This window comes from Georgenia yuyongxinii (assembly GCF_006352065.1).
Taxonomy (GTDB): domain Bacteria; phylum Actinomycetota; class Actinomycetes; order Actinomycetales; family Actinomycetaceae; genus Georgenia; species Georgenia yuyongxinii.
The window spans coordinates 1-56,187 of sequence record NZ_CP040915.1; the positions used below are offsets into that span (position 1 = coordinate 1).

At 71.1% G+C, this 56,187-nt stretch carries 52 protein-coding genes, 3 tRNA genes and 1 pseudogene (1 of these 56 only partly in view); 35 read left to right on the forward strand and 21 right to left on the reverse strand.

Annotated features, from left to right (window positions below; all coding sequences use genetic code 11):
* Nucleotides 1-92: 92 nt before the first annotated feature.
* The 12 genes from dnaA to FE374_RS00055 all read left to right on the forward strand — a co-directional run bounded on the left by dnaA (nucleotide 93) and on the right by FE374_RS00055 (nucleotide 13,667).
* Nucleotides 93-1,583 carry a chromosomal replication initiator protein DnaA gene (gene dnaA / locus FE374_RS00005; RefSeq protein ID WP_139926676.1) on the forward strand — a complete coding sequence of 497 codons (1,491 nt, stop codon included), beginning with the start codon at nucleotides 93-95 and terminating at the stop codon, nucleotides 1,581-1,583.
* A 626-nt stretch (nucleotides 1,584-2,209) separates the two neighbouring features.
* Entirely contained in the window at nucleotides 2,210-3,340 is a 1,131-nt protein-coding gene (gene dnaN / locus FE374_RS00010; RefSeq protein WP_139926677.1) for a DNA polymerase III subunit beta, read from the forward strand.
* Nucleotides 3,341-3,466: 126 nt separating this feature from the next.
* Nucleotides 3,467-4,366, forward strand: coding sequence for a phosphogluconate dehydrogenase (NAD(+)-dependent, decarboxylating) (gene gnd / locus FE374_RS00015; protein WP_139926678.1), 900 nt, complete (start codon nucleotides 3,467-3,469; stop codon nucleotides 4,364-4,366).
* Nucleotides 4,367-4,503: 137 nt separating this feature from the next.
* Nucleotides 4,504-5,733: a DNA replication/repair protein RecF gene (recF, locus tag FE374_RS00020; protein WP_139926679.1), complete on the forward strand. Its 1,230-nt coding sequence runs from the start codon at nucleotides 4,504-4,506 to the stop codon at nucleotides 5,731-5,733.
* Complete coding sequence (locus FE374_RS19415; RefSeq protein ID WP_223173593.1) at nucleotides 5,726-6,367, forward strand: DUF721 domain-containing protein; 642 nt, start codon at nucleotides 5,726-5,728, stop codon at nucleotides 6,365-6,367. The genes recF and FE374_RS19415 overlap by 8 nt, the downstream gene beginning before the upstream one ends.
* Before the next feature lie 335 nt (nucleotides 6,368-6,702).
* Nucleotides 6,703-8,778: a DNA topoisomerase (ATP-hydrolyzing) subunit B gene (gene gyrB, locus FE374_RS00030; RefSeq protein WP_269142051.1), complete on the forward strand. Its 2,076-nt coding sequence runs from the start codon at nucleotides 6,703-6,705 to the stop codon at nucleotides 8,776-8,778.
* A 132-nt stretch (nucleotides 8,779-8,910) separates the two neighbouring features.
* Nucleotides 8,911-11,538, forward strand: a complete 2,628-nt coding sequence (gene gyrA, locus FE374_RS00035) for a DNA gyrase subunit A (RefSeq protein ID WP_230978615.1) — start codon at nucleotides 8,911-8,913, stop codon at nucleotides 11,536-11,538.
* A 144-nt stretch (nucleotides 11,539-11,682) separates the two neighbouring features.
* The gene (locus FE374_RS00040) at nucleotides 11,683-12,210 is read left to right on the forward strand and encodes a DUF3566 domain-containing protein (protein WP_456319106.1); all 528 of its coding nucleotides are present in this window, start codon (nucleotides 11,683-11,685) and stop codon (nucleotides 12,208-12,210) included.
* 131 nt (nucleotides 12,211-12,341) lie between these two features.
* Nucleotides 12,342-12,415 (forward strand) — tRNA-Ile (locus FE374_RS00045).
* A 52-nt stretch (nucleotides 12,416-12,467) separates the two neighbouring features.
* Nucleotides 12,468-12,605 (forward strand): DLW-39 family protein, encoded by a 138-nt coding sequence (locus FE374_RS19000; protein ID WP_168205514.1) that lies wholly within the window; start codon nucleotides 12,468-12,470, stop codon nucleotides 12,603-12,605.
* A 24-nt stretch (nucleotides 12,606-12,629) separates the two neighbouring features.
* Nucleotides 12,630-12,705, forward strand: a tRNA-Ala gene (locus FE374_RS00050).
* A gap of 488 nt (nucleotides 12,706-13,193) precedes the next feature.
* Nucleotides 13,194-13,667 carry a DUF6098 family protein gene (locus tag FE374_RS00055; protein WP_139926681.1) on the forward strand — a complete coding sequence of 158 codons (474 nt, stop codon included), beginning with the start codon at nucleotides 13,194-13,196 and terminating at the stop codon, nucleotides 13,665-13,667.
* 82 nt (nucleotides 13,668-13,749) lie between these two features.
* Here the strand turns inward: FE374_RS00055 and FE374_RS00060 are convergent, their stop codons facing one another.
* Nucleotides 13,750-14,733 carry a hypothetical protein gene (locus FE374_RS00060; RefSeq protein WP_139926682.1) on the reverse strand — a complete coding sequence of 328 codons (984 nt, stop codon included), beginning with the start codon at nucleotides 14,731-14,733 and terminating at the stop codon, nucleotides 13,750-13,752.
* A 162-nt stretch (nucleotides 14,734-14,895) separates the two neighbouring features.
* Between FE374_RS00060 and FE374_RS00065 the strand changes: the two genes are divergently transcribed.
* Together FE374_RS00065 and FE374_RS00070 are read left to right on the forward strand one after the other, a co-directional pair.
* Entirely contained in the window at nucleotides 14,896-15,417 is a 522-nt protein-coding gene (locus tag FE374_RS00065) for a peptidylprolyl isomerase (protein WP_139926683.1), read from the forward strand.
* A gap of 26 nt (nucleotides 15,418-15,443) precedes the next feature.
* A complete protein-coding gene (locus tag FE374_RS00070; protein WP_139926684.1) occupies nucleotides 15,444-16,295 on the forward strand; it encodes a rhomboid family intramembrane serine protease in 852 nt (283 codons plus the stop codon).
* Nucleotides 16,296-16,634: 339 nt separating this feature from the next.
* On the opposite strand, the gene FE374_RS00075 is transcribed toward FE374_RS00070, so the two are convergent.
* A complete protein-coding gene (locus tag FE374_RS00075; RefSeq protein WP_139926685.1) occupies nucleotides 16,635-16,886 on the reverse strand; it encodes a cell division protein CrgA in 252 nt (83 codons plus the stop codon).
* Nucleotides 16,887-17,034: 148 nt separating this feature from the next.
* Between FE374_RS00075 and FE374_RS00080 the strand changes: the two genes are divergently transcribed.
* On the forward strand, nucleotides 17,035-17,835 hold the full coding sequence (locus FE374_RS00080) for a DUF881 domain-containing protein (RefSeq protein WP_139926686.1): 801 nt from the start codon (nucleotides 17,035-17,037) through the stop codon (nucleotides 17,833-17,835).
* Complete coding sequence (locus FE374_RS00085; protein ID WP_139926687.1) at nucleotides 17,832-18,509, forward strand: aminodeoxychorismate/anthranilate synthase component II; 678 nt, start codon at nucleotides 17,832-17,834, stop codon at nucleotides 18,507-18,509. The genes FE374_RS00080 and FE374_RS00085 overlap by 4 nt, the downstream gene beginning before the upstream one ends.
* A gap of 7 nt (nucleotides 18,510-18,516) precedes the next feature.
* Here the strand turns inward: FE374_RS00085 and FE374_RS00090 are convergent, their stop codons facing one another.
* From FE374_RS00090 to FE374_RS00125, 8 genes are read right to left on the reverse strand one after another with little or no spacing between them, the layout of a single operon-like run.
* Nucleotides 18,517-19,113 carry a hypothetical protein gene (locus FE374_RS00090; RefSeq protein ID WP_139926688.1) on the reverse strand — a complete coding sequence of 199 codons (597 nt, stop codon included), beginning with the start codon at nucleotides 19,111-19,113 and terminating at the stop codon, nucleotides 18,517-18,519.
* 60 nt (nucleotides 19,114-19,173) lie between these two features.
* Entirely contained in the window at nucleotides 19,174-21,069 is a 1,896-nt protein-coding gene (pknB, locus tag FE374_RS00095; protein ID WP_139926689.1) for a Stk1 family PASTA domain-containing Ser/Thr kinase, read from the reverse strand.
* Complete coding sequence (locus tag FE374_RS00100) at nucleotides 21,069-22,547, reverse strand: serine/threonine-protein kinase (RefSeq protein ID WP_139926690.1); 1,479 nt, start codon at nucleotides 22,545-22,547, stop codon at nucleotides 21,069-21,071. Before FE374_RS00100 ends, pknB begins: the two co-directional genes overlap by 1 nt.
* A 13-nt stretch (nucleotides 22,548-22,560) precedes the next feature.
* On the reverse strand, nucleotides 22,561-24,024 hold the full coding sequence (locus FE374_RS00105) for a peptidoglycan D,D-transpeptidase FtsI family protein (protein ID WP_139926691.1): 1,464 nt from the start codon (nucleotides 24,022-24,024) through the stop codon (nucleotides 22,561-22,563).
* Nucleotides 24,021-25,487, reverse strand: a complete 1,467-nt coding sequence (locus FE374_RS00110; RefSeq protein ID WP_139926692.1) for an FtsW/RodA/SpoVE family cell cycle protein — start codon at nucleotides 25,485-25,487, stop codon at nucleotides 24,021-24,023. The genes FE374_RS00105 and FE374_RS00110 overlap by 4 nt, the downstream gene beginning before the upstream one ends.
* Nucleotides 25,487-26,821 (reverse strand): PP2C family protein-serine/threonine phosphatase, encoded by a 1,335-nt coding sequence (locus FE374_RS00115; protein ID WP_139926693.1) that lies wholly within the window; start codon nucleotides 26,819-26,821, stop codon nucleotides 25,487-25,489. The genes FE374_RS00110 and FE374_RS00115 overlap by 1 nt, the downstream gene beginning before the upstream one ends.
* 4 nt (nucleotides 26,822-26,825) lie before the next feature.
* Nucleotides 26,826-27,299: an FHA domain-containing protein FhaB/FipA gene (locus FE374_RS00120; protein ID WP_139926694.1), complete on the reverse strand. Its 474-nt coding sequence runs from the start codon at nucleotides 27,297-27,299 to the stop codon at nucleotides 26,826-26,828.
* A gap of 10 nt (nucleotides 27,300-27,309) precedes the next feature.
* Nucleotides 27,310-28,029, reverse strand: a complete 720-nt coding sequence (locus FE374_RS00125; RefSeq protein WP_139926695.1) for an FhaA domain-containing protein — start codon at nucleotides 28,027-28,029, stop codon at nucleotides 27,310-27,312.
* 356 nt (nucleotides 28,030-28,385) lie between these two features.
* Between FE374_RS00125 and FE374_RS00130 the strand changes: the two genes are divergently transcribed.
* Nucleotides 28,386-28,469 (forward strand) — tRNA-Leu (locus tag FE374_RS00130).
* Between the two features lie 211 nt (nucleotides 28,470-28,680).
* Here FE374_RS00130 and FE374_RS00135 read toward each other — a convergent pair.
* Both FE374_RS00135 and FE374_RS00140 read right to left on the reverse strand, forming a co-directional pair.
* On the reverse strand, nucleotides 28,681-29,052 hold the full coding sequence (locus FE374_RS00135) for a cupin domain-containing protein (protein WP_139926696.1): 372 nt from the start codon (nucleotides 29,050-29,052) through the stop codon (nucleotides 28,681-28,683).
* A gap of 444 nt (nucleotides 29,053-29,496) precedes the next feature.
* Nucleotides 29,497-30,483, reverse strand: a complete 987-nt coding sequence (locus tag FE374_RS00140) for a diaminopimelate dehydrogenase (RefSeq protein ID WP_139926697.1) — start codon at nucleotides 30,481-30,483, stop codon at nucleotides 29,497-29,499.
* A 115-nt stretch (nucleotides 30,484-30,598) separates the two neighbouring features.
* On the opposite strand from FE374_RS00140, the pseudogene FE374_RS00145 reads away from it, so the two are divergent.
* Both FE374_RS00145 and FE374_RS00150 read left to right on the forward strand, forming a co-directional pair.
* Nucleotides 30,599-31,695 (forward strand): annotated as a pseudogene (locus FE374_RS00145) (tellurite resistance/C4-dicarboxylate transporter family protein).
* Nucleotides 31,696-31,813: 118 nt separating this feature from the next.
* Nucleotides 31,814-33,226: an MFS transporter gene (locus FE374_RS00150; protein WP_139926698.1), complete on the forward strand. Its 1,413-nt coding sequence runs from the start codon at nucleotides 31,814-31,816 to the stop codon at nucleotides 33,224-33,226.
* 48 nt (nucleotides 33,227-33,274) lie between these two features.
* Here the strand turns inward: FE374_RS00150 and FE374_RS00155 are convergent, their stop codons facing one another.
* Complete coding sequence (locus FE374_RS00155; protein ID WP_139926699.1) at nucleotides 33,275-33,805, reverse strand: metallophosphoesterase family protein; 531 nt, start codon at nucleotides 33,803-33,805, stop codon at nucleotides 33,275-33,277.
* 140 nt (nucleotides 33,806-33,945) lie between these two features.
* Here FE374_RS00155 and FE374_RS00160 point away from each other — a divergent pair, with 140 nt between their 5' ends.
* Nucleotides 33,946-34,125: a hypothetical protein gene (locus FE374_RS00160; protein WP_230978401.1), complete on the forward strand. Its 180-nt coding sequence runs from the start codon at nucleotides 33,946-33,948 to the stop codon at nucleotides 34,123-34,125.
* Nucleotides 34,126-34,192: 67 nt separating this feature from the next.
* Here FE374_RS00160 and FE374_RS00165 read toward each other — a convergent pair whose 3' ends face one another.
* The 3 genes from FE374_RS00165 to FE374_RS00175 all read right to left on the reverse strand — a co-directional run bounded on the left by FE374_RS00165 (nucleotide 34,193) and on the right by FE374_RS00175 (nucleotide 35,984).
* Complete coding sequence (locus FE374_RS00165; RefSeq protein WP_139926701.1) at nucleotides 34,193-34,639, reverse strand: hypothetical protein; 447 nt, start codon at nucleotides 34,637-34,639, stop codon at nucleotides 34,193-34,195.
* 143 nt (nucleotides 34,640-34,782) lie between these two features.
* On the reverse strand, nucleotides 34,783-35,529 hold the full coding sequence (mtnN, locus tag FE374_RS00170; protein ID WP_230978402.1) for a 5'-methylthioadenosine/S-adenosylhomocysteine nucleosidase: 747 nt from the start codon (nucleotides 35,527-35,529) through the stop codon (nucleotides 34,783-34,785).
* Nucleotides 35,526-35,984, reverse strand: coding sequence for an S-ribosylhomocysteine lyase (locus FE374_RS00175; RefSeq protein WP_230978403.1), 459 nt, complete (start codon nucleotides 35,982-35,984; stop codon nucleotides 35,526-35,528). Before FE374_RS00175 ends, mtnN begins: the two co-directional genes overlap by 4 nt.
* A 257-nt stretch (nucleotides 35,985-36,241) precedes the next feature.
* Between FE374_RS00175 and FE374_RS00180 the strand changes: the two genes are divergently transcribed.
* From FE374_RS00180 to nrdF, 5 genes are all read left to right on the forward strand, one after another.
* Nucleotides 36,242-36,922: a hypothetical protein gene (locus FE374_RS00180; protein ID WP_139926702.1), complete on the forward strand. Its 681-nt coding sequence runs from the start codon at nucleotides 36,242-36,244 to the stop codon at nucleotides 36,920-36,922.
* A 468-nt stretch (nucleotides 36,923-37,390) separates the two neighbouring features.
* Entirely contained in the window at nucleotides 37,391-37,633 is a 243-nt protein-coding gene (gene nrdH / locus FE374_RS00185) for a glutaredoxin-like protein NrdH (RefSeq protein WP_139926703.1), read from the forward strand.
* A 109-nt stretch (nucleotides 37,634-37,742) separates the two neighbouring features.
* Complete coding sequence (gene nrdI, locus FE374_RS00190; protein WP_139926704.1) at nucleotides 37,743-38,159, forward strand: class Ib ribonucleoside-diphosphate reductase assembly flavoprotein NrdI; 417 nt, start codon at nucleotides 37,743-37,745, stop codon at nucleotides 38,157-38,159.
* Nucleotides 38,129-40,285, forward strand: coding sequence for a class 1b ribonucleoside-diphosphate reductase subunit alpha (gene nrdE, locus FE374_RS00195; RefSeq protein ID WP_139926705.1), 2,157 nt, complete (start codon nucleotides 38,129-38,131; stop codon nucleotides 40,283-40,285). Before nrdI ends, nrdE begins: the two co-directional genes overlap by 31 nt.
* Nucleotides 40,286-40,488: 203 nt before the next feature.
* Complete coding sequence (nrdF, locus tag FE374_RS00200) at nucleotides 40,489-41,463, forward strand: class 1b ribonucleoside-diphosphate reductase subunit beta (protein ID WP_139931148.1); 975 nt, start codon at nucleotides 40,489-40,491, stop codon at nucleotides 41,461-41,463.
* Between the two features lie 67 nt (nucleotides 41,464-41,530).
* On the opposite strand, the gene FE374_RS00205 is transcribed toward nrdF, so the two are convergent.
* On the reverse strand, nucleotides 41,531-42,343 hold the full coding sequence (locus FE374_RS00205) for a hypothetical protein (protein ID WP_139926706.1): 813 nt from the start codon (nucleotides 42,341-42,343) through the stop codon (nucleotides 41,531-41,533).
* A 332-nt stretch (nucleotides 42,344-42,675) separates the two neighbouring features.
* Here FE374_RS00205 and FE374_RS00210 point away from each other — a divergent pair, with 332 nt between their 5' ends.
* Complete coding sequence (locus tag FE374_RS00210; RefSeq protein WP_168205515.1) at nucleotides 42,676-43,578, forward strand: alpha/beta fold hydrolase; 903 nt, start codon at nucleotides 42,676-42,678, stop codon at nucleotides 43,576-43,578.
* A gap of 132 nt (nucleotides 43,579-43,710) precedes the next feature.
* On the opposite strand, the gene FE374_RS00215 is transcribed toward FE374_RS00210, so the two are convergent.
* Nucleotides 43,711-45,540, reverse strand: a complete 1,830-nt coding sequence (locus FE374_RS00215) for an oxidoreductase (protein WP_230978405.1) — start codon at nucleotides 45,538-45,540, stop codon at nucleotides 43,711-43,713.
* Between the two features lie 256 nt (nucleotides 45,541-45,796).
* Between FE374_RS00215 and FE374_RS00220 the strand changes: the two genes are divergently transcribed.
* From FE374_RS00220 to FE374_RS00240, 5 genes are all read left to right on the forward strand, one after another.
* Complete coding sequence (locus FE374_RS00220; RefSeq protein ID WP_139926708.1) at nucleotides 45,797-47,515, forward strand: amidase; 1,719 nt, start codon at nucleotides 45,797-45,799, stop codon at nucleotides 47,513-47,515.
* Nucleotides 47,516-47,532: 17 nt separating this feature from the next.
* Nucleotides 47,533-47,736 (forward strand): hypothetical protein, encoded by a 204-nt coding sequence (locus FE374_RS00225; protein WP_179957336.1) that lies wholly within the window; start codon nucleotides 47,533-47,535, stop codon nucleotides 47,734-47,736.
* A gap of 180 nt (nucleotides 47,737-47,916) precedes the next feature.
* A complete protein-coding gene (locus tag FE374_RS00230; protein WP_330998429.1) occupies nucleotides 47,917-48,894 on the forward strand; it encodes a macrolide 2'-phosphotransferase in 978 nt (325 codons plus the stop codon).
* A 117-nt stretch (nucleotides 48,895-49,011) separates the two neighbouring features.
* Nucleotides 49,012-49,374 carry a VOC family protein gene (locus FE374_RS00235; protein ID WP_139926710.1) on the forward strand — a complete coding sequence of 121 codons (363 nt, stop codon included), beginning with the start codon at nucleotides 49,012-49,014 and terminating at the stop codon, nucleotides 49,372-49,374.
* A 138-nt stretch (nucleotides 49,375-49,512) separates the two neighbouring features.
* Nucleotides 49,513-49,935, forward strand: a complete 423-nt coding sequence (locus FE374_RS00240; protein ID WP_139926711.1) for a ChaB family protein — start codon at nucleotides 49,513-49,515, stop codon at nucleotides 49,933-49,935.
* 66 nt (nucleotides 49,936-50,001) lie between these two features.
* Here the strand turns inward: FE374_RS00240 and FE374_RS00245 are convergent, their stop codons facing one another.
* A complete protein-coding gene (locus FE374_RS00245) occupies nucleotides 50,002-50,478 on the reverse strand; it encodes a GyrI-like domain-containing protein (protein WP_168205516.1) in 477 nt (158 codons plus the stop codon).
* 144 nt (nucleotides 50,479-50,622) lie between these two features.
* A complete protein-coding gene (locus FE374_RS00250; RefSeq protein WP_139926713.1) occupies nucleotides 50,623-51,543 on the reverse strand; it encodes an LLM class F420-dependent oxidoreductase in 921 nt (306 codons plus the stop codon).
* 85 nt (nucleotides 51,544-51,628) lie between these two features.
* Between FE374_RS00250 and FE374_RS00255 the strand changes: the two genes are divergently transcribed.
* The 3 genes from FE374_RS00255 to FE374_RS00265 all read left to right on the forward strand — a co-directional run bounded on the left by FE374_RS00255 (nucleotide 51,629) and on the right by FE374_RS00265 (nucleotide 54,912).
* A complete protein-coding gene (locus FE374_RS00255; protein WP_139926714.1) occupies nucleotides 51,629-52,765 on the forward strand; it encodes a winged helix DNA-binding domain-containing protein in 1,137 nt (378 codons plus the stop codon).
* 194 nt (nucleotides 52,766-52,959) lie between these two features.
* Complete coding sequence (locus tag FE374_RS00260) at nucleotides 52,960-53,991, forward strand: glycoside hydrolase family 3 protein (protein ID WP_223173595.1); 1,032 nt, start codon at nucleotides 52,960-52,962, stop codon at nucleotides 53,989-53,991.
* Nucleotides 53,992-54,375: 384 nt separating this feature from the next.
* Nucleotides 54,376-54,912, forward strand: a complete 537-nt coding sequence (locus tag FE374_RS00265; protein ID WP_139926715.1) for a low molecular weight protein-tyrosine-phosphatase — start codon at nucleotides 54,376-54,378, stop codon at nucleotides 54,910-54,912.
* Here FE374_RS00265 and FE374_RS00270 read toward each other — a convergent pair.
* Nucleotides 54,909-55,595 (reverse strand): hypothetical protein, encoded by a 687-nt coding sequence (locus tag FE374_RS00270; RefSeq protein ID WP_139926716.1) that lies wholly within the window; start codon nucleotides 55,593-55,595, stop codon nucleotides 54,909-54,911. The genes FE374_RS00265 and FE374_RS00270 overlap by 4 nt on opposite strands.
* Nucleotides 55,596-55,703: 108 nt before the next feature.
* Here FE374_RS00270 and FE374_RS00275 point away from each other — a divergent pair, with 108 nt between their 5' ends.
* On the forward strand, nucleotides 55,704-56,187 hold the start of the coding sequence (locus FE374_RS00275) for a YeiH family protein (RefSeq protein ID WP_223173596.1). The gene runs 644 nt beyond the window's last position; 484 of the gene's 1,128 nt are visible here — the first part of the coding sequence; its start codon is at nucleotides 55,704-55,706; the stop codon falls past the right edge of the window.

Below are 56,187 nucleotides of genomic sequence, written 5' to 3' on the forward strand. Positions count from 1 at the left end.
ACTTACCCCCAACCTGTGGACAGACGTGTGGATCGGGCCGCGGCGTGCCAGACTCGACGCTCATAATCTGTCTCGTACCAAGGGGATCAGCGTTGCCGGAGAATCAACCGACCACCGAGAGCTGGGCCCGGGCGGTCGAGATCCTCACGACCCGGGGCGAGATCGGGGGCGCCCAGCTGGCGTTCATCCGCATGACCCGGCCGCTCGGCGTCATCGACGGGACCATGCTCCTTGCTGTCCCGAGCGACTTCGCCAAGGACTTCCTTGAGATGCGGGCCCGTGAGCCCATCACGGCTGCCCTGACCGAGGTGGCCGGCTCCCCGGTCCGGTTCGCGGTCACCGTCGACCCGAGCCTGGAGGATGCGCTCAGCCCCGCGGCGCCCGTGACCGCCCCGGTCGAGGGGGTCGTGCCAGAACGGGAGCGAGCGCCGGTCCCCGAGACGGTGCCCGCAGGCCGCTCGGAGCTGGCGGACGACCGCCCGGTCCCGCGGCCACAACGGTCGAGCGCAGACCGGGGCACCTCGGTCGAGGACCAGTCGGGCGACCCGTCACGACTGAACCCCAAGTACACCTTCGAGACGTTCGTGACCGGCTCCTCGAACCGGTTCGCGCACGCGGCCGCCACCGCGGTCGCCGAGGCGCCGGCGAAGGCCTACAACCCGCTGTTCATCTACGGCGGCTCGGGCCTGGGGAAGACGCACCTGCTCCATGCGATCGGCCACTATGCGCGCAACCTGTACCCCGGTATCCGGGTGCGCTACGTGAACTCCGAGGAGTTCACCAACGACTTCATCAACTCGATCCGCGACGACAAGGCGGAGAACTTCCAACGCCGCTACCGCAACGTCGACGTCCTGCTCATCGACGACATCCAGTTCCTCGGTGGTAAGGAGCAGACGGTCGAGGAGTTCTTCCACACCTTCAACACCCTGCACAACGACAACAAGCAGGTGGTCATCACCTCGGACGTCCCGCCCAAGCAGCTCGACGGGTTCGAGGACCGCATGCGGTCACGGTTCGAGTGGGGCCTGCTGACCGACGTCCAACCGCCGGACCTGGAGACGCGCATCGCGATCCTGCGCAAGAAGGCCATCAACGAGAACCTGCAGGCCACCGATGAGGTGCTGGGCTACATCGCCTCGCGCATCTCGACGAACATCCGCGAGCTCGAGGGCGCACTCATCCGGGTCACCGCGTTCGCGAACCTCAACCGGCAGCCGGTCGAGCTGTCCTTGGCGGAGATGGTCCTCAAGGACCTCATCACCGACCCCGAGGGCGAGGAGATCACGCCGTCGCTGATCATGAGCCAGACGGCGAACTACTTCTCCGTCTCCATCGACGCGCTGTGCTCCGCCGACCGTTCCCGGGTCCTCGTCAACGCCCGGCAGATCGCCATGTACCTGTGCCGCGAGCTGACGGACCTCTCACTCCCCAAGATCGGTCAGCTGTTCGGCGGCCGCGACCACACCACGGTCATGCACGCCAACCGCAAGATCCGTGAGCAGATGGCCGAGAAGCGCTCGACCTTCAACCAGGTCACCGAGCTGACCAACCGCATCAAGCAGAACGCCCGGGGCAACTGACGCCGCTGGGCCCACTCACGACGGCGGCACGAGCCTTCCCGGGTTTGGGTACCACTCCCGCGCATGTCCCCGCGCCTGACCACCGGCGCCCAGGCTCTTACGTGGCCCGAGCCCCATTTCGGCGACCGCAGCGGTGGTGCCCCGACGAGCCCCTCGGGCATGCCGGCCGCGCACGCGCGCCCGCCCTCCGTCGCCAGCAAGGCGCGTACACGACGAATGAGCCGAGTTCGCCCGATTCACAACTGTGCATAACCCTGTGGATAGACGTGGACAACCGCCTTCGTCGTGGTGGACAGCCGTACGGGGTCGGTGGACGCCCGTTGGGGGCAAATGACAGATCCACTGCCGGCGCGACTTACCCACAAGCCCGACCACCCGGCCACCCACATCGCTGTCAGCTGCCTGACCTGCGTGAACGACGGTTCTCCACAAGGTCCACAACCGCTATGACGACGACTAACTACTTCATTCAGAGATGGATGTGGACAGCCAACGACACAAAACGTGGTCCAGCTGGCCCGATGAACCACACCGGTGTCGCTTTCCGCTACCGGCCGCTTGATTTCCTGCCGTAGGGTGAGCCTGCGCTTCGTGCGCCCGTCGGAGTTCGAGAGAGGTCATCCATCGTGAAGTTCCGGGTTGAGCGTGACGTCCTGGCTGAGGCTGTCACCTGGACGGCACGTTCGCTGCCTACGCGGCCGCCGGTCCCGGTGCTCGCAGGCGTCCGGCTCGAGGCCGGCAGCGACGGCGTCCTTAACCTCTCCAGCTTCGACTACGAGGTCTCCGCCCGCTCGGAGATCCCTGCAGACGTCGACACCGCGGGCGTCGTGCTCGTCTCCGGCCGCCTCCTCGCCGACATCTGCAAGGCCCTCCCCGGCAAGCCCGTCGACGTCGAGGTGGACGGCACCAAGGTGGTCCTGACCTGCGGCGCGTCACGTTTCACGCTCCTGACGATGCCCGTCGACGACTACCCGGCCTTGCCCGCCATGCCCGAGGTGGCCGGCAGCATCGAGGCCGACGTCCTGACCGAGGCGGTCGCGCAGGTGACGATCGCAGCCAGCCGTGACGAGACGCTGCCGCTGCTCACCGGTGTCCGGATGGAGATCGAGGGCGAGAAGGTGACGCTCCTCGCCACCGACCGGTACCGCCTCGCGATGCGTGAGCTCACCTGGCACCCGGCTTCACCGGCGGTCTCCTCCGTCGCGCTGGTTCGCGCGCGCACCCTCTCCGACGTGGCCAAGTCCATGACCACCGCGGGCGGTGTGGACATGGCGCTTGCCACCGATGCCCCCGCCGCACTCATCGGCTTCGAGGCCGGCGGGCGCCGCACCACGTCCCTGCTGGTGGAGGGCGACTACCCGCCGGTGCGTCGCTTGTTCCCGGAGACCACCACGACCCACGCCGTCGTCAGCACCTCCGCACTGGTCGAGGCGGCGCGGCGCGTCAGCCTCGTGGCGGAGCGGAACACCCCGATCCGGCTGAGCTTCAACGAGGGCCAGGTGGTCCTCGAGGCCGGCCAGGGTGACGACGCCCAGGCTTCCGAGGCGTTGCAGTCGGCACTCACGGGCGAGCCGATCACCACCGCGTTCAACCCGCACTACCTGCTGGACGGCCTCGGGGCCCTGACTACGCCGTTCGTGCGGATGTCCTTCACGCACCCGAGCAAGCCGGCCGTGATGACCGGTCAGGACTCGCTCGAGGGTGAGGACGACCTGGGCTTCCGCTACCTCCTCATGCCGATCCGGTTCGCGGGCTGACATGAGCCCCACCACACTGGGGCACAAACGTCCTGGTGACGATGTTCTCGCCGGTGCGACGGGCCCTTCCCGCCGCATCTGACGTCGAACAGGGGCGGCCGCTGTCCGCCCAGGAAGCGGGCTGTCATGCACATCGGAATGGTCGGACTCGGCCGCATGGGCGGGAACATGGCCGAGCGGCTCCGCGCCGCCGGCATCGACGTCACCGGCTATGACGCCAACCCGGAGAACAGCGATGTCGCCACGCTGGCGGACCTCGGGGCCGCGCTGCCGCAGCCGCGTCGCGTGGTCTGGGTGATGGTCCCGGCCGGTGAGCCGACAGAAGCGGTCCTGACCGAGCTGGCCACGGTGCTGGACGAGGGCGACATCGTGGTCGAGGGCGGAAACTCACACTTCGAGGCGGACCAGGCCAACGCCGCACGGCTGGCCGAACGTGGCATCGGGTACGTCGACGTCGGCGTGTCCGGCGGCATCTGGGGACGCGAGAACGGCTACGGACTCATGGCCGGCGGCTCGGACGCCGACATGGAGACGCTGATGCCGGTCTTCGACGCCCTGCGGCCGGAGGGACCGCGCGAGGAGGGCTTCGTCCACGCCGGCCCGGTGGGGGCCGGCCACTACGCGAAGATGGTCCACAACGGCATCGAGTACGGCCTCATGCAGGCCTACGCCGAGGGCTACGAGCTCCTCGAGGCCCGTGACGACCTCATCGCCGACGTCGGTGCCGTCTTCGCTGCCTGGCAGCGCGGCACCGTGGTGCGGTCCTGGCTGCTCGACCTGATGGTCCGCGCGGTCCAGGAAGACCCGGGCCTGGACGACATCAGCGACTGGGTCGACGACTCCGGCGAGGGCCGGTGGACCATCGAGGAGGCGATCAACAGCGCAGTCCCGGTGCCGGTGATCTCCGCGGCGCTCTTCGCCCGCTTCTCCTCCCGGCAGCCGAGCTCGCCGGCCATGCGGGCGGTGGCCGCACTGCGCCAGCAGTTCGGCGGCCACGCCACCCGCGCCGCCAGGCCGAGCGCCTGACCGGGAACCACCGGATCGAGCAGTCGGTCGGCTGAAGGCCGGAGCTGCGGCGGAACCCGCGCGACGGCGTACCGTGGGCGGGTGCCGCGGCGCCCGCCGGGCGCGGGCGCACCAGAGCTGAGGAGGAAGGGCCGGGCATGTATGTCTCCGACCTGGCCCTCAACGACTTCCGCTCCTACAGCGAGGTGGTCCTCGCACTGGAGCCCGGCGTGACCGCGTTCGTCGGCCAGAACGGTCAGGGGAAGACCAACCTCGTCGAGGCGGTCGCCTATCTGTCCACGTTCTCCAGCCACCGCGTCGCGGCCGACGCCGCGCTGGTGCGCCAGGGCACCGGCGGTGCCGTCATCCGCGCCAAGGTCGTCCACGGCGAGCGGCCCACGCTCGTCGAGCTCGAGATCGTCGCCGGCAAGGCCAACCGGGCCCGGCTCAACCGGTCACCTGCCCGCACCCGCGACGTGCTCGGTGTGGTGCGCACCGTCCTCTTCGCCCCGGAGGACCTCGAGCTCGTCAAGGGGGACCCCTCCCACCGCCGCCGGTTCCTCGACGACCTGGTCGTGCTGCTGGCGCCCCGGCTGGCTGGCGTTCGCGCCGAGTACGACAAGGTGCTGCGCCAGCGCGGGGCGTTGCTGAAGTCCGCCGGTGCGGTGCGCCGTCGCGGGGGGCGCCCGGACCTCAGCACGCTGGACGTGTGGGACGGCCAGCTGGCGGCGGCCGGCGCGCAGATGATCGCAGCCCGCATCCGGCTGGTGAGGGTGCTGCGCCCGTTCGTGGCCGACGCCTACGACCAGGTGAGCGCCGGGCAGGGCGTCGCACGCATCGACTACCGGGCCAGCGTGGACACCGCGGAGGGCACGCCCGAGCTCGCCGCCGCCGACCTGGCCGGCGACGCACCGGCCGCGCAGTCCGCTCGGGCGACCGTCGACGCACGCGAGCAGGCCCTTCTGGACATCCCCGCGCTGACCCAGCGGCTCCTCGCCGCGATGGCCGAGCTGCGCGAGAAGGAGCTCGCCCGCGGCGTCTCCCTCGTCGGACCGCACCGCGACGACCTGGTCCTCTCCCTGGGCACGCTCCCCGCCAAGGGCTACGCCAGCCACGGCGAGTCCTGGTCCTACGCGCTGGCCTTGAAGCTCGCCTCCTACGAGGTGCTCCGGGAGGACGAGACCTCACCGTGGGGTTCCGACGGCGAGCCTGTGCTCATCCTCGACGACGTCTTCGCCGAGCTCGACGTCCGACGGCGTGAGCGGCTCGCCGCGATGGTCTCCGGCGCCCGGCAGGTGCTCATCACCGCCGCCGTGCCCGACGACGTGCCGACCGCGTTGGCCGGTGCCCGTTTCGCCGTCCACGCCGGGGAGGTCACCCGTGGCTGAGCGCCGCCATCCCGAGGAGCGCCCCGACACCGACCCCGCCCCCGACACCGACCCCGCCCTTGACGCCGATGCCGTCGCCCGACTTGCCCTCGAGCGCGCCCGGGAGGCTGCCCGGGCCAGGGGCCACTACCGTGCTCCCCGGCGCCGCCGCGCGGGCCGTGGCGAGCTCCCCGACGTGCCGGGGCCCGCGGACACCGACGAGGCTGCCGCGGCCGGTGGGAGCACATGGCGGCCCGGCCCCGGTCTCGGCTGGGGGATCAGTGGTCCAGGGCCCTCGCGCCGCGACCCCCAGCCCCTCGCCGGCATCGCCGCCCGGCTGATGGCCCAGCACGGGTGGTCCACGTCGGTCGGCGTCGGCGGGGTCGTCGGGCGCTGGCGCGAGGTGGTCGGCGACCAGCTCGCCGACCACTGCGAGGTGGAGACCTTCGAGGAGGGCGAGCTGGTGGTACGTGCGAGCTCGACCGCGTGGGCGACCCAGCTGCGCCTGCTGCTGCCGCAGCTCGAGCGGCGCCTGGCCGAGGAGGTGGGCGAGGGCACGGTCACCAAGATCGTCGTGCTCGGCCCGGGTGGGCCGAGCTGGAAGCACGGGAAGCGATCGGTCCCCGGGCGGGGCCCGCGCGACACCTATGGCTGACCACGCGCCCCCCGCACCCGACCCGTAGCCCGCCTGAACGCCCCACCCCCACGGCGCCGGTTCGTCCGGTTCGCCACTCCCGCGCATTCGTCGGAGACCATCCGTCTGTAACCCGTCGCGTGAGGGACGCCACGCCTGTGGACAGGGCTGTGGATATTCGCGGTTTTCGGCTCAGTCACGGTAGAATCGACCGACCGCCCGCACGGCCCTGTTCATGGCCGCCCGGGATCGAGCGGTGGCCCCGCGCCCCGGCCCCTGGCCGGCCGGTGCAGGAGGTTGCCCCGCGAGAACGAGGAGAGCCTGCAACCGTGGCCGACCACAGTGCTGATGCTGCCGTGAACGACGAAACCATCCCCGCGGTAGGTGTCGCACCGGACGGGCAGGCTTCCCCCCACAACCCCGGCGCCGTCCCCACCACCCAGGAGTACGGGGCCAGCAACATCACCGTCCTGGAGGGGCTCGAGGCGGTACGCAAGCGCCCGGGCATGTACATCGGCTCCACCGGCGAGCGGGGCCTGCACCACCTCGTCTACGAGGTGGTCGACAACTCCGTCGACGAGGCGCTCGCCGGTTACGCCGACACCATCGAGGTCACGCTTCTCGACGACGGCGGTGTGCGCGTGGTCGACAACGGTCGCGGCATCCCGGTCGACATCGTCGAGTCCGAGGGCAAGCCGGCCGTCGAGGTCGTCCTCACCGTGCTGCACGCCGGCGGCAAGTTCGGCGGCGGCGGCTATGCCGTCTCCGGCGGCCTGCACGGCGTCGGCGTCTCGGTGGTCAACGCCCTGTCCCATCGTCTACAGGTGGCCGTGAAGCGGCAGGGGCACGTGTGGCGGATGGGCTTCGTGGACGGTGTGCCCACCGGTGAGCTCGTCCAGGGCGAGGAGACGGACGGCACGGGCACCACGGTGACGTTCTGGGCCAACGAGGACATCTTCGAGACCATCGACTACAACTTCGAGACCCTGCGCACCCGGTTCCAGCAGATGGCCTTCCTCAACAAGGGGCTGCGCATCAGGCTCACCGACGAGCGGTCCGGCGTCACCGACGCCGGGGACGAGATCACCGGTGACGGGCACGGCCCGGCAGACGACGCCCGCACCGGCCACCGCGAGGTCTCGTACATGTACGAAGGTGGCCTGCGGGACTACGTGCACTACCTGAACTCGACCAAGAAGGTGGAGGTCGTCCACCCGGAGGTCATCTATCTGGAGTCCGAGGACACCGAGAGGCGGATCTCCGTCGAGATCGCCCTGCAGTGGACCAACGGCTACTCCGAGTCCGTGCACACCTACGCCAACACCATCAACACCACCGAGGGCGGCACGCACGAGGAGGGCTTCCGTGCCGCGATGACCTCGCTGGTGAACAAGTACGCCCGTGACAAGGGCCTGCTGAAGGAGAAGGACGACAACCTCACCGGCGACGACATCCGGGAGGGCCTGACCGCCGTCATCTCCGTCAAGCTAGGTGAGCCGCAGTTCGAGGGGCAGACGAAGACGAAGCTGGGCAACACCGAGGCACGCACGTTCGTCCAGACCCAGCTCTACGCCAACCTCGGGGACTGGCTCGACGCCCACCCCGGCGAGGCCAAGGACATCATCCGCAAGTCCATGCAGGCCGCGGCCGCCCGCATGGCGGCGCGTAAGGCCCGGGAGGCGACCCGGCGCAAGGGTCTGCTCGAGTCCCTCTCGATGCCCGGCAAGCTGAAGGACTGCTCCAGCCGGGACGCGCGCGTCTCCGAGATCTTCATCGTCGAGGGCGACTCGGCAGGCGGCTCCGCCGTCCAGGGCCGTGACCCCGAGACCCAGGCGATCCTCCCGCTGCGCGGGAAGATCCTCAACGTGGAGAAGGCCCGCCTGGACCGCGCCCTGGGCAACCAGGAGATCCAGGCGCTCATCACCGCCTTCGGCACCGGCATCGGCGAGGAGTTCGACCTCGCCAAGCTGCGGTACTACAAGATCATCCTCATGGCCGACGCCGACGTCGACGGCCAGCACATCTCCACGCTGCTGCTCACGCTGCTGTTCCGGTACATGAAGCCGCTGATCGAGGAGGGCCATGTCTACCTCGCCCAGCCGCCGCTGTACCGGCTGAAGTGGACCAACGCCGCGCACCAGTACGTCTACTCCGACCGGGAGAAGGAGGCCTTCCTCGCCGAGGGCGCCCGGGCCGGCAAGCGGCTGCCCAAGGAGAGCGGGATCCAGCGCTACAAGGGTCTGGGCGAGATGAACGACCAGGAGCTCTGGGAGACCACCATGAACCCGGAGACGCGCACGTTGCGCCAGGTCACCATCGACGACGCCGCCGCCGCGGACGAGACCTTCTCGATCCTCATGGGAGAGGACGTCGAGTCCCGCCGCGGCTTCATCCAGCGCAACGCCCGTGACGTCCGGTTCCTGGACATCTGAGACGGCCAGCTTCACCGTGCGCGGGGCGTGCCCCGTGCGTGCAGACGATGAGAGAGACGAAGGACTGACGTGACGCAGCCACCCGAGGACCACGGTACGGACGCCACCCCCACGACGCCGGACGGCGACGGCGTGATCACCGCGCGCGACCACGTCGAGCGGGTCGACCTGCAGCTGGAGATGCAGCGCTCCTACCTCGACTACGCGATGAGCGTCATCGTCTCGCGCGCCCTGCCGGACGTGCGGGACGGCCTCAAGCCGGTCCACCGCCGCGTGATCTACGCGATGTACGACGGCGGCTACCGGCCGGACTCGAGCTTCTCCAAGTGCTCGCGCGTGGTCGGCGAGGTCATGGGCCAGTACCACCCACACGGCGACACCTCGATCTACGACGCCCTGGTGCGCCTGGTCCAGCCGTGGTCCTTGCGCTACCCGCTCGTGTCCGGGCAGGGCAACTTCGGCTCCCCGGGCAACCTCGGCGCCGCGGCCCCGCGGTACACCGAGTGCAAGATGGCGCCGCTCGCGCTGGAGATGGTCCGCGACATCGACGCCGAGACCGTCGACTTCCAGGACAACTACGACGGGCGCAACCAGGAACCCACCGTCCTGCCCGCCCGCTTCCCCAACCTGCTGGTCAACGGTTCCGAGGGCATCGCCGTCGGCATGGCCACGCGCATCCCCCCGCACAACCTGCGCGAGGTCGCCGAGGGCGTCCAGTGGTTCCTGGAGCACCCCGAAGCCACCAAGGAGGAGCTTCTCGGCGAGCTCATGCTGCGCATCAAGGGGCCCGACTTCCCCACCGGTGCCACCATCCTGGGCCGCAAGGGCATCGAGGACATGTACCGCACCGGCCGCGGGTCCATCACCCAGCGGGCCGTGGTCGAGGTCCAGGAGATCCAGGGCCGGCAGTGCCTCGTCGTGACGGAGCTGCCCTACCAGGTCAACCCGGACCGCCTGAGCGAGAAGATCGTCGACGGCGTGCGTGACGGGCGCATCACCGGCATCGCGGACATCCGCGACGAGTCCTCCGGCCGTAACGGCCAGAAGCTGGTGATCGTCCTCAAGCGTGACGCCGTCGCCAAGGTGGTGCTCAACAACCTCTACAAGCACACCCAGCTGCAGGACAACTTCCCGGCGAACATGCTCGCCCTGGTCGACGGCGTCCCGCGCACCCTCAGCCTCGACGGGTTCGTGCGGCACTGGGTGAACCACCAGGTCGACGTGATCGTCCGGCGCACCCGCTTCAAGCTGCGCAAGGCCGAGGAGCGCATCCACATCCTGCGCGGCCTGCTCAAGGCGCTCGACGCCCTCGACGAGGTCATCGCGTTGATCCGCCGCTCCCCCACGGTCGACGAGGCCCGCCAGGGCCTCATCGCGCTCCTCGAGATCGACGAGGTGCAGGCCGAGGCGATCCTCACCATGCAGCTGCGGCGTCTGGCCGCCCTCGAGCGTCAGAAGATCCTCGACGACTTCCAGGCCCTCGAGGCCGAGATCAGCGGCTACAAGGAGATCCTCGCCTCCCCGCTGCGCCAGCGGGAGATCGTCTCCGAGGAGCTCGCCGCGATCGTCACGAAGTACGGCGACGACCGGCGCACCACGATCCTGCCCTTCGACGGTGACATGTCGATCGAGGACCTCATCCCCGAGGAGAGCGTGGTCGTCACGATCACTCGGGGCGGCTACGCCAAGCGCACCCGGGTGGACAACTATCGCTCCCAGCGCCGCGGAGGCAAGGGCGTGCGCGGTGCACAGCTGCGCGAGGACGACATCGTCGAGCACTTCGGTGTCACGTCCACCCACCGCTGGCTGCTGTTCTTCACCAACCTCGGGCGGGTCTACCGCATCAAGGGCTACGAGCTCCCCGAGGCCGGCCGCGACGCCAAGGGCCAGCATGTGGCCAACCTGCTGGCGTTCCAGCCCGGTGAGACCATCGCCCAGGTCATCTCCCTCAAGGACTACGAGCAGGCGGACTACCTCGTGCTCGCCACGCGGCGTGGCCTGGTCAAGAAGACGCGTCTGAGCGAGTACAACACCAACCGCTCGGGCGGCGTGATCGGCATCAACCTGCGGGAGGACGAGGATGGCACGCCCGACGCCGTCGTCGCCGCGCGCTTGGTCAACGCGGAGGACGACCTGCTGCTCGTCTCCCGCAAGGGCCAGTCGATCCGCTTCACCGCCACCGACGAGGCGCTGCGCCCGATGGGTCGGGCGACCTCCGGCGTCACGGGCATGAAGTTCCGTGAGGACGACGAGCTGCTCGCCATGGACGTCGTCAAGGAGTGGTACCAGAACTCCGCCCTGCTGGTGGTGACCGAGGGCGGCTACGCCAAGCGCACCGCCGTCAGCGAGTACCGGGTCCAGGGCCGCGGCGGGCTCGGCATCAAGGTCGCCAACCTCGTCGAGTCTCGCGGGGACCTGGTGGGTGCGCTGCTCACGGCCCCCGACGACGAGGTGCTCGTCATCATGGAGGGCGGCAAGGTGGTGCGCTCCGCCGTCGCCGAGGTGAACCTCACCGGCCGCAACACCCAGGGCGTGACCTTCGCCCGCCCGGACAAGGGCGACCGGATCATCGCCATCGCCCGCAACGTCGAGCTCAAGGTCGAGAAGGAGGAGCACCTCGTCTCCGGCGAGACCGCCGCCAGCCCCGAGGAGAGCGACACCGGGGCGGACGTGCCGGAGGCCGGGACGGCATCGGGCACGGCGGACACGGTAGCGTCCTCCCAGGACGAGCCCGCCGCCGACGACGGCGCGAACGGCTGATGGAGGAGCTGCATGAGCACGAGCCAGCACGGCACCGGTGAACGGCCGGACGTGACGCCGCCTCCACCCGGACCGGCCGACACGGTGGCCGCCGACGGCGCACCCGGCTTCGCCACCACCTTGCGTCGCAGCTTCACCGACCGGATGTCCGGGCGGCCGGAGGCAACGGCGCAGGGCTTGCCGGCGGGCGCCCCGGCTGGCGCACCGACGGCGGCGCCGCCCGCGGGCAGCACCGCGGGGGGAACCCGGTCGGCGGAGGCGCCCCGGCCGACGGCGTCAGGCGCGGCCCCCGAGGCGGCGGTGCGCGACGTCGGCCCCCGGCGGGTACGGCTCTCGCTCTCCCGGGTCGACCCCTGGTCCGCCATGAAGCTGTCGTTCCTGCTCTCCGTGGCGCTGGGCGTCATGATCGTCGTCGCCGCCGCGGTCGTGTGGTTCGTGCTCGACTCCATGCAGGTCTTCGCGAAGGTCGAGGAGCTGCTCGTCTCGATCGGCTCCGAGAACTTCCTGCAGCTCATGCAGTACGTGGAGTTCGACCGGGTGATGTCGTTCGCCACGATCGTGGGCGTGGTGGACGTGCTCCTGCTGACCGCACTGGGCACCATCGGCGCCTTCCTCTACAACATCGTCGCCGCCCTGGTCGGAGGGCTGCACGTGACCCTGACCGACGACTGACCAGCCGCGGGGAACGGGTCCGGCCCGCGTGAGACTCCTCACGCGCTCGCGCACGAGTTTGGGACCCACGCCCCCTCTGGGTTAATCTTGCTCGGCGCCCACGGACGCGACGGCCCGCTCCTGCGGGTCGGGGGCCTATAGCTCAGTCGGTTAGAGCGCTTCCCTGATAAGGAAGAGGTCGCTGGTTCGAGTCCAGCTAGGCCCACCCAGTACTACCCCGGCACGACCCGTCGGGTCCGAGGATCCAGGAGGACGCCGTGAAGAAGGTATTCCTGCTCGCCACCGCCGCTGCCGCGGGGTACGTCGCCTGGATCAAGATCCGCCAGGACCGCGAGGAGCGCGACCTCTGGGCAGAGGTCACCGACAGCTTCGGCGAGCAGCCCCCACGCGGCTGATCCCACCGCGCGCGGCACGCGCACGGGGCCATGGCGCAATTGGTAGCGCACCTGCTTTGCAAGCAGGGGGTTGCGGGTTCGAGTCCCGCTGGCTCCACCACCGGCTGAGGCCCCTCCCGCACGTTCGGGAGGGGCCCTTTGCCGTTCCCAGGTCCGACCTTCACCGGCGCCCGGGTTGACGACTCCCCCCGGTGCTCCCGCCCCCGTTCGCCGCGGGCTGGTAGTACTTTCCTCAGGCTATCCCTGAGCGAACCACTACCAGCCTCCCCGCGAAGAGCCTCGCTCATCGCGTGAGCCATGCGCCTCGCCGACCGACGTCGACCGGCCTGCCGCACGACAACGCCGATGTCGCCCCTCACCGCCTGCAGGTGACCTGCAGAACGTCCAGCCCTGTGCGAACTGGTGCCGCGACCCGCCTCCGGCGCCTTTGGGGTCCCCAACGGACGAAAGTCCCGTGAGCGACACATGTCACAGGTTACATTTCGATCACGCCAAACGGTTCGCACACGCCCCGTCAGGCTGCACGCCCGGATGGCCCCCTCCCCGCCCGGATCGTGGACCACTCACCCGAACACGTCGGAGGACGCCATGACTGCCAGCACCATCGACCGCCCCACCACCATCGGCCGGAGCGCTCCGACCGATCACCTCGCCCAGCTGCCGACGCTGGGCACCCTCGCCGAGCTGAGCAGCCTGCAGCGTGATCACGACACGCTGTTCTTGCGCATCTCCCCCGACCCGGACACCGACCGGTTGCGCGGGCACCGCGACGGCGAGAGCGGGTTCCTGCTGCCCGGGCTGCCCGCCTGGTCGCTGCGTCCCGAGGAGTGGTGGCCCGCCGGGCCGCGGCTGTGGGCGGCGCGCCAGCTCGTGCGCCACGGCTACCTGCTCTCGGGGGGCAAGGGCAACCGCATGTGGCTCCTGACCGGCGAGGTGGTCGGGCGCAGCGCCGACGGGGAGCCGCTCGTGGCCGGCTGGACGCCGTGGGCCTACCTCGCCTCCGGCGTCCTTGCTGCCGCCGAGAGCCAGTACACCGCATGGCGGTTCCGCTCCGTGTGCTGACGCACGGCATGCGAAGGCCCCCGGACCCGGGCGGGTTCGGGGGCCTTCGCGTGACCCGTTGCCGGGGGGGTCCAGGCGGCTGTCAGGCGCCCGGGTTGGGTGTTCCCGTGGTGCCGGTGGTGCCGGTGGTGCCCGTGCCCGTGCCCGTGCTGGTCGTGCCGGTGCCGGTCGTGCTGGTGGTCGTGCTGCTCGTCCCGGCGCCCGAGGCATTGGCCGCGGCGTCGTCGGCCTGCGTCGCCGCAGCCGTGCCGGCCGACTCGGTGGCGGTCGCCGCGCGCTCGCTGGCGTCCTTTGCCTTCCCGCCCGCTCGACGCACCGTGTCCGCGGCCTTGTGGGCCGTCTCGGAGGCCTTGGCACCGGCGGTGTGCGCCGCGGCGGATGCCTTCTCCTTCGCCGCCTCGGCAGCCGAGCTGACCTTGTGGCCGGCGCCGGCCTTGGGCTCCTTCGCCGGCGAGGTCACGGTGGTGTCCTCCCAGTACTCCTCCGCCCAGGGGTCGTCCACGGGCTGGCTGCGGCGCCACAGCAGGTATGCAGTCCCCGCGGCGGCCGTCCCGACCAGCACCCAGCCGAAGGTCCGGGCGACGCCCCGGCCACCCTTGCTCGGCGGTGCGGCGAGCGCCTTGCGGGCCGCCTCGCGGGCCGCCTCCTTGGCGACCTTCTGGGCCTTGGCGCCCTTGACCCCGCGGGCGCTCATGGCCTGCTCGCCCGCCGCGGCCTCGGCGGCGTCGTGCATCGCCTTCTGCACCCGCGGCAGGTAGTCGTCGACGATCTTCTCGTAGGCGGTGTCGACGGCGGGACGTACCTTGACAGCCGCGGACTCGACCTTGGGGGCGGTGGCCTTGACCGTGTCGTGCCAGGCCTTCTCGGCGCGGGGACCGGCCCATGCGGTCGCGGCCTCGACGCGGGGAGTAGCCCACTCGCGCCCGTGCTCGGCAAGGTTCATCGCCTGCTTCGCCTGGGCATTGATGGCCTGCCTCGCCTGGGCGCCGACGAGTGCGCCGATCCGCGCCCCTTGCATGCGTGCCTTGCGTGTCTCGCTCTCGCTGGCCTTGCTCTTGCGCGACATCTGCTCTCCCTGGTGGTCTCGCCGGACATTCATGGCGGCACGGCCCTGGTCGGCGGCACCGCCACGTCGATCCCCATCTTGCACGCTTTCGGTGACGTGTGCGACGGCTCTCGTGCCTGGGCCAGGCCGCGACGTGTCGGTGGTCCGTGCAAAGATCGAGTCATGGAAGCGACACTGCACACCTCTGCCGGCGACATCATCGTCGAGCTGTACCCGAACCACGCACCCAAGACGGTCAAGAACTTCACCGAGCTGGCCACCGGCGCCCGCACGTGGACGGACCCGTCGACCGGTGAGGAGACCAACCGCCCCCTCTACGACGGCGTGATCTTCCACCGGATCATCCCGAACTTCATGATCCAGGGCGGAGATCCCCTCGGCACCGGGACCGGCGGCCCCGGGTACACCTTCGACGACGAGATCCACCCCGAGCTGAGCTTCACGGAGCCCTACATCCTCGCCATGGCGAACGCGGGCAAGCAGATGGGTAAGGGCACCAACGGCTCCCAGTTCTTCATCACGACCGCGGCGACCACCTGGCTGCAGGGCAAGCACACGATCTTCGGCAAGGTGGTCGACACCGCCTCCCGCGCCGTCGTCGACGCCATCGGAGCCGCCGCGACCGGCCGCAACGACCGCCCCGTGGAGGACATCGTCATCAACTCGGTCACCGTCACCGAGTAGCGAGCAGGACGCGAACGACCGCGACGATGAGCGCACAGATCCCCGAGCAGACCGGCACCGCGGAGGTGCCGGTCTGCCCGCGTCACCCCGGCGTCGTGTCCTACGTACGCTGCCAGCGCTGCGGGCGGCCGGCGTGCGCGCAGTGCCAGCGGCCCGCGGCCGTGGGTATCCAGTGCGTCGACTGCGTACGGGAGGCACAGGCCCGCGTCCCGTCCACCCGCACGGTCTTCGGCGGTCGCGCCCGGCACGGCCGGCCGGTGGTCACGCTGACGATCATCGGGATCTGCGTGGCGGTCTACCTGCTCGTCGCGGTGTTCGGTGGCTCGCTGCAGCAGCACCTGGTCTTCGCCCCGGGCGTCGGAGACGTCCAGCCGTACCGGTTCCTCACCTCGGCGTTCCTCCACGGTGGGGTCCTCCACCTCGCGCTCAACATGTACGCCCTGTGGATCGTCGGGAGCGTGGTGGAACCGGCGCTCGGGCGATGGCGTTACGCCGCGCTCTACCTGCTCTCCGCGCTGGGCGGGTCCGTCGCCGTGCTCCTGCTGGCCAGCCCGGACAACTCCTCCTGGTTCACCGCCGTCGTCGGCGCGTCCGGGGCGGTCTTCGGCCTGTTCGCGGCGATCTTCCTGGTTCTGCGGCGCCTCGGCCGGGACGCGACCCAGATCCTGGTGCTCATCGCCCTCAACTTCGGGCTCGGGTTTGTCGTCGCCGGCATCTCCTGGCAGGCGCACTTGGGCGGTGCCGTGGTGGGGGCGGTGCTTGCGGCGTCCTACGTGTACGCGCCCCAGGAGCGCCGCACCCTGGTCTCCGGCCTGGCCACCGCGGGGATGCTCGCCGTCCTCGTGGTGCTCACCATGCTGAAGTACGCCCTCGCCTGAGTCGCGAGCCGACGACGCAACCGGCGACAAGACGCCTGAATGACACCAGTGTAGTTCTCCACAGGGCCATACACAGATGTGGATGACACCTGTGTAGTTCTCCACAGCGTTGACCACAGGTGGGGATAGCCCTTCGGGAGCCTCTATCCCCAGCGTTCTCCACAGCTGGGGATAGATGACACTGGTGTAGTTCTCCCCAGGTGGTTGCACAGCTGGGGAAAGTCAGCGGCCGGCCTCGTCCCCAGGTGGGGATCGGCGCAAGACCGAAGACACCAACGGACACGAAGGCCCCGGCACCGTCCTCACGGACGGCCCGGGGCCTGCGGACGCAGATGTGGCTCAGCGCCACCGCAACGTCATGAAGAATCCGACCAGCATCACACCGAACCCGATCGCCAGGTTCCAGTTGCCCAGCCCGGGCACCGGCCAGCTGCCCTGCGTGAGGTACGTGACGACGACCCAGACCAGACCCAGCACCATGAGCGTGACCATCGCGGGCGCCCACCAGCTCGGGCTGGGCTTCGCGGCCGCCGCCTGCTGCATCTCGGACCGGGCCGGGGTGTCCTTCTTGCGCTTCTTGGACTCGGGCATCTTTCGTCTCCTCGCGGGTACGGCCCCGGAGGGCACATCACTCGCCGGACCAGGCCGGCGCTCCACGGACGCGCACCGCGGCGCGACCGCCTCCTAGCGTATCGTCGCCAGCGGTAGATCCGGCGGCAACGTCACCAGAGGAGGGGCCATGAGCGTCGGTCCCGCCGCGCCCCACGACGGCGACGCGGCACGCACCGGCCCCCCGTCGCCGCCTGCCGGTCACCGGCCCGTGCCGTCCCGCTCGATCGCCACCGCTGTCGTGGCCGCGCTGGCCGGGCTGCTCTTCGCCACCAACGCCCAGGTATTTGCGGGCGACGAGGACCGCCACCCGCAGAACCTCGAGGACCTCGCCCGCGTCGAGAGCGCTCGGCTGGAGCGGCTCGAGGCCGAGAATGCCGCCCTGCGCGGGGAGGTCCGGGGGTTCCTCGGCGCGGAGGAGAAGGACCCGGAGGCGGGGCCGGCCGGCCGGCTAGCGGCCCAGGCGGCCGGGCAGAGCGCGGCCACCGGACCGGGCCTGATGGTCGAGCTGTGGGACGCCCCCCAGCAGACCGACGGGCTCGCCGCCACCCTGCCGCCCGACTCCCTCGTGGTGCACCAGCAGGACATCGAGGGCGTGATGAACGCCCTGTGGGCCGGCGGCGCCGAGGCGATGACCGTACAGGGGCACCGGGTGGTCTCCACCACGGGGGTGCGGTGCGTGGGCAACGTGCTGCACATCGACGGCAGGACCTACTCCCCGCCGTACGAGATCCAGGCGATCGGCGACCCGGGGATGCTTCGCGACTCGCTCCTGGCAGACCCGCGCGTGCAGGTCTACCTCGACTACGTCGAGGCCGTGGGACTCGGCTGGTCGGTGCGCCCCGCGGAGAAGCTGGCGCTCCCTGCCTACGCCGGCTCCCTCACCCTGACCCACGCGCAGGTCCTCAACGGCCCGGGCAGCGGCGCATGACGCCCGACGTCGCCCCGCCCCGCACGCCTCAGCCCACCGACGGGAGCACCGTGACCGCAGCGAACATCCTCGTTGTCGACAACTACGACAGCTTCGTCTACACGATCGTCGGCTACCTCCAGCAGCTCGGTGCCGCGACCACGGTCGTGCGCAACGACGCGGTGCCGGCCGTGGACGGCTACGACGGCGTCCTTGTCTCCCCGGGGCCGGGCACCCCCAAGGAGGCCGGCGCCTCCCTCGACGTCATCGCGGCCTGCGCCGAGCGCGCCCTGCCGATGCTCGGCGTCTGCCTGGGGCACCAGGCCCTCGGGGAGCTCTTCGGCGGGGTGGTCACCCACGCGCCTGAGCTCATGCACGGCAAGACCTCCGCGGTCGAGCACGCCGGAGCCGGTGTCTTCGCCGGGCTTCCCAGCCCGCTCACCGCCACGCGGTACCACTCGCTCGCCGTCGTGCGCGACACCGTCCCCGCGGAGCTGGAGATCACCGCCACCACCGCCGGCGGGATCGTGATGGGCCTGCGGCACCGGACGCTGCCGTTGCACGGTGTGCAGTTCCACCCCGAGTCGGTCCTCACCGAGGGCGGGCACCGGCTGCTCGCCAACTGGCTGGCGGTCACCGGCGACGACGGCGCCGTCGCCCGCTCCGAGGGCCTCGCCCCGCTCGTCAACCGCTGACGAGAGCTCAGGCCAGGGCACCCAGCCGGGGGCGCAGCACGTCCGCCAGCGACTCGAGATCCATGCCGAGCTCGTCGGAGATGAGCAGCCGCTCGACGCCCAGGTCCCAGTAGTGCTTGCCCGTCGTCGGGACCACCTCGACGACGTAGCGGAACGCGGACGCCGGACGGCCGAGCCGGGCCTCGATCTCCTTGACCAGCGGCAGCATGCCCAGGGTGTGCAGGGCGCTGAACGTGGTCCCCGTGCCCAGCGCACCGGCCTGGGCGCGGCGGACCGACTGCCACCGCAGGGCCGCGGGAAAGAGCGCCACCTGCGCGGCCTGCAGCTCGGGGGTGCCGGCACTGCCGGGGAAGTCCGGCCCGTCGACGCGGACGTCGCGGTCGTCGGGGCGGTGGTCGAGCAGGTCCTCCCACCAGCTCAGCCACTGGGTCTGGGCGGCGCGGCGCTGGCGGGTGTCCCACCGGGCGTCCCAGCGCGGCACGTGGCCGTCCAGCGGTGGGAAGTCCTGCGCCACGTCCAGCCCTGCGGCGTCGCGGAGGTACAGCGCGAGCACGAGGTCCGCGGGGTCGGTGAACACCACCAACCAGCTCGCCGTCTCCACCATGCCGTCACTATGCCGCGACGGCGGCGGCCACGCGAGCAACCGCGCGGGTGGACCCGGAGGTCAGCCCTCGTTGTCTCCGTCGTTGCCGCGCCCGTTCCCCCGGCCGGTGTTGCCGGTGTTGCCGTTGTTGCCGTCGGTGCCGGCGTCCGTCGGCGTGCCGCCGTCGCCGGGTTCGGTCGCCGTGTCGGTCGGCTCCGGGGCCACCGTCTCAGGTGCCTCGGTCGCCACGATGAGAGTGATGGTCTCCCCCCGCTCGACGACACCCGCGGGCCGGGACTGCTCGAGCACGGTCCCGGGCTCGAAGTCGCCGGACGGCGTCGTCTCGATCCGCACCCCGAGGTCGAGCGAGCGCAGCACCTCCGAGGCCGCGTCCTCGGACTGGCCCACCAGCTCGGGCAGGTTGACGTTGGGACTGGCGATCACCAGCGTGACCGCGGTACCGGGTGCGACGGAGGTCTTGGCGGCCGGGTCGGTGCGGATGACGTCGCGGACGTCGACGGAGGCGTCCGCGTTCTCCTCGGTGACCTGACCCACCTCCAGCCCGACGGCCCGCAGGGCGGCCGCGGCCTGGTCCTGGCTCTGCCCGGTGACGTCGGGCACCGCCACCGCGTTGGGGCCGGAGGAGAACGCGACGCTCACGCGCGAACCGACCTCGACCTCCGTGCCCACCGCCGGGTCGGCGGAGACGAACTGCCCCTCCGGGACGGTGTCCGACGGGACGGGATCGAGGATGTTCGGGTTGAGCTGCGCCTCGGTCAACGCGGTGCGGACCCCGTTCTGGTCCAGGCCGGCCAGCTCGGGCACCGCCGTGGTGGCGGCCGGCGTCGGCGTCTCGTCGGTGGGGTTGAGCAGCATCCACGTGATGCCCGCGGCGGCGGCGACGGCGATGACGGCCAGCAGCCACACCCACCACCGGGACTTGCGCCGCTCCTCGGGCTCGACGGTGCCGGTCGCCGCGGAGGTCGTCGTCGGGGCGCCGGCGGTGGCCGGGCCCATCATGCGGGTGGCGGTCGCCGCCTGCATCGGGGTGGTCACCGCGGTGGCCGCCGCGGCGCCCGCCAGGCCCCAGGCCGCCACCGTGGGGGCCTCGACGTGGCCGCCGCGAACGGCGGCCAGCAGGTCGGCCCGCATGTGGGCGGCGTCGGCGTAGCGGTCCTCACGGTCCTTGGCCAGCGATTTGAGGACCACGCGGTCCAGGGACTCCGGCACGTCCGGGGTGATGGCCGACGGCGCGCGGGGCGTCTCGCTGACGTGCTGGTAGGCGACGGCAACCGCCGAGTCACCCTGGAAGGGCGGCTGGCCGGTGAGCAGCTCGAAGAGCAGGCAGCCCGTGGAGTACAGGTCGGAGCGGGCGTCGACGACCTCCCCGCGCGCCTGCTCCGGGGAGAGGTACTGCGCGGTGCCGACGACGGCGTGGGTCTGGGTCATCGTCGCGGCGGAGTCCGCCATCGCGCGGGCGATGCCGAAGTCCATGACCTTCACCGCACCGGTCGGGGTGAGCATGATGTTCCCGGGCTTGATGTCCCGGTGGACGATGCCCTCGCGGTGGGAGTACTCCAGGGCCGAGAGGACCCCGACGACGATCTCGACGGCCTCGTCGATCGGGAGCGGGTCACCGCCGGAGAGCAGCGACCGTACGGTGTGGCCCTCCACGTACTCCATGACGATGAACGGCACGGTGGTGGTGTTGCCGCTTGCGCTGACCACGTGCTCCTCGCCGGTGTCGTACACCGAGACGATCGAGGGGTGGTTCAGGGCCGCCGCGGACTGGGCCTCCCGCCGGAACCTGGCCTGGAAGGTGGGGTCCTTGGCGAGGTCGGAGCGCAGCACCTTGATTGCCACGGTCCGCGAGAGTCGGTTGTCGTACCCGATGTGCACCTCAGCCATTCCGCCACGGCCGATCAGCTCGCCCACTTCGTAGCGGCCGGCAAGAACACGGGGGATCTCGTCCACCACTAGTCGTCGTCCTTCACAGTTGTCGAGGAATCAGGAACCGCAGGCGCGTGGCCCGCGGAAGAGCTGTCGGCGGGGTTCAGACTACCCAGCGCCACCCCCACCAGGAGGGCGAGGACCACCAGCACGACCATCATCGTGGCGAGCCACACGCGGTCGGCGGCGAGCTCGGCCCAGCGGGGCAACCGCCAGCCGCGACGTGTCATTCCGGTGAGCGGCGCCCGGGACTGACCGGTCCGGGCGGGTACGGCAGGGCTCGGCGGCGCGGCGGTGACCACCGCGGTGCGGGCGCTGCGGGGGGCCGAGCCGGCTGTGCCGGCGCGTCCCGGTGAGCCCGCCCGCCTGGGTGGCTCGACACGGCCGGCGTCGGCGCCCCGGTCGAGTGAGGTGACTGGGCCGGGTGCGGCTGGGGAGACCGTGGAGCGGGCGGGTGCGGTGACGACGGCCGTCCGCGGCACGACCGCAACGACCGGAAGCGGTTCCCGCGCGTCCGCGGCGTGCCGGGCGCGGACCGACTGCTGGTCGCTGTCGGACCTGTTACGGCCGGGCTGGTCACGGTGCAGCGAGCGGCGGGTGGGCAGGGCCGGGACGCCGGGGTCGGTGACCGACCCGTGCGAGCGTGATGCGGTCGCGGACCCGTCCGAGGGGGTGTCGACGGCCGTGAGCTCGTCCAGCGCGGCCTCCAGCTCCAGCGCGCACGCCCGGGCGGAGGCCGGCCGGTCGGCGGGGTCCTTGGCGAGCATGCGTTCGACGACGGCGCGCACGGGTGTGGGCACGGTCCCGGGCAGCGGCGGCAGCGGGGTGTTGACGTGCGCGAACGCGATGTCCACCTGGGTGCTGCCGGTGTACGGCCGGTGGCCCACCAGGCACTCGTAGGCCACGATGCCGAGGGCGTAGACGTCACCGGCCGCCGTCGCCGCCCGGCCCATGGCCTGCTCGGGCGGGAGGTACTGGGCGGTGCCCATGACCATCCCGGCGGCCGTCATCGGTGCCTGGTTAGTGGCGAGGGAGATGCCGAAGTCGGTGACCTTGACCTCCCCGCACGGGGTGAGGATGAGGTTGGCCGGTTTGACGTCGCGGTGGACCACCCCGGAGGTGTGCACCGCGTGCAGGCCGTGGCAGGCCTGGACGAGGATCGGCAGCAGCGCGCGCGGCGTGAGGGTCCCCTCCCGCTCGAGCCGGTCCGCCAGCGTCTCACCCGGGACCAGCTCCATGATCAGGTATCCCGAGCCCGCCTGCTCGCCGTGGTCGAGCAGCTCGGCGAGGTTCGGATGGCGCAGCCCGGCGGAGTTGTGGGCCTCGGTGCGCAGCCGGCTGAGGAAGAGCTCGTCACCCACGAGCTCGGTGCGCAGCACCTTGGCGGCGACGGTCCGGCCCAGGCGGCGGTCCCGGGCCTTCCACACCTCGCCCATGCCGCCGACCGCGATCCGCTCGGTGAGCTCGTAGCGCCCCCCGAGCAGCAACCCGGTCCGCGGCCTCATCGCTCGTCTCGCGTCATGAGCCCAGCACCGCCGCCATGACGTCGCGGGCGATGGGCGCCGCCGTCGTCGCACCCGACGCGCCCTCACCCTCGCGGCCGCCGTTCTCGACGACGACGGCGACGGCCACCTCGGGCTCGTCCCCGGTGCCGGCGAAACCGACGAACCACGCGTGCGGGGCGATGCCCTGCCCGATCTCGGCGGTCCCGGTCTTGCCCGCGACGGTCGCGCCGGGGATCTGGGCGTTGCGGCCGGTCCCGGTGGCCACGACCTCGCGCATCATCTGGGTGAGCTGCTCGGCCGTGCCGACCGAGATGGGCTCGCGCAGCTCCTCGGGCTCGGTGGTCGAGACGACCTCGAGGTCCGCGGTGAGCTCACGGGCCACCATGAACGGCCGCATCTGCACGCCCTCGTTGGCGATGGCGGCGGCCACCATGGCCATCTGCATCGGCGTGACGCGCACGCTCGCCTGTCCGATGGAGGCCATGGCGAGCTCGGCCTGGCTCTCGGTGGCCGGGAAGCGGGAGGGGGTCACACCCAGCGGCACGGCCAGCTCTTCACCGAAGCCGAACGCGGCGACCTGCTCACGCAGCGCGTCGTCGCCCAGCTCCATGGCCAGCGTCGCGAACGGGGTGTTGCACGACTGCCGCAGCGCCTGGGTGAACGTGACCTCGCCGCTTCCGTCACCGCACGGCAGGTTGCCGGGGTTGTTGAGGATCTGGGTCGACTGCGGCAGCTGCATCTCGGTCGGTGCGGGCACCAGGGAGTCCGCGGTGTACTCCCCGCTCTCGAGCGCGGCAGCGGCGGTGAGGAGCTTGAAGCTCGAGCCGGGGGCGTACTGGTCGCCGGCCAGGGCGCGGTTGGTCATCGGATCGGCCGGGTCCGCCTGGTAGGCGTCCAGCGCCGCCTGGGCGTCCTGGCGTGAGTGCGTGGCCAGCGCGTTGGGGTCGAAGCTCGGGCTGGAGACCATGGCGAGGATCGCCCCGGTGCGCGGGTCCAGGGCGACGACGGCGCCACGCTGGTCACCCAGGCCGGCCGCCGCGGCCTGTTGGGCGGCGGGGTCGAGGGTGAGCTCGACGGCGCCCCCCTGAGGCTGGTTGCCGGTGACGAGGGTCTGGATCCGTTGGAGGAGCAGCGAGCCGGAGGTGCCGTTGAGCACGTCGTTCTCGGTGCTCTCCAGGCCCGTGATCGCGTTGAACGCGGTGGAGAAGTACCCGGTGGCGTGCGCGTACAGCGAGCCGGGGGCGTAGGAGCGCTGGAAGCCGAACACGTCGTCGACCGGGGCCGAGGAGGCGATGGCCTCGCCCGCCACCACGATCGGGCCACGGTCCCGGCCGAACTCGCGGTAGATGCGGCGTACGTTGCGCCCGTCGTTGTTGAGGTCGGACGCCTGGAAGAACAGCACCGACGTGGCGCTGATCATCAGGGCCAGGAACATCACCGCGACGACGGTGGCCAGGTGGCGCACCTGTGTGTTCATGACAACCTCACCACCTCGGTGGGCTGCCCGTCGTCGCCGTCCGCGCCGTCCGGGGTGGCGGGAGCGGCGCCGTCCTCGCGCCCCACCGGCAGGGCGGGGCCGGGCGGCTGCGGCAGCGGCCGGGCGACGTCCGGGGCGGGCCGGCGCGCGGCGTCGGAGATGCGCAGCAGCAGGGCGAGGATGATCCAGTTCGAGACCAGGGAGGAGCCGCCCAGCGCGAGGAACGGCATCGTCAGGCCGGTCAGCGGGATGAGGCGGGTGACCCCGCCGACCACCACGAAGCACTGGAAGGCGATGACGAACGCCAGGCCGGAGGCGAGGAGCTTGCCGAAGCCGTCGCGCACGCCGATGGCGGCGCGCATGCCGCGCTGGGCGAGAACGAGGTAGAGCACCAGCACGGCCAGCAGGCCGGTCAGGCCGAGCTCCTCGCCGAGGGAGGCGACGATGAAGTCGGAGTTGGCGAAGGGGACCAGCTGCGGTTCCCCGGCGCCCCAGCCGGTGCCCATGAGCCCGCCGGACGCCATGCCGAACAGGCCCTGGACCACCTGGCCAGAGCCGCCCGGGTCGCGGTTGTAGATCTCCGGCTCGAGGGCGTGGAGCCAGACGTCGAACCGGGCGCCGACGTGCGGGAACAGGGACGCCGCGGCCAGCGCGCCGCCGGCGAAGAGCACGAGCCCGATGAGGATCCAGCTCAGCCGCTCGGTGGCCACGTAGAGCATGGCGACGAACAGGCCGAAGAACAGCAGGGACGTGCCCAGGTCGCGCTCGAAGACGAGGACGGCGAGCGAGACCGCCCACGCGAGCAGGATCGGGCCGAGGTCCCGTCCGCGGGGCAGCTGGAGCCCGAAGACCTTCGGGCCCGCCAGCGCGAGGTTGTCGCGGTTGGTGACGAGGTACCCGGCGAAGAAGACGGCCAGGACGATCTTGGCCAGCTCGGCCGGCTGGAACGACAGCGAAGCCACGTTGATCCAGATCCGGGCACCGTTGATGCTCACGCCCAGGCCCGGCAGCAGCGGCAGCATGAGCAGCGCCAGGCCCGCGATCATGGCGGTGTAGGTGTAGCGGCGCAGCACCCGGTGGTCGCGCAGGAACACCAGGACGCCGACGGCGCACGTCACACCCAGGATCGTCCACAGCATCTGCCGGTCCGCGTTCGCGGCGCCCTCGACCCCCCGGGCCAGGTCGATGCGGTAGATCATCGTCAGCCCGATGCCGTTGAGCGTCACGACGACCGGCAGCATCACCGGGTCCGCGTACGGCGCCCGCCACCGGATGAGCAGGTGGGCGACCACGGCGATGGCCGCCATGAGGAGTCCGAGGACGGGCAGGTCCGCCGGGACCTGGCCGGTCTCGGCCAGGCCCACCTGGGCATAGGAGAACAGCGTCAGCAGCAGGGCCAGGCCGAGGAGCAGGAGCTCCGAGCCGCGGCCGGTCCGGGCCCGCTGTTGACTCACGATGGCCATCAGGCGCCCCCGCCAGATGGTGAGGGGGACGACGGCGGGGGCGTGGCGCCGTCGTCCTGGCCCGGCACTGTCGAGACGTCACCGGGGCCGGCGGACGCCGCATCGGGCTCGGGTGCCTCGCCGGCGACGGCGGGGCGCAGGGAGGCCCGCAGGTTCTCCACGACGGCGAGGGCGGCGGCGAGGGAGCCGCGGGTGATCGGTTCCTCGAGGCGCGCCTGGGCCACTGGGGTGAGCGCGTCGATGCGCAGGTCGGTGCGCTCGTGCAGCGTGGCCAGGTCGACCGGGCCGAGCTGCTGGGGGATACCGCGGTAGACGGCCACGTGGTCGCCGTCGGGCGCCACGAAGTACTGGGTCTGCGTCCACGACCGGGCCGCCCACCCGCCGGCCGCGAGGGCCAGCAGGATCAGCACCGTCGCCACGAGGCGGCCCACCCAGCGACGCCCGCGGGAGGGCTCCTCGTCGGGCTCGGGCGCGGCGGCCTCCTCCGGGGAGGCGGCGCGGACCAGTGCCGCGGCGCGGGCGGCGGAGCCGTTGCCGCCGCGGGTGGCGCGCAACCGGTCGCGGGCCGCGGCACCGACCACCTGTGGGGTGGTGTCCGGAGCGGCGCCGCCGAGCTCGAGCAGGTCGGCGACGACGCAGGTGACGTTGTCGGGACCGCCCGCGCGCAGGGCCAGGCTGATGAGCTCCTCGGCGCACTGGCCGGGGTCGGTGACGTCGCGCAGGGTGTCGGTGATCGTCTCGGCGGAGACCACGCCGAACAGGCCGTCCGAGGCGAGCAGCCAGCGGTCGCCGGCCCGTGCCTCCCGCAGCGACTCGTCGAGCTGGACCTCGCCGTCGTGGTCGCCGAGCGCCCGGAGGATGACGTTGCGCTGCGGGTGGCGTTCGGCCTCCTCGGAGGTGAGCCGGCCGGTGCTGACGAGGAACTGCACGAACGTGTGGTCCTCGGTCACCTGGGTGAGGGCGCCGTCGCGCAAGAGGTAGGCACGGGAGTCGCCGATGTGGATCATGGCGAGCTTGTTGCCCGAGCGGAGGATGGCGATGCAGGTGGTGCCCAGGCCGGCGAGGTCGGTGTCGGCGTCGGAGCGCTCCATGAGCTCGGCGTGGGCGGCCTCGACGGCGCCGCGCAGCAGGTCGAGGAGGTCGTCCGCGCCGTGGGCGTCGTCCAGTGCCGCGAGGTGCGCGACGGCCACGGAGGAGGCGATGTCGCCGCCGGCGGGCCCGCCCATGCCGTCGGCGAGGACGAGCAGGTGCGGACCGGCGTAGCCGGAGTCCTGGTTGCTGGAGCGGACCAGCCCGACGTCGGAGCGGGCGGCGAAGCGCATCTGGATGCTCATGCGCTCACCTGCGCAGCTCGATGACGGTCTGCCCGATGCGCACCGGCGTGCCTGCGGGGATCTCCACCGGCTGGCTGATCCGCTCGCCGGCGACGACCGTGCCGTTGGTCGAGCCGAGGTCCTCGAGCCACCAGGCGCCGTCCTTGGGGAAGAACCGGGCGTGGCGGGAAGAGGAGTAGTCGTCGTCGAGCACCAGGGTGCAGCCGGGGGAGCGGCCCACGAGGACGGAAGACGGGCCCAGCGGGATGGTGGTGCCCGCGAGCGGGCCCTGGGTGACCACCAGGCGGGTGGGGGTGCGGGCCGGTGCCGGGCCGCGGGCGGGTGCGGGCTTGCGGGACCGGGGGGCGCGGCCGGGGCCGCGTGGGGTGACGCGGGTGCCGAAGATGTCCTTGCGGAGTACCGCAAGCGCGGTCAGCACGAAGATCCAGAGCAGCACGAGGTAGCCCACGCGCAGGAGGGTGAGGACGAGCTCGCTCATAGGCGGCCGGTCACCTGCCGCCGTCGGTGGCGTCGTCCTCGTCCGCACCGGTCCAGAACAGGATGCGGGTGCGACCCACCGTGATCGTGTTGCCGTCCACCAGGGTGGCGGCGTCGATGCGGTGCCCCTCCACGAACGTGCCGTTGGTCGAACCCAGGTCGGTGGCGATGACGCCGGCGGGGGTCACCCGGATCTCCAGGTGGCGGCGCGAGACGCCGGTGTCGTCCACCACGATGTCCGCCTCGCTGCCGCGGCCGATCACAGTGACCGGGCCGGTCAGGAGGTAGCGCTGACCGTCGATGTCGACGATCGGGTGGCGTGCGGAGGCCACGGAGGAGGTGGCGGGGGCGACGGCGCCGCGGCGGCTGGCCGAGCGCACCTGGAAACGGCCCGTGGTCAGCTCGTCGTCCTGCTCGAAGCTGACCTCGACGGGCCCGACGAAGGAGTAGCGCTGGGAGGCGGCGTGCTCGGTGGCCGCGCCGACCATCTCGTCGGCCAGGGTGTCCGCGCCCCACTGCTCGATCTGCTCGAGGTCGCTCGGCGCCAGCGCGACGACGAACTCGTTGGGCACGACGGTGCGCCCGCGGGAGACGGCGGCGGCACGGTCGTCCATCTCGCGCCGCAGCGCGGAGGTGATCTCCACCGGCTTGACCTCGCTGCGGAACGCCTTGGCGAATGCGGCGCTGACGATGTGCTCGACGCCCTTCTCGAACCGGTCCAGCACTCCCATCACGCACCTCCTTCCCGCCTCTGCCTCACGTCCCGGGCGGGTGCTCCAGGCCGTGCCGGGTGGTTGCCCGGCGCCGTGCTGTCCGTGCGCATTCACCAGACGGAATCCGTCCGTACCGGGGGTTGCCCGGCCGCCGGCACACGGGACCGGCGCCACGATCGTAACTAGACACGGCGGGAATCGGCGTATCCGGGGCCCGGCGCGGTGCGAGTTCGGGTGGTAGCGGCGGGTGCGGGCGGGGCGCCCTCGGGGCCCCGCGGGGGAGGGTGACGTGGGCAGCATCACGCTCGCGAGGCCTCTTGGCGGGGCCAGAGCGCCGCCGGCCCCGTGCTAGTCTTGCCAGCGCTGTTAAGCGAGCGCGAGTGGCGGAATAGGCAGACGCGCACGGTTCAGGTCCGTGTGCCCGAAAGGGCGTGGGGGTTCAACTCCCCCCTCGCGCACAGCAGGAAGCGGCGGTATCCCAACGGAAACGTGGGGTGCCGCCGCTTCGTCGTTTGTCGATGCGCCAACGGCCAGAACCCATCGAGCCGAACAGCCTCTGATGGCTTCGCGCGCCCGATCGACGCTGCTTCCACGGCCGCCGTAACCATGCACGCGTGAATGCTCCAACATTGCCGCGCACGCGCCCTGCCCGAGCTGGGAGACGGCGGCTCAGTCGCCGGGCCGCGCCCAGACCGAGGCGCCCTGCCAGTCGACAGCCACGGCGGGCTCGTCACCCACCACCCAGGCGTCATGCCCCGGCGGAAGCGATGTTACTTCACCCGTCTCGGCCTCCATCTCCGTGCCGTCGGCCATGACGACGTGGAGGCGACCGGACACGTGGTACTGCTGGTGGGGCGCCATGCACAGGTCCGTCCCGGCGACCGGCCCCACGTCCTTGGTCCACCGCCAGCCCGGCTGGAGGGTGATCCGCCCGACCTGGGCGCCGCCGGCGAGGTTGACGAGCTCAAGGCGCCAGTTGTCACCCTCCCGTATCTCGTCGGGCTTGTCGAAGGACGCGAACTCCAACGGCTGTGCACTCATGGCTGCAACTCCTTCATCGCTCCCGCGCTGTGCTGCTAGTGCGCCGCAGCCCGGCACGGTTGTCAATAGGTGCTGCACCCCCGTCGTTGCGGCCTCGACCGGGTGCCGGCACTGCCCGACGCGCCACGCCCCACGTGGAGGGAGTGGGTGCCCCGGCGCCTCGTTACGAGCCCCCGACCGTGCCAGATCCGTGAGGGCAAGCTCTTCAGCGAGATTGCTGAGCCAGCGAGCCGTCGGCGGGGACGAGGAGAACGCGACGACGAAGGCTGAGTGAGCGCCGACGTCGACCCATGGGCGCCCGCCTACAATCTCGATTCGGATGAGCCGGCTTCCGCCTCAGCGTCGGCAACGACCGGATCGTCTACACCCTCAGCGACGACGCGCTGGTTGTGGTGGTCGTGCCGCGGGGGCACAGGAAGGAGGTCTACCAAGTCCGTGACGGCTCTACAGCAGCTCCGCACGCAGCTGATCTGCGGACTTGGGCGACAGCAGCCCGGGCGGGACGTCGAACACCGTCTTGGCGCCCACCTGGCCCCCGGCGTTGAGCCGGGCCGCGGCCCTGGCGTAGGCCACCAGCACACTCGCGGTGAACTCGGGGTTGCTGCCGAGGTCCAGGCGGTACTCGACCACCTGCGAGCTCCCGGAGCCGGTGCTCCCGCTGCGGATCACGAAGCCGCCGTGCGGCATGGTGGCGTGGTCGCGGGCGAGCTCCGCGGCGCTGATGAAGTGCACCGCGGTGTCGTAGTCGGCGAAGTAGTGCGGCATCGTGACGATGGTCTGCTCCACCGCGGCGGCGTCGGCGCCGTCCTCGAGGACCACGTAGCACTCTCGGGTGTGCTTCTGCCGGGTGCTTAGCTCGGGGCGCGCGCCGCTGCGCACCGCCTCGATTGCCTCCTCGGACGGCACGGTGTACTGCACGGCGCCGGCCACGCCCGGCACGCGGCGCACCGCGTCGGAGTGACCCTGGCTCAGGCCCTTGCCCCAGAAGGTGTAGGTCGCGCCGTCGGGAAGCAGCGCCTCGCCGAGGAGGCGGTTCAGGGAGAACATCCCCGGGTCCCAGCCGACCGAGATGATCGCGGTGTTGCCGCCCGCCCGGGCGGAGGCGTCCACGGCCGCGAAGTACTCGGGGATCTTCGCGTGGGTGTCGAAGCTGTCGACGGTGGTGAAGTGCGCCGCCAGGGCCGGGCCGTGCTCGGGCAGGTCCGCCTTGGAGCCACCGCACAGGATGAGGACGTCGACCCGCTCGCGGTGCTCCAGGAGCTCGTCCCATGGCAGGACGGGCACGGCCGGCGTAGGCGCGGTGATCTGGTCGGGGGAGCGGCGGGTGAAGATCCCGGCCAGCTCCATGTCCGGGTTCTGTCCGACGGCGGCCGCCACGCCGCGCCCCAGGTTTCCGTACCCGGCGATCCCGATCCGTAGCGGTGCTGCCATCCTCGTGCCCTTTCTCGTTCCTCGTGCGACGGCCGACCATGGCCCGCCAGTTCCGGGCGACCATACTTCCCCGGCGCCGGTGGCCACCCGCCGGGGCCGGCGACACTCTCCCCCGATGGCGGCGACGGCGCTCGCGGCACGGTCCTCGGCCGGGGGCTTCCTCGACCGCGTGCGTACCGCGGTCCGGGGCCTCGCTTCGGGCTACTTCGCCCTCGTCATGGGCAGCGGCATCATCTCGGTCGGCATGCGGCTCGAGGGCTTCGAGCTGCTGTCCGGTTTCCTGCTGGTGGTCTGCGCCGTCACCTAGGTGGTCCTGGTGGCGCTGACCGTCGTCCGCCTGGGGCGGTACCGCACGGACATCGCCCAGGAGCTTGGCGATGCGCGCCGTGCCTTCGGCTTCTTCACCTTCGTGGCGGGGACGAACGTCCTCGGGGTCCGGGTCGCTATGGACGGGCACGTCGCCTGGACGACGGGGCGTTGCTGCTGCTCTCCGTCGCCGGCTGGCTGGTGCTGGGGTACGTGGTCCCATGGACGGCCGTCCTGGGTCGCACCACCCGTCCGGTGGTGGCGACCGCCAACGGCACCTGGTTCATCTGGGTGGTGGGCAGCCAGTCGGTCGCGGTGGCATCGGCCTCGCTGCAACCGGTCGTCACGGCGCAGCGGGACCTGCTCGCGCTGCTCTCCATAGTGTCGTGGTCGGTCGGCATCTTCCTCTACGCCGCCGCGGGCGTGATCGTAGCTCTGCGGATGTTGCTCTACGAGCTGCGCCCCGCGGACTTGACCCCGCCGTACTGGTTGGCGATGGGCGCGTGCGCCATCACCGTGCTCGCCGTGGCCCGGATCGTGGAGATGGCCGACGCCCCGATGGTGAACGCCACACGGGGACTGGTGGCCGGCCTGTCGGTCGTCTTCTGGGCGTTTGCCACGTGGCTGATCCCACCGCTGGTGGCGGCTGGGGTGTGGCGGCACGGGCGCCACCGCGTGCCGTTGACCTACGACGCCACCCTGTGGAGCATCGTCTTCCCGCTCGGGATGTACGCGGTGGCCGGGATCTATCTCGGGCAGGCGGACCAGCTGCCGATCGTGGGTGCGATCGGCGCCGTCGAGCTGTGGGTCGCGTTCGCCGTCTGGGCCGCGGTCTTCGCCGCGATGATTGTCCATCTGTGGCGCACGGTCGCCCGGGCCGGTTCGAGGATCGGTGTGACGGGTTAGATGTGAGGGTCCCGACAATCCCACCCATTTGCTCACCATTCGAGACGTCCGTATCAAATGGTGAGCAAGTGAGAGGTAACATCTTTGGGTTCCTGACCCAGCACATGAGGAGTTCCGCGTGAGCACGCTCACCGCGCCGGACACGGCAGAAGCACGGCCCGCACCGTCGGGGGTCCAGAAGCGGCGGATCATCTTCGCCAGCCTGGTCGGCACCTCGATCGAGTTCTACGACTTCTACGTCTACGCCACCGCGGCGATCTCGGTCTTCCCGCTGCTCTTCTTCCCGGCGTCCGACGCCGGCGGGGCGCTCCTTGCCTCCCTGGCCACCTTCGGGGTGGCCTTCGTGGCAAGGCCGGTCGGCTCGATCATCTTCGGCCACTTCGGTGACCGGCTCGGCCGCAAGGCCACCCTGCTCGGGTCGTTGCTGACCATGGGCATCGCCACCGTGATCATCGGCATGCTGCCCACGTACGCGCAGATCGGCCTGTGGGCGCCGGTCATGCTCGCGATCATGCGGTTCTGCCAAGGCCTGGGCCTCGGCGGGGAGTGGAGCGGCGCCGCGCTGCTTGCCACCGAGACCGCCGAGAAGGGCAAGCGCGCCCGCGCCGCGATGTGGCCCCAGCTCGGCGCCCCCATCGGCTTCCTCTTCGCCAACGGCTTCTTCCTGCTGCTGACGATCTGGATGGGCCACGACAGCACCGACCCCGCGCACGACGGGACCTTCCTCACCTGGGGCTGGCGGATCCCGTTCCTGGCCTCCGCCGTCATCGTCGCGCTCGGCGTGTACGTCCGCGTGAAGCTCGAGGAGACCCCGGTCTTCGCCCGCGCCGTCGCCCGCGGCGAGAAGGTCAAGACGCCGCTGAAGGCGGTGCTGCAGACCAGCTGGCGCCAGCTCATCCAGGGCACCTTCATCATGCTGGCCACCTACACGCTCTTCTACCTGTTCACGACCTGGATCCTCAGCTACGCCATCGGCGCGACCGAGAACGGCATGCTGGGGATCGGCTACCAGGACTTCCTGGTGCTCCAGCTCATCGCGATCCTCTTCTTCGCCGCCATGACCCCCGTCTCCGGTGCGCTCGCCGACAGGTTCGGGCGCAAGCCGTTCCTCATCGTGGTCACCGCGGCGATCCTCGTGTTCGGCTTCTTCTTCGACTCCTTCCTGGCCCCGGAGGTCATGGGCACCGGCGCGGACGCGAACATGGGCCTCATGCTGGTGTTCCTCATCATCGGCATGACGCTGATGGGCCTGACCTTCGGCGTGCAGAGCGCGATCCTGCCCGAGCTGTTCCCGACCAACGTGCGCTACACGGGCTCGGCGATCGCGTACAACTTCTCTTCCATCCTTGGTGCGGCGGTGGCCCCCTTCATCGCCGCCTGGCTGGTGCAGAACCACGGGGTCGCGTGGGTGGGCGTGTACCTCGCGTCGATGGCACTGCTGACCCTGCTGTCGCTGTTCTCCACCAAGGAGACGAAGGACCTGGACCTGGACACCCTCACGGCGACGGACGCCCAGCCGGCCGTCGCCTGACACCCACCACCACGAGAGACGCCCCCGCCGTGCCGGCGGGGGCGTCTCTCATCCGGCGCGGTGGAGCGAGGGCGGAGGTACCAACGGGTGGAGCACAACATCGATCTCGCCCGGTTGCGCACCGAGCACGGCCGTCATGAACGTGCGGTGCGGCTGGCGGCGCCGGTCGGTCGGGGAGCCGGGGTTGAGCAGGCGCATCCCGGCGGGGGAGACGGAGTCCCACGGGATGTGGCTGTGCCCGAACACCAGCAGGTCGGTCTCCGGGAACACCGCGTCCATCCGCTCCTCGCGCCCCGGGGCCGGACCGGTCTCGTGCACCACCGCCAGCCGCACGCCGTCGATCGTCGCGCGGGCCACCTCGGGAAGGCGACGGCGGATGTCCGCACCGTCATTGTTGCCCCAGCACGCCACCAGGCGGGCCGAGCGGTCGGCCAGCTCGTCCACCAGCCGAGCGTCCACCCAGTCCCCGGCGTGCACGACGACGTCCGCCAGCGCCACGGCGGCCCACACCTCGGCCGGCAGCTCCCTGGCCCGCTTGGGCCAGTGCGTGTCGGCGAGGAGCAGTAGACGGGTGGTCATCGCGAGTCTCCGGTTGACGGCGCCCCTCGGCCGGCAGGGGATGTCACCGGCCGGTCCTACCGTGCCGTCATGTGGCAGTCGAGCAGATTCCCCTTCGTGATGCGGCGGTGAGCCTAGGGCCTGGGCAGCACGGCCGTCCGGTGACCACCGCGGACAGGCCGATACCCCTGCGCGTGTGGGTGCAGACCCGCCAAGGCCACAGGGCTGTGGACGGGGTGGCGGTGGCGTGGACGGCCCGCGCCGTGCGGGTGCGCTACCTCGACGAGCACGGCCGTCAGGGATTCGCCTGGGTGTGGGCGAACGCCGTCGTCAGGCGGTGACAGGCCTCAGGGGTTGAAGGCCGGGTTAAAGCCCTCGGCGGGTCACACGCGACCTCACGTGCGCGACCTAAGTGCGGGGCCGATCGCCGGGGACCTCCCCGGCATCGCGCCCAGAAGAGAGGTCTCCGTCGTCGGCGGCGTGACGTCCCGCAACCCCGGGATCGCTGGCGGGGTCGTAGTCCGGGTCGAGCGCTTCCGCGTCCCGCATCCGCTCCTCGGCCCGCTCGCGGACCTGGCCGGCCTGCTCGGCGCGCAGCCGGGCCTCGCGGTCGAGGCGGTCGGCCTCCACCCGCGCCTGCTTTGCCTGCGCCTCGGCGGCCGCGGCGTCCGCCTCGCGCTGCCGGGCAGCGAGGTCTTCCTCCTCGCCCTGCGCCCGCAAGTCCGCGGCGTGGGCTCGGTTCTCCTCCCGCCGGACACGCTCCTGCTCCTTCTTGCGCCGGCTTGCGGCGAGCACGGCGACCACGATGATCGCCACTACAACGATGGCCAGCACGATCCAGATCCAGGTATCCATGGGACGGCCCTCCTCGGTCGACTTGATCTCATCGAACCCGAGGCCCGGGATTCCGGCCACCGGAGCGCGGAGTGCGGCTCGCGGGCAGCGCGCTCGCCATCACGCTAGGGGTTCGCCCGGTGCTCGCCGCCTGGTGAGTCCGGTCAGGCGCCGACGACTGCGCGGACCACGGCAGCGGCCCGAGACGCCGCCTCGTCGACGCCGAGATGGAAGTCCTCGCCAGCGGCAGGGCCGCACAGGTCCGAGACTCCCCGCACGGAGAGGAACGGGACGCCGAACGAGTGGCACACCTGCGCGATCGCGGTGGACTCCATGTCCGTGCTCAGCGCGGCCGGGAAAGCCTCGCGCACCTCGGTGACGTTGACCGCCGTGACGAACGAGTCGCCCGACACCATCTGCCCCACCCGGAGCGAGCCCTTGTCCAGCACAGCCGCCCGCGCCAGCCCGAGCAGGCCCGCGTCGGCCGGGTAGCTCACGGGCATGCCGGGTACCTGACCGCGCACGTACCCGAACGCCGTCGCGTCGGCGAAGCCGTAGGTGTAGTCGTCCCCGACGATGACGTCGCCGACCCGCACCACAGCCGTCAGGCCGCCGGCCGAGCCGGTGGAGACCACGGCCCGCGGGCGGACCGTCGTCAGCGCGTGCACCGCCGCGGACGCGGCGTTGACCAGCCCGATGCCTGATCGCACGAGCAGCACACGGGTGTCACCCAGGGCGACCAGCCGGGTACGGGCGTGCCCGGCCCCGACGTCGGCGCCGGCTTGGGTGGCGGCGTCGAGGAACGGGCGGACCTCCTCTTCCATCGCGCCGATGACCACCGCGTCCACGACGGGCAGGTCCCGGTCGCCCGCCGCCCGGGTGAGCGGCGCCGCCGTCCCGTCGAGGCTCACGCCGTGACCTGCGCCCACTCCTCGCGGCGCGCGAGCATGGTCCGCGCGGCTTCCTTCGCCCCACCCAGGGTGTGACTCGCGGCCCAGCCGCACTGGATCTCGTTCGCGGCGGGCACCTCGGTGGCGTCGACCACGTCGCGCAGCGTGGTCTCGACCAGGTCCAGCACCTCTGCCATGGGGTGCTCGCCCACGAGCAGGAGGTAGAACCCGGTCTGGCAGCCCATGGGGGAGAAGTCCACAACGTCGTCGGAGTGGTTGCGCACATGCTCGGCGAAGGTGTGCTCGAGGGAGTGGACCACCGGCATCTCCAGGTGGTCCACGTTCGGCTGGCAGAACCGGACGTCGTACTTGGTCAGCACGTCCCCGCCGGGCAGGTGCTTGGTGTCGGCCAGGCGCACATAGGGTGCGGCGACCGTGCGGTGGTCCAGGTTGAAGCTCTCGACGTTCATGCGCATGGGATGTCCTCCGTCAGGGGCGGTGCTGCCCCCATCATCCCCCGTCCGCGGCCCCGTCGGTCGGGGCGCGGGCACGGCGGCGCCGCCACGCGCGCCGGCACCGGACGGTCGAACGGAGACTGGGCTCGCGGCCGGACCGCTGTCGCGGCAAGGTACGCGGCGCACGACGTGCCGGCCACGGGTGGTCCGAGGCCGTGAGGCGAGACCTGCAGGGACCAGCGCCGGCCGGCACGGGCGTGCCGACACGAAGGACGCACATGAACCCAGGACGGCGCGGAAGGGCTACCGGCCCGTCTGTGGCACGGCCGGACCGGTGGCGCTTCCGCGGGAACATCGCCGGCGTGGGGAGCGCCGAGGGCACCCGGGTGGTGGTGGGCGACTGGCCCGACTCGCCGTTCGGGCCGTTCGCCGACGTCATGGTGGAACGGGCTGACGGACATCGGCTGCTCCTGGCACCGACCGAGGAGGTGGCAGAGTTCGTGTCCGCCACTTACCGGTTCGACGAGGTCCGCATCGTCCCGGTGACGGTCGACCGCTCCGGCCATCGCTGGCGGGTGGCCGCCGGTCCGCTGGACCTCGACCTCGCGCTCGGCTCGCGCACATGGCTCGGCCACCTCCTCCGGCTGGTGCCCGGCCCCATTGCGACCAGCCTCGGATGGGCGCGCGTGACGTCCTTCGCCGCACGGCTTCTGCTGCCCGGCGTGCGCACGGTCGGCACCGCCGGCGGGGGACGGATCGAGTGGTACGGCGCGCGTGACGTCCGCCGGGTGGTCGCCGCACGCGCCGCCTGGGACGGCACGGGCCTCGGTGACCTGCGGCCGGTGCGTCCGGCTCCGCGGTTCGGGTTCAGCTCTACGCCCGCCAGGCCGAGCGTGGTCACCGTCGTCACGACCGTATGGAGGCGGGAAGCCCCCAAATCGCACCGGCCGGTCCTGTGACACGCCAGAGCGGCGACACGCCGCACATTCCGGTGATGACGACGGGCCGGGCCGGGCGCGGAAGCAGCCGATGCCCGCCGTTATCCCCAACCTGTGGACAAAGGTGGTGAAAACCGGTCCACAACTCGCTTCATGATCACCGAAGCCAGCCGATGTCAGTGGTCAGTGACAGCGTGACGCCTGAGGGGGATCCCGCCGGCGGGCGACCGGGCCAGGTGTCCACACGGCGTCCCCAGGATGACCCGCAAGGGTCCACAAGGGTCAGGGGACGGCTGTGGACAAACTTCACAAGTCGCGACACGCGAACACATCATGTTGGGGTTCAACCCTGGGCGGACCCCCAGGTGTAGTGTCTAGCTCCGAGGGACACCCCGGAAATCGGGTGAACCACAATCTTGTTGTTACAGCAGTGTCGGGGGCGGGGGCCCGGAACCTGTGACGACGCACCGAGGCAAGGAGTTCGGCTCGATGAGCATCACCGTCTACAGCAAGCCGTCCTGCGTTCAGTGCGATGCCACTTACCGCGCGCTGAACAAGCAGGGACTCGACTACGAGGTCGTCGACATGACGACCGACCCCGAGGCGCTGGCCAGCGTCAAGGCGCTCGGCTACCAGCAGGCCCCGGTGGTCTTCGCCGACGGCGACCACTGGTCGGGGTTCCGGCCCGACAAGATCAAGGCGCTGGCCACGGCCGGCGCGATCGTGGCCTGACGCCACCACAGGCTTCGGCCGGACCGTCGCGACCCGGCGGTCCGGCCGAACACCAACTGGTCCGTGCCTGGCGCGGGCCGGGGACCGCAGTGCAGCCAGGGAGACAGGCATGAGCACCATCGTCTACTTCTCCTCCGCCACCAACAACACGCACCGTTTCGTGGGCAAGCTCGGCCTGCCCGCTCGCCGCATCCCGCTGCGGGCCAGCGAGGACCCGCTGCGCGTCGAGGAGGAGTACGTGCTGGTGGTGCCCACCTACGGGGGCGGCAACGGGCGCGGGGCTGTGCCCAAGCAGGTCATCAAGTTCCTGAATGACGAGCACAACCGCTCACTGATCCGCGGCGTCATCGCCGCGGGCAACCTCAACTTCGGTAAGGCGTTCTGCCTCGCGGGGGAGATCGTCGCCGCGAAGTGCCAGGTGCCTTACCTGTATCGATTCGAACTTCTAGGAACCACCGAGGACGTCACGCGCGTCCGAGAGGGATTGGGGCAGTTTTGGCAGCAACACTCACAGATTCCGGCGTAGAGGTCGCCAACGCGCCGGAGCTGGACTACCACGCGCTGAACGCGATGCTCAACCTCTATGACGCGGACGGAAAGATCCAGTTCCAGGCCGACCGTGAGGCTGCCCGGCAGTACTTCCTCCAGCACGTCAACCAGAACACCGTCTTCTTCCACAACCTCAAGGAGAAGCTGGACCACCTGGTCGAGGAGCGGTACTACGAGGGCGAGGTGCTCGCCAAGTACTCCTTCGACTTCCTCACGAAGATCTGGGACTACGCCTTCGGCAAGAAGTTCCGGTTCGAGACGTTCCTCGGCGCCTTCAAGTACTACACGTCCTACACGCTGAAGACCTTCGACGGGAAGCGGTACCTCGAGCGGTTCGAGGACCGTGTCGCGATGGTCGCCCTCACCCTTGCCGACGGTGACGAACAGGCCGCGCTGGACATGGTCGAGGAGATCATCTCGGGCCGCTTCCAGCCCGCGACGCCCACCTTCCTCAACGCCGGCAAGGCCCAGCGCGGTGAGCTGGTCAGCTGCTTTCTGCTGCGCATCGAGGACAACATGGAGTCCATCGCCCGCGGCATCAACTCCGCGCTCCAGCTGTCCAAGCGGGGCGGCGGGGTCGCGTTGTCGTTGACGAACGTGCGCGAGTCGGGTGCGCCGATCAAGAGGATCCAGAACCAGTCCTCCGGGGTGATTCCGGTGATGAAGCTGCTCGAGGACTCCTTCTCCTACGCCAACCAGCTCGGAGCCCGTCAGGGCGCGGGTGCCGTGTACTTGCACGCGCACCACCCCGACATCATGAACTTCCTAGACACCAAGCGGGAGAACGCGGACGAGAAGATCCGTATCAAGACCCTCTCCCTCGGGGTGGTCGTCCCGGACATCACGTTCGAGCTGGCGAGGAACAACGAGGACATGTACCTGTTCTCGCCTTACGACGTCGAGCGCGTCTACGGCGTGCCCTTCTCGGAGGTCAGCGTCTCTGAGAAGTACCGCGAGATGGTCGACGACGGGCGCATCCACAAGCGCAAGATCAACGCGCGCGCCTTCTTCCAGACGATCGCCGAGCTCCAGTTCGAGTCGGGCTACCCCTACATCGTGTTCGAGGACACCGTGAACCGGGCGAACCCGATCAAGGGCAAGATCACCATGTCCAACCTGTGCTCGGAGATCCTGCAGGTCTCGACGCCCTCCACGTACAACGAGGACCTGTCCTACGCCGAGGTCGGCAAGGACATCTCCTGCAACCTCGGCTCGCTGAACATCGCCAAGGCGATGGACTCGCCCGACTTCGGCAAGACGGTCGGTACCGCGATCCGTGCGCTCACGGCGGTGTCGGACCAGACCCACATCTGGTCCGTGCCCTCGGTCGAGCACGGCAACAACGAGTCCCACGCCATCGGCCTGGGCCAGATGAACCTGCACGGGTACCTCGCCCGCGAGCGGATCTTCTACGGCTCCGAAGAGGGGCTGGACTTCACGAACATCTACTTCTACACGGTCGCCTTCCACGCCGTGGCGGAGTCGAACAAGATCGCCATCGAGAAGGGCCGGGCGTTCAAGGGCTTCGAGGAGTCCAAGTACGCCACGGGGGAGTACTTCGACAAGTACGTCAACGGCACGTGGGAGCCGCGCACCGAGAAGGTCCGCCAGCTCTTCGCCGACGCCGGCGTGCACATCCCCACCCAGGCCGACTGGGCCGCGCTGGCCGCCTCCGTCAAGGAGCACGGCATCTACAACCAGAACCTTCAGGCGGTGCCGCCGACCGGGTCCATCTCCTACATCAACAACTCCACCTCCTCGATCCACCCGATCGTGTCCAAGGTGGAGATCCGCAAGGAAGGCAAGCTCGGCCGGGTCTACTACCCCGCGGCGTTCATGACCAATGACAACCTCGAGTACTACGAGGACGCGTACGAGATCGGCCCCGAGAAGATCATCGACACCTACGCCGAGGCCACGCAGCACGTGGACCAGGGCCTGTCGCTGACGCTCTTCTTCAAGGACACCGTCACCACCCGTGACCTGAACAAGGCGCAGATCTACGCGTGGCGCAAGGGCATCAAGACGCTGTACTACATCCGTCTGCGCCAGCTGGCGCTGGAGGGGACCGAGGTGGAGGGCTGCGTCAGCTGCATGCTGTGACGTCTGACGGTTGACGTCTGGATGTGAGGACGTCTCGCGGCGCGGGCCGGGCTGGGGACCGCCCGCTCGCGCCGCAAGGATGGACGACGGCGCGGGCCGGCCCCGCCGTCGCCCTGACCGGGGCGGACCCCACCCACAACCCGGCGCACCACCAACGCGGGCCGTACCGGCCCGCACCCGAGAACCGCAAGGAGAGGCACCCCGTGTCGGAGAAGCTCAAGCTGGTCAGCAGCGTCCAGGCGATCAACTGGAACCGTGTCCAGGACGAGAAGGACGTCGAGGTCTGGGACCGGCTGACCGGGAACTTCTGGCTGCCCGAGAAGGTGCCGCTGTCCAACGACATCCAGTCCTGGGCGACGCTCAACGAGCCCGAGAAGCACATGACCACGCGTGTGTTCACGGGGCTGACACTGCTGGACACGCTGCAGGGCACCGTCGGCGCCGTCAGTCTCATTCCGGACGCGGTGACGCCGCACGAGGAGGCCGTCTACACGAACATCGCGTTCATGGAGTCGGTCCACGCCAAGAGCTACTCCTCGATCTTTTCCACCCTGATCTCCTCCAAGGAGATCGACGAGGCCTTCCGCTGGTCCGAGGAGAACGAGAACCTCCAGCGCAAGGCCGCCATCGTCATGGAGTACTACCGCGGCGACGACCCCGAGAAGCGCAAGGTCGCCTCGACGATGCTCGAGTCGTTCCTGTTCTACTCCGGCTTCTACGCGCCCATGTACTGGTCCAGCCGCGCGAAACTGACCAACACGGCCGACCTGATCCGGCTGATCATCCGGGACGAGGCCGTCCATGGGTACTACATCGGCTACAAGTACCAGAAGGCCGTGGAGAAGGCGGCCCCGCAGCGTCAGCAGGAGCTCAAGGACTACACGTTCGAGCTGCTCTACGAGCTGTACGAGAACGAGGAGCAGTACACCGAGGACCTGTACGACCCGTTGGGCCTCACGGAGGACGTCAAGGCGTTCCTGCGGTACAACGCCAACAAGGCGCTGAACAACCTTGGCTACGAGGGGCTCTTCCCCAAGGAGGCCACGGCCGTGAACCCGGCCATTCTCTCCGCGCTGAGCCCCAACGCCGACGAGAACCACGACTTCTTCTCTGGCTCGGGCTCGAGCTACGTCATCGGCAAGGCCGAGGCCACCGAGGACGACGACTGGGACTTCTAGACGGTCCTGTCCGGCGGATCTTGGTTCTAGCGGAGAGACAGCCCGCACTGGCGCCTGTCGAAGCGGTTCATCTCCCCGCACAGCGGCCCACTCCCGGAAACGGGGTGGGCCGGTCTGTCCATTGTGCGCTCAGGACGATCCCCCCTGCTCCAGCCCGCGGCCGCCGACCGGGGTCAACGCTCCGTCGGCGACCCGGCCGGGCAGGTCGTCGGCGCGCAGGTACGAGCGTCATCGCGACGGCGACCGCCGCAACCACGACCGCAGCGCACCGGAAGAACCCCGTCATCGGCGAGGTGTCATGGGACGACCACAGGAACAGCGTGGTGAACAGCTCGGGGAGGGGCTGTGCCACCGTCATCGCCGCCCAGAACACGCCCAGCCAGACGTCACGGTCGAGGTTGAGGTCGCGGCCGACGTCGCCGTGGATGGCGACGACGGCCAGGCCAAGGGTGATGAACGGCGCGAAAACACCCAGCGCGTGGACGCCGGCCAAGTCGTCGACCTGGACCGGCTCGCCGGCCAGTCCGCTCAGAAACGTCTGCACCCCCATGGCCAGCCACACGGAGCCGACGGCGATGCCGGCGGCCACGCCGAGAACCCAGATGAACCAGCGGTTCATCACGGTGAGGGAGAGAAGCACGACCGGGAGCCCGAGGGCGAGAAGGCTCAACCCTTCCCGTTGCGCCGCGTCGGCGATCGGCATCCACGGGTCCGAGGGAATGGTGTAGTCGTACAGGTGGTCCTGAACCGCCACGCACGCCCCATCAAGCGTTGCCATGCCGGGCAAGGGCGGATCAGCATCCACGAAGCACACCGCCCACCGCGACCACGCCGCCTGTAGACCCAAGACGGCCGAGGCCATGAGCAGGAGGAGGGCCACGAGGCGCACGGCAACCGCCACCACGCGCGCGACAGCTGAGGCACGGGCGCGGCCCGTCGCGCCGCGCGTCTTGAGGGAGGCACGGGAGACCATCGCCGCCCCTTCCTGATGAAGGAGCCCTCATGGTGCCGGGTTCAGGGACGACGCGTTGGCGAACGAAGCGATCTCGTCGACGACAGAGCGCAGTCCCACCGATGTCCGCGAAGGCACCAGGGCGCTACGAGCCGAGGTCGCCACTATCCGCCGTTCAGTATCTGGTCACACGTGTCACATGCCGCGCACCCCGCCTGGGTATCCTCTCCCACGACCCGCCATAACCACTGGAGCGACCTGTGCCGACGCCGCCACCCCGCCTTGCGCCAGCATCTCAAGGCCGCAGCGTCGCCTACGACGTCCACGGCGACCCGACGGGCCCCGCGGTGCTCTACCTGCACGGGGTTCCGTCCAGCAGGCTGGAGGTCCACCTCTTCGGCCTGCCCGCTGCAGCCGAGACCGTCGGTGTGCGCCTGGTGGCACTGGACCGTGCGGGGATCGGGCAGAGCTCTCCACGCCGTCAGGGCAGCCTTTCTTCCGCAGCCACCGACGTCGCAGCTGTGGCCGACCATCTCGAGCTCGACTCATTCGGTCTCCTCGGCTACTCCGCCGGAGCGCCGTCCGCACTGGCCACCGCCACGATGCTGTGCGAGCGGGCCAGAGCGCTCACCATCGTCAGCGGTATCGGGCCCGGCGACCGCCCCGACCTCGCTGACGAGCAGTCGCCGGATGTGGCTCGCATGTTCACCCTGGCGCGCAAGGCGCCCGCACTGCTGTCGGCCGGCCTCCGGTTCATGCGGTACGGCACCCGGAACCCCGCACGACTGGTCACCGCGGTTGCGAAGAGTGCTCCGGCTCCGGACGCCCGGGTACTCGCCCGGCCAGGTGCGGACGCGGAGTTCGCCGCCTTCCTCGCCGAGGCGTTCGCTCAAGGGGTCGCCGGCGTCCGCGACGACTTCAGGCTCGCCGCCGGACCGTGGCCGTTCGACCTGGCGGACCTAGCCATGCCGGTGCGGCTGTGGCACGGAGAGGTGGACCGCAACGCGCCCGTGGCCGGCGCGAGGTGGCTCGCCGGCCAGCTGGCCGACGCCCAGCTGCGTACCAGTGACGACGGGCACGCCTCGCTGATCGCCACCCACGGCCAGGCGATCTTGGCTGACCTTGTCGCGGCCTCGGCTGGGAATGTCCCCGCCCAGCCGTAACGTCCGCCCGGCAGGTGCCCCGGGATGGCACTTTCAGGTCCCTGGTCCGGGGACGCCGCGTGGGCGAACGGGTCTTTCGCAGCTGCCGGACGGGCCGAGACCGCAGAGGCCCGGCCCGCCCGAGGCATCACGTCAGATGCTGTACGCGAGCTCGTAGCCCTCATTGATCGCGTCGCCCACCTTCCGCGGGTCGACGCAGTCACCCATGGCGTAGACGCGGTCGGTGACGTCATCGCGAGCGGTCAGGGCCTCTACCAGCTCGCGGGCCGGGCGCACCCCGAACGCGGCGACGACAGTGTCCGCCTCGAGGCTGACCGAGCCGTCCGGACCGTCGGCATCGACTCCGGAGTCGGTGATCGCCGTGACCCTGGTGCCGGTCAGCACCCGGACGCCGGCCTCGGCGAGCGAGCGGTCCAACGAGACCTTGTTGATCGAGAACATGTCCCGGGCGATGTCCTCGGCCATCTCGACGATCGTCACCTCGTGGCCCTGCTCGGCAATCTCGAGGGCGAAGTCCGCACCGGAGAGCCCGCCGCCGCAGACGACCACCCGCTTGCCGAGCGGGGCGCCGGTGTGGCCGTCGATGACCTCCACCGCCTTCTCGATGCCCGGGATGCTGGCGGGCGCCAGGGGGTGCGAGCCGGTGGCCACAAGCACGACGTCGGCATCCTGCAGCTCCGCTGAATCCGGGCGGATCTCGTAGCCGAGCTTGACCTCCACGCCAGGCAGCTCGGCGAGCTCGGCGTCCCACCAGTCGATCATCTTGCGCAGCTCGCGCTTGAAGTCCGGCGTGGCGGCGGGCAGCAGGACGCCACCGATGTGGTTCTCGCGTTCGTAAACGCGCACGTCGTGTCCGCGCGCGCCCGCGACACGGGCAGCCTCGAGCCCGGCCGGTCCGGCGCCGACGATGACCACGCGCTTGGGGTCTGCCGCGGTCGTGAGGATCCGCTTGCCCTCGTAACCCACTTCCGGGTTGACGGCGCACCCGAGCGGTTTGCCCAAGAACGCGTTGCCGGTGCACAGCTGGTTGCAGCGGATGCACGGCCGGACGCTCGCCGCCCGTCCGGCGCGCAGCTTGTTGACGATGTCCGGGTCGGCGATGAGGCCGCGGCCGATGCCGATCATGTCCGCGCCGCCGCGGGCGAGGATCTTCTCGCCGTTCTCCGGCGTGATGTTGCCGCAGGCGGCGACTGGGACGTCGACGACCGCCCTGATCCGTTCAGCCGCCGTCACCATGCAGTCGTCACCGAGGTAGTACGGCGGGAAGACATAGTCCATGGCCTCGTAGGAGCCGTCGTCGGCGATGATCAGGTCGATGCCGGCACGCTCGAGCTCCTTGACGATGTACTGGGTCTCGTCCCAGGTGCGGCCGCCGTCGAACTTGTGGTCCACGGAGATGCGGAAGCTGACGGGCAGCCCCGGCGCGTTCGACTTGATCGCGGCGATGATCTCGCGCACGAACCGGCACCGGTTCTCCACCGAGCCGCCGTACTCGTCAGTGCGGCGGTTCCAGCAGGCGCTCATGAACTGGTCGATGAGATAGCCGGTGTGCCCGTGAATGTCGATGGCGTCGGCGCCCGCCTCCTTGACACGAGCGGCCGCCTCCCCGAAGCGGCGGACGAGCAGCTGGATCTCAGCGACCTCGAGCGGCCGGGAAATCACGCTCGGGTCGAAGAACCAGGTGTTGTCCGAGGCCGAGCGGGGCTCCATGCCCAGCGTGGCGCAGTACTGGTTGTTCCGGCCCAGGCCGCCGGTGAGCTGGACGGAGAAGAGGCCGCCGGCCTCGTGGACGGCGTCGGCAATCGCACGCAGGCCGGGCACGTACTGGTCACCGTCGATGCGTGCCAGGCCCGGGGCAATGGGGTCGAAGTCGTCTGCGACGAAGGTGATCCCGGTGATGACGAGCCCGGTGCCGCCGGCCGCCCGGGCGGTGTAGTAGGCGGCCTCGGCGGGCGTGGACATGCCATCGGGGGTTACCCATCTCCGTGCCCATCGGACTGAGGAGCACGCGGTTGGGGAGGGTGAGATTGCCGATGGTGATCGGGCTGAGCAGCGAGGTGAACGAGTTCATGTCTTTGACGTTATGTCGCCCGGAATGGCGGCCCGCGGGACGATCTGCCCAAGGCGTCGGGCCGGGCGATGTGACCTTCGCCGCGCCTGGCCGATGACGTCGTGCCGGCCCGCTAACCTGCGGGGCTGTGAAGCAAGTACCGCTCGCATGAGCACCTTCGACGTGGTCGAGGCGACCATCGCCGATCTGCGCACCGCGCTGGAGACGGGCCGCGTGACCAGCGAACAGCTCGTGACCCGCTACCTCGAGCGCATCGCGGCCTACGACCAGGGCGGCATCCGGCTGAACGCCGTCGTCGTCATGAACCCCGACGCCCTCGCGGAGGCCCGCGCCTCCGACAGGCGCCGCGCGCGGGGGGAGACGCGGGGGCCGCTCGACGGCATCCCCTACACCGCCAAGGACAGCTTTCAGGTGCGCGGCCTCACCGTGGCAGCCGGGTCCCCGGCATTCGAGCACCTTGTCGCCACGCGTGACGCGTTCACCATCGAGCGGCTGCGCGGGGGCGGCGCGGTGCTGATCGGGCTGACCAACATGCCGCCGATGGCTAACGGGGGCATGCAGCGCGGCCTGTACGGCCGGGCCGAGAGCCCGTACAACGCCGACTATCTGACGGCGGCGTACGCGTCCGGCTCCTCGAACGGGTCGGGCACCGCGACGGCGGCCAGCCTCGCCGCCTTCGGTCTGGGCGAGGAGACCTGGTCCTCGGGGCGCGCCCCAGCGTCGAACAACGCCCTGTGCGCCTACACGCCCTCGCGCGGCGTCATCTCGATGCGCGGCAACTGGCCCCTCGTGCCCACCATGGACGTCGTCGTCCCGCACACCCGGACGATGGCCGACCTCCTCGAGGTGCTCGACGTCCTCGTCACCGACGATGCCGACAGCCGCGGCGACTTCTGGCGCCTGCAGCCGTGGGTGCCGATCCCGGTAGCGTCGCGCGTCCGGCCGCGGTCCTACCGGGACATCCTCGCCCCGACGACCACGGCCGCCGGGCAAGTCCTGACCGGGACCCGGCTGGGCGTGCCCCGCATGTACATCAACGCAGACCCGGACGCCGGCACCGGCGACGCCCCCGGCATCGGCGGTCCGACCGGGCAGCGCATCGAGACCCGCGCTTCCGTCATCGCCCTGTGGGAGGCGGCCCGTCGTGACCTGGAGGCGGCCGGCGCGGAGGTGGTCGAGGTCGACTTCCCCGCCGTCACCAACTACGAGGGCGACCGGCCCGGCGCGCCCACCCTTGCCACCCGCGGGCTCGTCAGCGCCGAGTACCTCGAGCGTGAGCTGTGGGACCTGTCGATGTGGGCGTGGGACGACTTCCTCGATGCCAACGGTGACCCGGCCCTGCACCGGCTCGTCGACGTCGACGGCGCCCGGATCTTCCCCCGACCCGACGGCGAGCTCCCCGACCGGTACGGCGCGTTCGACTTCGACATCGGTCAGTACGCCACCCGGGCGCGCGCCGACGGCGTCCCCAAACTGTCCGACATCCCGCACCTCGCCGAGGGCGTGCGCGGCCTGGAGGAGACCCGTCGCGTCGACCTCGAGCGGTGGATGGACGGGCTCGGCCTGGACGCGGTGGCGTTCCCGGCGGTCGCCGACGTCGGCCCGGCGGACGCCGATGTGCACGAGGCGTCTGCCGAGCTGGCCTGGCGCAACGGCGCGTGGGTGGCCAACGGCAACCTGGTGCCCCGGCACCTGGGCATCCCCACGGTCACCGTCCCGATGGGCACCATGGCAGACACCGGCATGCCCGTCGGCTTGACCATCGCCGGTCGCGCCTACGATGACACCACGCTCCTGCGTATGGGCGCGGCGTTCGAGGCGCACCGGCCACGCCGGACCGCCCCGCCGCGCACCCCGGCGCTCTAGGGGCGGGTGCCGTCGGCATGGGCGTGGCGGCGCTCGTCCTGCTCGCAGGCTCCCTGGTGACAGTCCCGTTCGTCACCGTCCTGCTCTCTGCCCGCCTCGACGACGAGCCGGTCACCGCGTGGCTGGTGGCCGGTTGTCTGCTGATCCTGGCCGGGGTCTACGTCGGCGCGCTGCGCCGGGAGCCGGCTGCCGCGTCGTCGTCGCAACCGGCACCACGCTGAACGATGGCGCGCCCCACACGGTTCGCGCCTGGCTGCGGTCCGAGAAGGTGAACTATGGTGGTTCGGTCGCCCTACCGGGCTGTCGGACCGGGCGGAGCGACGGGCGTCCGCAGAACGCGCCCCCGGCCGTCACGCTCGCCGGTCCAACGCAGTACCGACGGGGAGATCGTCAACCAGCTGGTGAGAACACAACCACGCACGGCTCGCGCCCACCGCTCGCACCCGGACCGTTCCACGGGGAGCGAACTGGCCCGCCCGCCCGGCACCGATGCCCTGGACCTCGACGACGTCGTCGCCCTCACCGCCCGGCACGGCCTGGAGGTCGACCCCGACTCGCTGCAGGTCAACGAGGCCGGACTGGACTTCCGCGTCATCTACGCCCGGGCCGACGGCGAGGACTGGGTGCTTCGCCTGCCCCGCCGGCCCGACGTCGTCCCGCGGATCGGCCCCGAGGCCGCCGTCCTGGAGCTGGTCCGCGACCGCATCGGTGCGGCCGTGCCCGACTGGCGCATCCAGCAGCCCTCTCTGATCGCCTACCCCCTGCTTCCCGGCCAGCCGGGCATGACGATCGGCCCCGACGGCGACCTGCACTGGCACCTGGACCTGCAATCGCCGCGCTACGCCGCCTCCTTCGGGATGCTGCTGGCCGAGCTGCACCGCATCGACGTCGCGGAGGCGCAGGCGGCGGGTTTGATGGTGCAGGGCCCGGACGAGGTGCGCGCCCAGTGGCGCGCCGACATCGCGACCGTGGCAGACAACTTCACCGTTGCGCCCGCCCTGCTCGACCGGTGGCAGGCCTGGCTCGACGACGACGCGTTCTGGCCGGACTTCTCCGTACTGACCCATGGCGAGCTCTATCCGGCGCACGTGCTGCTCGGCGAGGACGAGAACATCACCGCGGTGCTCGACTGGACCACCGCCAAGGTGACCGACCCCGGCCGGGACTTCGCCCTCCACCACGCGGTGTCGGCGCCCGAGACCTTCGCCCGCACGGTGGCCGCCTACGAACAAGCCGGCGGCCGGACCTGGCCGCGGCTGTCGGACCACAGCGCCGAGCTCATGGCCGCGAGCCCGGTCGGTTACGCGCTCTTCGCCCTGCACACCGGGGTGCGCGAGCACCTGGCGCTTGCCTCGATCCAGCTGGACCCGCCCCTCTGAGCACGGCCGGCTGGCCAGCCAGCCAGCCGGCCAGCCAGCCGGCCGGGCGCCGCCGTCGGCCTGACGGCATGCGGCGTCGACCCTCGGGTACCGTCGTGGCAACGACGGGAGACGACGATGTCCGGTGAGCCTGCGTTCTTCGAGCTCGGCGTGCAGGACCCCGCGCGCGCCCGCACCTTCTACGGCGGCCTCTTCGGCTGGAGCTTCGAGCCGGGCCCGAACGGTGAGGGGCTCACGATCACCACGCCCACGCTTCCCGGCGGAATCCACGGCGGCGACCCCGCCGCCTCGCCGTACCTGTTCTTCCGCGTGGACGACATCGATGCCGCCGTCGCCCGCGTGCACGAGCTGGGCGGGCAGGTCGATGGGACGGACATCGAAGGCGGCGACGCCGACCAGCAGCACTACGGCCGGTTCAAGCTCTGCCGGGACGACCAGGGCTCGGCCTTCGGGCTCTACCAGCCGCCGCCCGCCGGCTGAAGACGCGCGCCCAGCTGAGGACGCGTAGCCGGCAGCGTGTGGCCGGTCGGCGAGTGGCCCGACTGCGCGGGCGGACCTACGCTCTCGGTTGACGGGCTCGGCATGTCCGCTGACGCCCCACCGGGGAAGGAGCCGACCGTGCCGAAGACGACGAAGGGCGGCAAGCCGAAGCAGAGCGAGCTGCCCGGCACCTTGCGCCGCTCACCGGAAAAGGCTCAGCGGACCTTCACCAAGGCCTACGACGCCGCCGCCGAGCAGTACGACGACGAGGAGCGGGCGCACCGCGTGGCCTACGCGGCGGTCAAGCACGAGTTCGAGCGCGTCGGCGACCACTGGGAGGCCAAGGCGGAGTCCGGCCCCTCCGACCCGCAGGCGGAGGGTGGCGCTCGAACCGACCGGCCGACCGCCGGCGGTGTGGACGCCAACGCGTCCAAGGCGCACCTGTACGGGATTGCCAAGAAGCTCGACGTACCCGGACGGTCACGCATGAGCAAGGACGACCTCGTCGACGCCATCCAGAAGGCCAACGAGCGGGCTACCCGGCGGGCACGCACCTCGTGACGGCGCGGCCCGCCGCCTGACGCCACCACGGCCCGCCTAACGCCTGCCGCCGCCGTCAGCCCACGCTCACGACCGCTCCACCTGCGGACCGCTGACCGGGAAGACCACCCGGGTACGCCAGGTGGCAGGGTCGGGGTCCGAGTCGGGTCCGGCCTCGTAGATCTCCCAGGACTCGTCAAGTACCTGCAGGTTGTGCTCGACGATCCAGGCCTCCAGGACCTTATAGGTCTCGGGCAGCTTGTCGTACGAGCCCGTGTGGACTGCCTCAGCCGCCCGCGCCGCGGGCAGCGTGCTGCCGATGACGTCGCCCGAGGCGGCGAAGGGCTCCGTGACGGGGAAGCCGACCTCGACGTCGACCGTGTCCGAGGGCATGCCGAAGTACCGTGCGTACGGGGCACCCGCGGGGACGCCGCCGGCCTGTTGGATGGCGCCGAGGACCTTCGGGAACGCCGTGTCGAAGACGGTGGTGATCTCGTCCATGCGGACGCGCTGACGCACCCCTGCCACCGGCTGCTCCTGCACATCGATGAGGTGGATGTCCATCTCGCTCACTCCTCCCTTTCCTCGATCGAACACCCGCCATCGCGTGCGGTCCACCGACCGACGTCCCGACGGCTCCACGGCCTGAGGTGCCGGTGGCCCGCCCGCTCTGGGCCGTTCACCGGTCCTGGGTTGGTGTCGACCCTGTCAGGAGGACGCCATCGCGGCGTCGGCGATGAGGTCCAGGTGGTCGAGGTCGCGGATGTCCAGGCACTGCAGGTACACCCGGGAGATGCCCTGCTCCGCAAGCTCGCCGAGGCCGTCGACCAGCTCAGCGGGCGTCCCGGCCAGCCCGTGCTCGCGCAGCTCGGCGGGCTCTCGGCCGATAGCGGCGGCGCGGCGGGCGAGCTCGGCCTCGTCCTTGCCGACGCAGGCGACGAACGCCACCGAGTACGTCAGCGACTCGGGGTCGCGTCCCGCCTCCTCGCACGCGGCCCGCACACGGTTCATCTGCTCCACGACGATCGACTTCTCGGGGAACGACTGGTTGTACTCACTGGCGAACCGCGCCGCCAGCCGCGGCGTGCGCTTCGGGCCACCGCCGCCGACGATGATCGGCACCGGGTCCTGCACCGGCTTGGGCAGCGCCGGGGAGTCGGTGAGCGTGTAGTGCTTGCCGGTGAAGTCGAAGCGCTCACCCGCGGGGGTCGACCACAGCCCGGTGACGATCTCCAGCTGTTCCTCCAGCAGGCCGAACCGCTTGTGGGGGAAGGGGATCCCGTAGGCCTCGTGCTCGGCCTCGAACCACCCGGCGCCCAGCCCCAGCTCGACACGCCCGCCGGACATGGCGTCCACCTGGGCCACCTGGATCGCGAGCAGGCCGGGGTGCCGGAAGGTCGCGGACGAGACGAGGGTGCCGAGCCGGATGGTGGAGGTCTCCCGGGCCAGCCCGGCGAGGGTCGTCCAGGAGTCGGTCGGGCCCGGGAGGGGGTCGCCGTTGCCCATGTGCAGGAAGTGGTCGGAGCGGAAGAACGCGGAGAAGCCGAGCTGCTCGGCGCGCTGCGCCATGGCGAGCTGGTCGTCATAGGAGGCGCCCTGCTGCGGCTCGGTGAAGATGCGGAGATCCATGGACGCCAGCCTGCCATCACCGCCGCGCACCGGCGGCCCGGAGCCACCGCCCCACGTGTCGGTGGCCAGGCCTACTCTCAGGAACATGACGACCTTGCAGGACGTCGCCCGGCTTCGGCTCGCCGCCCAGCGCATCGCGGGCCCGGGATTCGTCACCGCCACCGAGGCCGTGCGATGGCTCACCGCCCTGCAGGCCCAGGACTATCCCGGGGCGCTGGCCTCGGTCATGCTGCGCACCGACACCGACACCGACACCGACGGCCCCGGTGCCGGGGGGATCCGGGCGGCCCTCGACGCGGGCGAGGTGGTCCGCTCCTGGCCCATGCGCGGCACGCTGCACCTCGTCGCGGCCGAGGATCTGGGCTGGATGCTGGCACTGACCACCGACCGGCTGCTCGCGGGTGCGGCGCGGCGGCGCGCCCAGCTGGGCATCGACGAGGCGATGATCGCCCGCGCGGGTGAGCTCGCGCACGGTGTCCTCGCGGGCGGGCGCTCGGCCACGCGTGCCGAGCTCATGGGCGTGTGGGACGACGCCGGCCTGCTCGGTGTCAAGCAGCGCGGCTACCACCTCCTGTGGCACCTCTCCCAGCGCGGCCTGACGTGCTTCGGCCCTACGGACGGCAACGAGCAGCGCATCGTGCTCCTGGACGAGTGGGTGCCCGCCCCCCGCCGCCTCGAGCGCGAGGAGGCACTGGCCGAGTGGGTGCTGCGGTACTTCCGCGGGCACGGGCCGGCCACCCGCAAGGACTTCATGTGGTGGACCAAGCTCACCGCCAAGGACACCTCCGCGGGCCTCGCCGTCGCCCGGGAGCAGCTGGAGGCGATCGAGGTCGACGGCGTCGAGCACCTCATGGACCCGAGCACGTCCCAGCGGCTCGCCGAGATCCGCGACGCTGCGCGCGGCGTCCACCTCCTGCCCGGGTTCGACGAGTTCCTGCTGGGCTACCAGGACCGCCGCGCGTCGCTGCCACCGGATTTCGCGGACCGCGTCGTGCCCGGCGGCAACGGCATGTTCCGCGCCACGGTCGTTGCCGACGGCACCGTGGTGGGCACCTGGCGGCGCACCGGCAAGGGTGCCCGGCGCGGCGTCGAGGGTGAGCCTTTCACTAGCTTCACCCCAGCGGTGCGGCGGGCCCTCCCACATCTGGCGGAGTCCTATCCAGAGCCGACGACGGCGGCGCGCGCGGCGGCCGGAGCACGGGCGACGGCGGCGGCGCCGTGACCCGCCGACCCGCCCGTCCTACCGCCGGCCCAGAGCTGTCCCGCCGCCAAATCCTCGCCGGGCTCGGCGGCCTGGCCGGAGCCGCATTCCTCGCCGCGTGCGCGTCGGGCGGCGGGCAGCCTGCGCCGACCCCGTCGACCTCCAGTCCCGCGCCGTCGCCGATACCCTCCGCGTCGCCGTCGTCGCCACCGACGGTGCCGCTGGAGGTCATGGTCGGCCAGATGCTGTTGCTGGGCTTCCGCGGCACCACGCTGGAGCCGACCAACCCCGTCGTCGCCGACCTCGAGCGGCACCTCGGCGGCGTCGTCCTGTTCTCCCGCGACGTGCCCTCCGGCTCGGCGACACGGAACATCACCTCCCCCGCACAGGTGGCCGCGTTGACGGCCACGCTCCAGGCGCAGGCGGACCCCCCGCTCTTGGTCACCACCGACCAGGAGGGCGGGCAGGTCGCGCGGCTCGGGCCCGAGCACGGGTTCCCCGCCACCCGCTCGGCCGCCCAGCTCGGCGCCATGGGCGATCCCGCCGCCACGAGGGCGGCCGCCGCGGAGATGGCACGCACCCTCCGCGTGGCCGGGGTAAACCTCAACCTCGCGCCGGTGGTCGACGTGAACGTCAACCCCACCAACCCGATCATCGGCGCCCTGGGCCGCAGCTTCTCCGCGCACCCCGACGTCGTGGCGGAGGAGGCGGCCGCCTTCGTGCGCGGGCACCACGACGAGGGCGTGCTCACCACCCTCAAGCACTTTCCCGGCCACGGCAGCTCCCGCGCCGACACGCACGCCGGCTTCGTGGACGTGACAGACACCTGGAGCGAGGCGGAGCTCGTGCCGTACCGCAGCCTCATCGGGCAGGGACTCGCCGACGCCGTCATGGTCGCCCACGTCTTCAACGCCACGCTCGACGCCGACCACCCCGCCTCGCTCTCGGCGGCCACCATCACCGGGCTGCTGCGGGAAGACCTCGGGTTCGACGGGGTCGTCATGAGCGACGACCTACAGATGGGCGCCATCACACAGCAGTGGAGCTTCGACGAGGCGATCCACCTGGCGGTGCAGGCCGGCACGGACCTGCTGACGTTCTCCAACAACCTCGAGGCGTTCGAGCCCGACCTCGGGGCGCGCGCACACGCGACCCTGCTCGACCTCGTGCGACGCGGCGAGATCGACGAGGCGCGGATCGCAGCGTCGTACGAACGGATCCAGCTGCTCAAGGCCCGGCTGGGCTGAGGGTGCGCGCGCTGGGCTGAGGGTGGGCACGCTGGGCCGAGGGTGGGCACGCTGGGCCAAGAGCGGGCACGCAACGCCCGGGCATGGAAGAGCCCGCGGGTTCCCGACCTTTCGGCCGGATGCCGTGGAGGACGAGCTCACGGCCCCGCGGGCTCCGGTGACCACCGGGTTCTCGCCGCCGTCGGCAGGAGGACCTTGGGGTCCGTCCGCTGACGGGCTAGCGGGTGGCCACCTCACGCGTCCAGAAAGAATTCACCTCAGGACCACCTCCTCTCTCGTGTGCCTCAACGGTAGGCACCGCCACCGGCAGTTGTCACGCACTTTTTTCGCGACGACCTCCGGCGCCGAGTTACCGACCGACCGACGCCTGGCAGCATGGGAGGCATGACCGATCGACCCACCGACCGCCGCCCCTACCGAGTGCTCGTGGTGTGTACCGGCAACATCTGCCGGTCCCCGATGGGTGAGGTGGTGCTGCGCGAAAGGCTTGCCGACGCAGGCCTCGCCGACCGGGTGGAGGTGGCCTCGGCCGGCATCAGTGCCGAGGAGCACGGCAACCCCATAGATCGGCGGGCCCGTGCCGTCCTTGCCGAGCACGGCTACCCGGTCCCGGACCACCGCGCCCACCAGGTGGCCCCCGGCGAGCTGGCACGGTACGACCTGGCGCTGGCCATGACGAACGAGCACGCGCGGGCGCTGCGCCGCCGCGCGGAGACCGATGGCACGTCCTACAGTGCCGAGGTGCGGCTGTGGCGTGAGTTCGACGCGACCGCCCCGCAGTCCGCCGGCGAGGACGACCTCGATGTCCCCGACCCATGGTTCGGTAGCCACGAGGGCTTCTACGACACCTTGCGCGTGGTGGAGGCCGGTGCGGAGGGCCTGGTGTCGCACCTGCGCGACGTGCTCACCCCAGCGGTCTAGCCGCGCACGGAGACGTGCAGGTGGTCGAAGTGACCACCGGTGGCGTCGGCGGCGTCGTAGACCCCGCCGCCGTCGTAGGGCGCCCAGCCCGCCGCCGCCCGGTCCGCTACCCAGATCCGTCCCTGCCAGATCACATAGGTGACCTTGAGCGGCTCGGCGTGGGCGCGGACCCACTCGGCGAGGCGCCAGCCGTCCGCGAGATCCGCCCCCACGGGGAACTGGCCGGCCCCGCCGACGAAGATGTCGCAGCCACGCCCGCGGCGGTGGTCGCTCGCCGGGTTCCAGGCGTGCTCGCTCCAGCACGTCATCGGCATGTGCCCGACGGCGGAGCCCACCTGGTCCACCAGGTGCGCGGCGGCGCCGGTGACGCAGCCGCCGGTCCCGGTCGGGTCCGGCAGCGTGCACCCGGTGGCCGCCCCCGGGTACGGCGCCGGGGGTGGTGGCAGCTCCCCGGACCAGGGCGCCTGGTTCGCCGTCACGGCGGCGGCCAACCCGGCCGCCGCTGACCCCGGGGCGGAGGTGGAGGCCTGCCACAGCACACCCGCTCCCAGGGCGAGTGCGACGACGAGGGTCCCGCAGAGCGCCTGGGCGCGCCGGCCCAGCTGGCCGGGCCGCGCCGTGGCCCGTCCGCGCCGTCGCGCCGTCACGCGTACGCCGTCACGTGCCGCGCCCACCCTGCCCACGCGCACCACTTCAGCACACGGGCGCGCCGTGCGGTGACCGGCGACCGCGCGCGGCAATCGGCGGCACCGGCTCGCATCGCACCAGGACGGCGGGCCATGCTGGGGCCCGTGCTACCCACCGCCGCCACCTGGCTCTCCCGCGCGCCAGGGTTGCTCCTCACCACGGCCGTCGCGCTTGTCGCGTTCGCTGTGCACTCGGCCGTCCCGGTGGTCTCCGCGCTGCTGGTCGCGATCGTGATCGGGGTGATCCTGCGCAACGCCGGCTGGCTCCCGGCCGCCGCAGAACCGGGCGTGCGGTACAGCGCCCGGACGGTGCTGCGGCTCGGCGTGGTCCTCCTCGGGCTGCAGCTGTCCATCCCCGAGGTCGTGGCCCTGGGGTGGGAGGCGATCGTCGTCATCGTCGCGACCGTCACCCTCACCTGGTGCTTCACCCTCCTAGTCGGGCGATGGCTGCGGGTGCCCAGGGCGCTACGGATGCTCCTGGCCACGGGTACCGCGATCTGCGGCGCCTCCGCCGTGGCGGCGATGAGCGCGGTGCTCGGTGAGCGCGAGCCCACCGCTACGCCTGCCGCGCCCGCGGCAGTCGACGCGG

Excerpts from the sequence above, each read along its gene's own strand:
- FE374_RS00080 (WP_139926686.1), top strand. The coding sequence starts at position 17,035 with ATGAGCGTCGGTCCCGCCGCGCCCCACGACGGCGACGCGGCACGCACC.
- FE374_RS00105 (WP_139926691.1), bottom strand. The coding sequence starts at position 24,024 with ATGAACACACAGGTGCGCCACCTGGCCACCGTCGTCGCGGTGATGTTC.
- FE374_RS00140 (WP_139926697.1), bottom strand. The coding sequence starts at position 30,483 with ATGGCAGCACCGCTACGGATCGGGATCGCCGGGTACGGAAACCTGGGG.
- FE374_RS00125 (WP_139926695.1), bottom strand. The coding sequence starts at position 28,029 with ATGGGAGTGCTGGACCGGTTCGAGAAGGGCGTCGAGCACATCGTCAGC.
- FE374_RS00075 (WP_139926685.1), bottom strand. The coding sequence starts at position 16,886 with ATGCCCGAGTCCAAGAAGCGCAAGAAGGACACCCCGGCCCGGTCCGAG.
- FE374_RS00180 (WP_139926702.1), top strand. The coding sequence starts at position 36,242 with ATGAACCCAGGACGGCGCGGAAGGGCTACCGGCCCGTCTGTGGCACGG.
- FE374_RS00055 (WP_139926681.1), top strand. The coding sequence starts at position 13,194 with ATGACTGCCAGCACCATCGACCGCCCCACCACCATCGGCCGGAGCGCT.
- nrdH (WP_139926703.1), top strand. The coding sequence starts at position 37,391 with ATGAGCATCACCGTCTACAGCAAGCCGTCCTGCGTTCAGTGCGATGCC.
- FE374_RS00215 (WP_230978405.1), bottom strand. The coding sequence starts at position 45,540 with ATGTCCACGCCCGCCGAGGCCGCCTACTACACCGCCCGGGCGGCCGGC.
- FE374_RS00225 (WP_179957336.1), top strand. The coding sequence starts at position 47,533 with ATGGGCGTGGCGGCGCTCGTCCTGCTCGCAGGCTCCCTGGTGACAGTC.
- recF (WP_139926679.1), top strand. The coding sequence starts at position 4,504 with ATGTATGTCTCCGACCTGGCCCTCAACGACTTCCGCTCCTACAGCGAG.
- FE374_RS00115 (WP_139926693.1), bottom strand. The coding sequence starts at position 26,821 with ATGAGCATCCAGATGCGCTTCGCCGCCCGCTCCGACGTCGGGCTGGTC.
- FE374_RS00220 (WP_139926708.1), top strand. The coding sequence starts at position 45,797 with ATGAGCACCTTCGACGTGGTCGAGGCGACCATCGCCGATCTGCGCACC.
- FE374_RS00165 (WP_139926701.1), bottom strand. The coding sequence starts at position 34,639 with ATGGATACCTGGATCTGGATCGTGCTGGCCATCGTTGTAGTGGCGATC.
- FE374_RS00060 (WP_139926682.1), bottom strand. The coding sequence starts at position 14,733 with ATGTCGCGCAAGAGCAAGGCCAGCGAGAGCGAGACACGCAAGGCACGC.
- FE374_RS00090 (WP_139926688.1), bottom strand. The coding sequence starts at position 19,113 with ATGGTGGAGACGGCGAGCTGGTTGGTGGTGTTCACCGACCCCGCGGAC.
- FE374_RS00245 (WP_168205516.1), bottom strand. The coding sequence starts at position 50,478 with ATGGACATCCACCTCATCGATGTGCAGGAGCAGCCGGTGGCAGGGGTG.
- gnd (WP_139926678.1), top strand. The coding sequence starts at position 3,467 with ATGCACATCGGAATGGTCGGACTCGGCCGCATGGGCGGGAACATGGCC.
- FE374_RS00065 (WP_139926683.1), top strand. The coding sequence starts at position 14,896 with ATGGAAGCGACACTGCACACCTCTGCCGGCGACATCATCGTCGAGCTG.
- FE374_RS00100 (WP_139926690.1), bottom strand. The coding sequence starts at position 22,547 with ATGAGGCCGCGGACCGGGTTGCTGCTCGGGGGGCGCTACGAGCTCACC.
- FE374_RS00255 (WP_139926714.1), top strand. The coding sequence starts at position 51,629 with ATGACGACCTTGCAGGACGTCGCCCGGCTTCGGCTCGCCGCCCAGCGC.
- FE374_RS00040 (WP_456319106.1), top strand. The coding sequence starts at position 11,683 with ATGTCCGGGCGGCCGGAGGCAACGGCGCAGGGCTTGCCGGCGGGCGCC.
- FE374_RS00120 (WP_139926694.1), bottom strand. The coding sequence starts at position 27,299 with ATGAGCGAGCTCGTCCTCACCCTCCTGCGCGTGGGCTACCTCGTGCTG.
- FE374_RS00265 (WP_139926715.1), top strand. The coding sequence starts at position 54,376 with ATGACCGATCGACCCACCGACCGCCGCCCCTACCGAGTGCTCGTGGTG.
- FE374_RS00070 (WP_139926684.1), top strand. The coding sequence starts at position 15,444 with ATGAGCGCACAGATCCCCGAGCAGACCGGCACCGCGGAGGTGCCGGTC.
- FE374_RS00135 (WP_139926696.1), bottom strand. The coding sequence starts at position 29,052 with ATGAGTGCACAGCCGTTGGAGTTCGCGTCCTTCGACAAGCCCGACGAG.
- FE374_RS00175 (WP_230978403.1), bottom strand. The coding sequence starts at position 35,984 with ATGCGCATGAACGTCGAGAGCTTCAACCTGGACCACCGCACGGTCGCC.
- FE374_RS00250 (WP_139926713.1), bottom strand. The coding sequence starts at position 51,543 with ATGGATCTCCGCATCTTCACCGAGCCGCAGCAGGGCGCCTCCTATGAC.
- FE374_RS00110 (WP_139926692.1), bottom strand. The coding sequence starts at position 25,487 with ATGGCCATCGTGAGTCAACAGCGGGCCCGGACCGGCCGCGGCTCGGAG.
- FE374_RS00155 (WP_139926699.1), bottom strand. The coding sequence starts at position 33,805 with ATGACCACCCGTCTACTGCTCCTCGCCGACACGCACTGGCCCAAGCGG.
- FE374_RS00235 (WP_139926710.1), top strand. The coding sequence starts at position 49,012 with ATGTCCGGTGAGCCTGCGTTCTTCGAGCTCGGCGTGCAGGACCCCGCG.
- nrdI (WP_139926704.1), top strand. The coding sequence starts at position 37,743 with ATGAGCACCATCGTCTACTTCTCCTCCGCCACCAACAACACGCACCGT.
- FE374_RS00085 (WP_139926687.1), top strand. The coding sequence starts at position 17,832 with ATGACGCCCGACGTCGCCCCGCCCCGCACGCCTCAGCCCACCGACGGG.